Raw genomic sequence first — 54,389 nt, forward strand, 5'->3', positions numbered from 1 at the left:
CGGCCGAGAGGCAATGCGATGCGGCGCTCAAAACGCCCCTGCGGCAGCTCGAGCCGGTGGATGCGGGCCTTGCGGAGCTCCGGCGGAAGGGTGCGCTGACCGGAGATGACGAGAGCGCCGTCATGGATCACCGTCTCGACATTGTCCGGATTGACGCCGGGAAGCGCCACCAGGATCAAGAGCTCATGCTCGGTCTCGAGCACGTCGATCGGCGGCTCCCAGCAGGCTTCCTGGCGGCCGAACTGCTGGCGCAGCCGTTCGGCGCGGGTCAGCGAGTCCAGGGCTTCGGACAGCATCCAGTCGAGGGGATTTTTCGGTTGCATGATGGAGGCTCGGCGGTGGGAAAGGCTGCATATGGGGCTGGTTCCGGGGAATGCCAGCCCGGCGGCGCGCACGTGCCATGCAGATCGTGCGATCCGAAAAGCAAACGCCGCGGCATGGGCCCAAAAAAGCAAACGCCGCGGCATAGCCGCGGCGTTCTGTCATGGAGCGGGCACGGCATCAGGCCGCGGCGCGGTAGTCTTCCTCCGCTTCGAGGTTGATCACGGACGTCGCGAGCTCGGTCAGCGCATGATCGGTCGCCTCTTCCTCGTCCAGCGTCGCCTGCAGCAGACTTGCTGCGTCCTGCATGCCGAGCTCCTCGGCCCAGGTGCGCAAGGTGCCGTAGCGGGAGATCTCGTAGTGCTCGACCGACTGGGCGGCCGCGACCAGTCCCGCATCGAGCGCCGGCGCGCCCTTGAACTCCTTCATGATCTCGGCGCCCTCATCGGCAATGCCGTTGATAGCCTCGCAGGGCTTGCCGCGTGCAGGCTTGCCCAGCATCTTGAAGATCTGGTCCAGCCGCTTGACCTGGCCCTGGGTCTCGCGCAGGTGCTTGTTGAAGGCGGCGGCCAGCTCTTTCGACTGCGCTGCCTTCGCCATCTTCGGCAAGGTCTTGATGATCTTGTTCTCGGCGAAATAGATGTCCTTCAGCGTCGCCAGAAACAGGTCGCTGAGCATCTTCGGCGCCTGACGTGGCCGCCGCGCCGCGGTCTTCTTGGTCGCGCGCTTCTTGGTTCGTTTGGCCATAGGTCCTCCTCTTGAGGTGACACGGGAAGGCCTCGCCCTCCTCAATCCTCAGGCGATCAAAGCCGCCTGGAGAACGAAAGTTCCAAACCGCAACGCGCGCGCGGCGGTCGCTCAGGTCGGACGCTTGTAGGGATCTTCCTGGCGCTGTCGCGCCTCGGTGTTGCGATCGAGCTGCGCCCGCTCGCTGCGCCTGAGGTGGCCGGCCTTCATCACCCCGTAAACGAGGACGCCGCCGAGCACGAACGCGCCGATGAACCAGAGCCAGAGCAGGTTGGTCGAAAGCTGGCCAAGGAGCATTCCGATTCCACTGTCGCTCATTGTCGTCTCCACTGATTGCAAAGCGGTGGCGCTAGGCTAAGTCTGCCCGGAAGCCATCGTTCCAGCCTCCGAGGACCACGCCGGCACATGCTCGACTTCGCCCTGTGCGTCGCCTCGGCTCACCTGATCGTGCGCACCCTCGGCGCATCGGAAATGCGGTGCTCCCACGCGTCCTCCGCATGCTGTTCGCCGCCCATTCCGTGCAGTTCGTGATCAACGGGATTGCGGCCGTCCGGACCAGCCTGTCACAGGGGCTGCGATATCAGGTGAATCCATTGATTTTGGGCCGCTTTTGCTTGCGCTGGCATGTTGCTTTGACGTACTTCCGGTCTAACAAGACCATCGTCAGGAAATCGGGATGTCGATGACTGCAGACGAGCTCGCCAAGAGACAGGCCATCATCGACGCATGCCGGCGCATGAACGCGCTCGGCATCAACCAGGGCACCTCGGGCAATGTCTCCGTCCGGCATGCGGACGGGCTTTTGGTGACGCCGACCAGCGTGCCCTATGAGGCCATGACGCCGGACCAGATCGTCTTCATGACCATGGACGGCGCACACGCGCCCGATCAGAGGCCGTCGAGCGAATGGCGGTTTCATCGCGACATCCTGAAGTCGCGGCCCGACGTCAATGCCGTCGTGCACGCCCATCCGACCTATTGCACCATCCTGGCGATCATGGGCATGGAGATCCCGCCGGTGCATTACATGATCGCGGCGGCCGGCGGCGACAGCATCCGCTGCGCGCCCTATGCGACGTTCGGAACCGCAGAGCTGTCCGACCATGCAGTGCGGGCGCTGGAGGGGCGGCTTGCCTGCCTGCTCGACCATCACGGCATGATCGCGATCGGCAAGACGTTGGACAAGGCGATGTGGCTGGCGGTCGAGGTCGAGGCGCTGGCCCGGCAATATCACGGCTGCCTCCAGATCGGACAACCGCCGCTGCTCCCGAGCGACGAGATCGAGCGGGTCCGCCAGCGCATGGCCGGCTACGGCCTGTCGGAAGAGTAGGGCGGGGCAGAAGGTGTTCGTGCGGATCAGGCATCTCGTCGATCGGAAGGGAACGAACCGGACCATGGTTCGGCTTCGCGCCCTGTTGCGCAGTAACGAATTCTACCTGATCCCGCTGGCGCTGGTGATCGGCACGCTGGCCGGGGCGGTGGTGACGCTGATGGCCGAGATCGCGCAGATCGCGCATGTGGTGATCTATGGCATTCCTATCGACGTGCGCCTCTCGTCCAATGCCTATGTGAGTCCCTGGGCGGCGCTGATCGCGCCCGCGCTCGGCGGGCTGGCGCTCGGCATCATGGAATGGTCGCGGCGGCGCATGAAGATTTCGAACGCGGTCGACCCGATCGAGGCGAACGCGCTGCGCGGCGGCAATCTGTCGATGCGGGACAGCGTGGTGGTGTCGAGCCAGACGCTGATCTCCAACGGCTGCGGCGCCTCGGTCGGCCTCGAGGCTGGCTATACCCAGATCGGCTCGGGGATCGCCTCGCTGTTCGGCAAGTTCTTCAATCTGCGCCGCAACGATCTGCGCCTGATGGTCGGTTGCGGCGCTGCCGCGGCGATCGCGGCGGCGTTCGGCGCGCCGATCACCGGCGCCTTCTATGCCTGCGAGCTGATCGTCGGCGTCTATTCGGTCGGCAGCGCGGCTCCGATCCTGGCAGCCTCGCTCGCGGGCGCCTTGACGGCGCAATGGCTCGGTGGCGCGCCCTATTCGCTGGAGATACCGAAAGTCAGCGCTGTCGGCGTCGAGCAATATCTGGCACTGATCGGGCTCGCGCTCATCACCAGCGGCGTCGGCATCGCCGTGATGCGCTCCTCGCCGACGTTCGAGCGCCTGTTCGCCTGGCTGCCGGTCTGGCTGCGGCCGGTGTTTGGTGGCCTCATCGTCGGCGGTTTCGCCATCGTCACGCCGCAGGTGCTGGCGGCCGGCCACGGCGCCATGGTGCTCGATCTGTTTCACGAGATGGCGATCGGCACGATCGCGCTGATCATCGCCTTGAAGGTGACGGCCTGCCTGATCTCACTCGCCTCGGGCTTCCGCGGCGGCCTGTTCTTCGCCTCGCTGTTCGTCGGCAGCCTGATCGGCAAGTTCTTCGCCGAGCTGCTGGAGCTGATCAGCCCGAATTTCGTGATCGATCCGCTGGTCGCGATGCTGACGGGAATGGCGACGCTCGGCGTCGCCATCGTCGGCGGTCCTCTCACCATGTCGTTCCTGGTGCTGGAGATGACCCGCAATGTCGACGTCACCGCCGTGGTGCTCGCCGGCTGCATCGTCACCTCGATCTGCGTCCGCTTCATGTTCGGCCACTCCTTCTCGACCTGGCGCCTGCATCTGCGCGGCGAGACCATCCGCAGCGCCAACGACGTCGGCTGGCTGCGCAATCTCACCGTCGAGCGGCTGATGCGCTCCGACGTCGGCAAGGTGCCCTCGACCACGACGATCGCCGCCGCACGCCGTGAGTTCGCCCTGGGCTCGCGGCCGGGAATCGTCATCGTCAACAATGCCGACGAATATGTCGGCCTCGTCCTGCTGCCCGATTTGTTCTCCAGCGACCTCGACACCATCGCCGACGACATTCAGGTGATCGAGCTCGCCCGCCTGATCGACATCGTGCTGATCCCGGAAATGAACGTGAAGTCGGCGATGGCGGTGTTCGACGAGGCCGAGGCCGAAATGCTGGCGGTGGTCGACTCCACCGACAGCCGCAAGGTGGTCGGCTTCCTCACCGAAAATTTCGTCCGCCGCCGCTATGTCGAGGAAATCGACAAGGCGACGCGCGGGGTGTTGGGGGCGCTGTCGTAAAGTGAAGCGGGACGGCGGGTTCAATCCCCCGCCGTCCGCGCCGGTCATCGGCCTGATTGGGATGGGGACGCGACGAGCAGTGTCACGATGCGCCGAACCATCGGCAGCACCACGAGCAGCGTTGGAAAGGCGACCAGCCAGGACAGCGCCCAGGCGCCCGGCCACGTCGCGAGGAACGCCGGCGTTGCCCCTAAGCTCCGAAGCGTCGAAATGACCGACACCACGGCCGTCATGAGGATGGACAGCACGAATGGCATCACGATCGGCGCATAGCGCGCCGGCAGTTTGCGAACCGCAATCATCTGATTTCTCTCGGGGAAAAGGACGCGTCGGTCACGTTGAACCCTGCAAATGGCATCGATCCCGACGGCGTCGGTTGATGCGTTGGTTCACGTAAAACGCTTACGGCGACCGAAAAACGGCGCGGCTGTTCATTATCCGCTCAGGTTCGGTGGTTCAAGCTGCGATTTGGTCGTTCGGTTTACAATCGTTCAAAGCGTGGCAGTTTGCCGCGAACATGAAACCATCTCAATGGTTTGCGCATTAAAGACGGTTTGCATATCTCTTCGTTGGGCAAGAACTTAGGCAAGAACATAGGAAGGTCAAAATGACTGTTGGACCCATGATTTCTGCAGCCGGCCGCAACATGGTGCTGGCCGCGTTCACAAGCCTGGCATTGGTCGCAACCTCGATATCGCCCTCGGCTGCGGCGTCGGCGGGGCCGGCTGAGCCGATATCCGCAAAGCCTGTCACGGCCGGGCAGGGCTCCTCCGACGTCACCGATTTCAGCGCACACCGCCGCCGCTACTACCGGCGCGGGCCGAATGCCGCCGGCCTCGCTTTCATGGGCCTTGCGGCGGGTGTGATCGGTGGCGCGATCGCCGAGAGCCGGCGCCGCGACTATTACGAGAACCGCTATTATTACGGCTCGCGTCCTTACTACGGCGGTCCCGGCTATTACGGCGGTCAGGGCTACTACGGCGGCGGCAGTCCGTTCTATTACGATCCGGGCTACTAGCGCCGGCCATAGGTCGTTTTCGACGCTGCCTGGATTGGGTTGGACGAAAGAGGGGCGGTGCTTTGTGCCGCCCTTTTTGCTGCGTCGGTACTCCTGTAGCCCGGATGGAGCGATAGCGTAATCCGGGGCCGCTCGCCCGGCATCTCGCGCTGTCCCGGACTACCCTGCGCTCCATCCGGGCTACGGGATCGTGCCTGTGTCGCCTCGCTGTCAACTCGCCTGCGCAAAAATATTCCACTTTACCGAAATTCGGTTTTGTCGTATGTGTCGGCCATCCCGGCTCATCCAAGAGGGGCGATCTCGAGGTCGTCTTGATCGCGAGCCGGGCTTGCGGTGGACGCGGCAGCGTCGGCACGAGATGGTAGCGGGCAGGGCGGGTAGTCCCTGTGAGCCCGAGGCTTCGTGCAGACGAGCGGCGCTGTCAGGTTCGTCTCGCCTGTAAGTTTCCGGCTTCGTCGACAGGGCTGGAAAGACTGCGGGCGATAGGGCGGGCCGTGCGTACGGCAAAACCGTGTGGTCCTGGCCGTCGTTGCCACGGTCAAGCCGGATCGAAGATGCGCGCGAGCCCAACCGGGTGGACGGCATCGTCAATTCGAACGGCGAGGGAGGCCAAAGGAAAGTTCGGCTCCCGGGAGAGCACGGCATAAGCCGTCCGACCATCGCGCAGGGAAGGCCGAGTGATCGGCACCACCTGTATGCTGCTGTGCGGTTCTTCCTGCGTGTGCATTTCGCGCAGCGGACCGCGGGTGCGAGCTGGCACCCGGCCTTCCCTGCGCCCTCTTGGCTCAAGAGGGTGGAGTGACCAAGCAAAGCTCGGGTGAATCAAGCCGCGAGAGCGAGAAGGCATGTCTGCGTGTCACAAGCTCAAATATCGTAGGGTGGGCAAAGGCGCTCTTGCGCCGTGCCCACGATCTCTCTCGGCCGCAAAAGATACGTGGGCACGCTTCCGCCGTCGCTCTTCGAGCTATGGCGGACAAGTCGCTTTGCCCACCCTCCGGCACTGCACGTCGGAATGTGCATTTGAACTCCGTCATTGCGAGCGCAGCGACTTGTCCGCCGAAGCCTTGGCGAAGGCGGAAGCAATCCAGAATCCCTCCGCGGAAGGACTCTGGATTGCTTCGTCGCAAGGGCTCCTCGCAATGACGGCTGAGAGAGCGCAGCGCCATACTCCGCCCTCGTGCCCCGGACGCAGCGCAGCGCCCCGGCGATGCGAAGCATCGTCCGGTGCGTCGCGGCTTGTCCGGGACACGCGCGTCCCGGCCGGCGTCTCCCAAAATTGTGCGATGCGGATCGTTTACCAATCCCAGGAGGACGCAATTTCCATCTCGCGGTTTGCTTACGGGTGTAGTACTTTCGTCTCAAGCGGGCCCGGTTAACGGGCGGCAGGGGGAGGCTGATGAGGCGTGCGGGGCTGTTTGGCGTACCGCGGGTACGGCCATGGTCGTGGCAGGCGTTTCTGCTCGGATGCGTCGGTGTCGCAGTGTCGGCCATGCTTCAGGGCATCTGCGTCGTGCTCGGCGCAAAACTCTATTTTGCAGCGTTCCTGCCCAGCCTGTTCGTGCTCGGCCTGATAGCGGGCGCGCCGGCAGCGGGATTCGCCGCGCTGTTCACCATTCCGCTGGTGTGGTGGGCGTTCATTCCGCCCTTTTTCGAGTTCAGCCCCCTCTCCAGCGCGAATACCGATTCCATCAATTTGTTCTGCCTGCTCGCCGTGCTGCTGATCGGCCTCGCCGATCTCTGCCGCGAGACGATGCGGATCATCAGTCGCGGCGAGCTGAAGCCCCCAGGCGAGAGCGCGGCAACGAATCCGCAATAAATCGCTCTCGAAATCGCTCTTGCACGACGTCACGCGTTGCCTGCGCGCAACAGTCCGGCAACCATCCGCGCGCTTGCCGGGCGCCGCTAACTTTTCGAAAAAGATTTGGCCGCAGTTTCTCCCGCGGGAATGACGAGGGAGTTTTCGGACATGAACGGCCAAATCAATGGTCAGGCCATCCTGGAGAACGTGCGACGCTATCGCGGCATCGCATCGCTCTATCGCCAGACCGCTGCATTCCGCCCGGGCCAGAGCTGGTCGCTGCTGGAGCAGGCGCGGGATTGGGAAGCGCGGGCGCTGTCGGAGCTGGAAGCCTATTTCGCCTTGCGCGCGGACCACGCGGCTCCACTCGCGGCCTGATCGTTAACCATCGCTCACGATATGATCGTGAGATCGGGCGCGGGCACCACGAATTGTCCGCCCCAGGCGCGAATTTCCGACAGCTGGACGATGATTTCGTCTCTCAGATTCCAGGGCAGGATGAAGACGTAATCGGGTCTGCCCGCGATCAGGGCGGCGGGATCGCGGATCGGCAGATGCGTTCCCGGCAGCAGCAGGCCCTGCTTGTGCGGATTGCGGTCCACGGTGAACGCAATCAGCTCGCGCGTGACGCTGCAATAATTGAGCAGCGTGTTGCCTTTCGCGGGTGCGCCATAGGCCAGCACCGTCTTGCCCGCGCGCCGCGCCGCGACGAGGAAGTCGCGGATCGTCTCGCGCTTGGCCGCCACCTTCGCCTGAAAATCACGGTAGGTCGCGGGCTGGCCGAGCCCCGCGACAGCCTCGCGCTGACGCAATCTCTCGAGTGCAAGCGAGGCGCCGTGAGATGCCGCTTCGCTGCAGACATGCAGGCGCAGCGAGCCGCCATGGGTCGGCAATTCCTCGACGTCGAAGACGCGCAAGGCATGCGCGCGAAACACCGTCTCGAGGGTCGCGAGCGAGAAGTACGACAGATGCTCGTGATAGATCGTGTCGAACTGGATGCCTTCGATCAGATGCAACAGATGCGGAAGCTCCAGCGTCGCGCGTCCGGTCTCGGGCAGCAGAATGCGCAGGCCCGCGACGAAATCGTTGATGTCAGGGACGTGCGGCAGCACGTTGTTGGCGACAATCAGCGCGGGCCTGTGGCCTTCGGCGCGGAGCGCAGTCGCGACATCGCGGCCGAAATAGCAGGTCCGGGTCGGGATGCCCTTGGCGATGGCGGCTGCCGCCGGACCGCTGGCCGGCTCGATGCCGAGCGCGGGGATGCCGGCGCGCTGAAAATACTGCAGCAGATAGCCGTCATTGCTGGCGATCTCGATCACCTCGGACGCTGCACCGAGCTTGGCGCGGGCGATCATGTCTGCGGCATAGCTCTCCGCATGACGCAGCCAGCTCTCGGAATAGGACGAATAGTAGAGATACTGGCCGAAAATGTTCGCCGCAGGCTCGAATTGCGGCAACTGGACCAGCCCGCAGGTACCGCACGCGCGGGCATGCAGCGGATAGGTCGGCTCGGTCGCGTCAACCCGCTCCGGCGGCACAAAGGAATTCGCCAGAGGCGACGGGCCGAGATCGACGAAGGTCTCGTCGAGCTCCCGCGCGCAAAAGCGGCAGCGATGCCTGTCCATGAATGGGTCGTCCCGTTGTGCCGTCGTGCCGCGGCTGTTAGTGAATTCTCACAAGCCACGGAAATTCCGACAACGTTGCCCATGATGCAACGGAAAAGGCGTGTGAGTGAACGGATGTTCGCAACAGCGGCGTCGCGGCGCGGAGGCCCGGCATGAAGTTCACGGCATTGGCTCTGCCGGGCGTGGTCGAAATCGGCATCGAGCCGGAGCTTGATGCGCGCGGATTCTTCGCCCGGCTGTTCGACACTGAGGCGTTCGCGGCGCAGGGCCTGCCGACGCATTTCGCGCAAGCCAGCCTGTCCCGCAACGAACGCGCCGGCACCCTGCGCGGCCTGCATCATCAGGCCAGCCGGCCGGAGGCCAAGCTGGTGCGCTGCGTTGCCGGCCGCGCCTTCGACGTGATCGTCGATTTGCGCCGATCGCTGCCGAGCTATGGACAATGGTGCTCGGTCGAGCTCTCCGCCAACAGGCACAATGCCGTGTTCATCCCCGCCGGATGCGCGCACGGCTTCCAGACGCTCGCGGGTGGCACCGAGCTGATGTATTGCATCGACGTGCCCTATGACGCGCAAGGCGCTTCCGGCATTCGCTGGGACGATCCCTCGCTCGCGATCCCCTGGCCGCTGCCTGATCCGATCCTGTCCGCGCGCGACCGCGCGCTGCCGTATCTTCCATGAAACGGGTGCTGGTCACAGGCGCGTCCGGATTCCTCGGCCATGCGCTGTTGCCCGCGCTGGTCGCTCGCGGCTTCGAGGTCCATGGCATCGCGCGCTCGGCTCAATCGGCGACGTCAGGCGTGACGTGGCACGCGGCCGATCTCCTCACCGAAGCCGGCCGCAGGCAGGCGCTGTCCGCAGCGCGCCCGACGCACCTGATTCATCTCGCCTGGGAAGCCCGGCCGGGCCGCTATCGCGAGGATCCCGTCAATCGGCTCTGGGCGGAGGCCAGCATCGATCTACTCACGCGCGCGAGGGCTGGCGGCACCGGCCGGATCCTCGGCATCGGAAGCTGCCTCGAATACGGATCGCAGAGCGGCCCATGTGAGGAACGCACCAGCCCATGCCGTCCCACCACACTGTACGGACAAGCCAAGCTCGCTACGGCAGAGGCCTATATCGCGGCAGGCGCCAGCTGGGGCCGCGTGTTCGTTCCGTTCGGCCCGCACGAGCCCGAGGCGCGTCTCATCCCCTCTCTGATCCGCAGCCTGCGCGCGCGACAGAACTTCGACTGTTCACACGGTGGGCAGCTGCGCGATTTCGTCTATGTCGACGACCTCGCGCAGATGATCGCCGCCGTGCTCGACAGCGAGCTCTCCGGCGTCGTCAATCTCGCCAGCGGCGACGTGCGTAGCCTGCGCAGCGTGGTCGAGCATGTCGCGGGTCTGCTCAAAGCACGCCACCTGGTCAGGTTCGGCGCGATCGCCGCCACGGGCGTCGACGCCGAGACGATCCTCGCCGCTGACGTCCGCCGCCTCCGTGAGCTGACCGCAGGCATGCCAGTCATCGGATTCGAGGAGGGCGCCGCCCGCGGCCTTGCGTGGTGGATCGAGCGTCTGTCGGGGAGGGTGTGAGATGCAGTCCCCCCGTGGCAATTACGGAGTTGTCTCGCCGCCCGCCTGTGCTAGCAACGAGCCCGTCGGAATCTCCTTCACGCCGGCCGGGGCAAGCGATGACCACGTTCAACCGCATCTTCACGACCGAGCGTCTGCTCCAGATCATCCTGATCCTGGCGGCGACCATCGCCATGAAGCTGATGAGCTGAGCGCGGGCGGATCATCGTCCGCCGAGTTCGGGCACGTCGGGCAGATAGTTCGAGCCTTCCGACCCCAGAAAATCGAACATCGCCTGCGCCGGTGGCAGCAGCACCTTGTCGCTGCGGCGGATCACGTACCATTGCCGCACGATCGGCAGGCCCGCGACGTCGAGCACGATGAGCCGGCCTTCGGTGAGTTCATGCGCCACCGTGTGGGCCGAGATGAAGGCGATGCCGAGCCCGGCGATCACAGCCTGCTTGATGGTCTCGTTGCTGCTCATCTCCATGCCGATGATCGGCTCGAGATCGGACCTCTGGAACATGCCCTCCATCAGCGTCCTTGTGCCCGAGCCGGGCTCGCGGGTGAGGAAGGTCTCGTGCACGAGATCGGTCAGGTTGAGGCCGGAATCCTTCTCCAGCCAGTGCCCCTTGCGCGCGACGATGATGTGCGGATTGCGCCCGAGCTGACGGACGTCGACGGTGACGTCGGCCGGTGGCCGACCCATCACCGCGAAATCGAGGTCGTAGCCGTGCATGGCCTCGCGGATCTCCTCGCGATTGCCGATGGTCAGCTTGATCTCGATCTTGGGATAGCGCTTGGAGAACGCCGCGATCGCGTGCGGCACGAAATATTTGGCGGTCGAGACCGCGCCGAGATGCACGGTGCCGCCGGTCCGCCCCGCGAGCAGGTCGAGTGCGCCCTGGCAGTCCATGATGGCGGCTTCGACCCGTTCGGCCAGCGCCAGCACCTCCTTGCCGGCCTCCGTCAGCAACATCCCATCGCCGGTCCGCTGCACCAGCGGCAGGCCGGCGAGGTCCTGAAGCTGCCGGAGCTGCTGGGTCACCGCGGGCTGGGTCAGGCCGAGATGGCCGGACGCCGCCGTCACGCTGCCCTTGGCCGAGAGCGCCGCGAGCGAGCGCAGCTGCCGGATCGTCAGATGCCGGAGCTGGGCCGCCGCATGGCCGGGGCCATTATAAGAAAATTCTTTGAGGCTCATTATGAATAGAAATTTTCCTTATTAAGCCGCCCCTGTCAATCTCCTGATGCCGGGACTGACCGCACCGACCTCCAGCGGGGAGGGAAACAGGATGCGGCGCCGGCCAAGGGGATGGACGCAGATGACCGGGCAACTCAGGCTGGACGACCACCTTCAACGGTATTCAGAGACCGCGCCCCATGCGCTCGCCGTGGCGGACGCCGTCGATGCCATCGCGGCGGCGGCCATTGAGATCGCCGATCTCATCGCCAGCGGCGATCTCGCCGACGCCTCCGGCCTGACGACCGGGCGCAACAGCGACGGCGACCTGCAGCGCGATCTCGACGTGCAGGCGGATGCGATCCTGCGCCGTTGCCTCAGCAAGCTGCCGATCGCGGCGCTCGCCTCGGAAGAGATGCGCGAGCCCCAGATCGGCGACCGCGACGGCCGCATCTGCGTCGCGATCGATCCGCTCGACGGCTCCTCCAACATCGACATCAACATGACGGTCGGCACGATCTTCTCGATCCTGCCCGCCCCGGACGATCTCGGGCTCGCCTTTCATCAGCGCGGTTCGGCGCAGCTTGCGGCGGGCTTCGTCACCTACGGGCCGCAGACCTCGCTGGTGCTGACGCTCGGCGAAGGCGTCGACATCTTCACGCTCGACCGCAAGGCGGGCTGCTTCCGTCTCGCGCGCAGCGGCGCGCAGATCGCCGAGGCTTGCGAGGAGTTCGCGATCAACGCGTCGAACCGCCGGCACTGGGATTCGCCGGTGCGCGCCTTCATCGACGAATGCCTCGCCGGCGTCGAAGGGCCCGCCAACCACGATTTCAACATGCGCTGGATCGGCTCGCTGGTCGCCGAGGCCTATCGCATCCTCACCCGCGGCGGCGTCTTCCTCTACCCTTCCGACGCGCGTCCCGGCTACGGCGACGGCCGTCTGCGCCTGACCTACGAAGCGCACCCGATGGCCATGATCATCGAGCAGGCCGGCGGCTCCGCCACCACGGGGCGCGAACGCATCCTCGACCTCTCGGCGCTGAGCCTGCATCAGCGCGTGCCGCTGATCATGGGCTCGAGCAACGAGGTGCGGCGCGTCGAGGAGCTGCATTGCGATCCGCTGCTGGTTGCCAGCGTCTCGGCGCCGCTGTTCGCGCGGCGTGGATTCTTCCGGCTCTGAGCGAGGCGTCCCATGTCCAGGAAGCATCCGATCATCTCCATCACCGGCTCCTCCGGCGCCGGCACCACCTCGGTCAAGAAGACGTTCGAGCAGATCTTCTTCCGCGAGAAGGTCAACGCCGCCTATATCGAAGGTGACGCCTTCCATCGCTACGATCGCGCCGAGATGCGGGCGCAGATGGCGAAGGAGGCCGATCGCGGCAACAAGCATTTCAGCCATTTCAGCCCCGAGACCAACCTGTTCGAGGAGCTCGAGCGCGCGTTCCGCGACTATGGCGAGACCGGCACGGCGGTGACGCGGCACTATGTCCACGACGCCGAGGAATCGGCGCTGCACGGCGCTGCGCCCGGCACCTTCACCGATTGGGAGAAGCTGCCGGAGAACTCGGACCTATTGTTCTACGAGGGCCTGCACGGCGCAGTGGTCACCGACAAGGTCAACGTCGCGCGCTATGCCGACCTCAAGATCGGCGTCGTGCCGGTCATCAATCTCGAATGGATCCAGAAGCTGCACCGCGATCGCAGCGCGCGCGGCTATTCGACCGAGGCGGTCACCGACACCATCCTGCGGCGCATGCCGGATTACATCCACTACATCTGCCCGCAATTCACCGAGACCGACATCAACTTCCAGCGCGTGCCGACGGTCGATACCTCCAATCCGTTCATCGCCCGCTGGATCCCGACGCCGGACGAATCGATGGTGGTGATCCGCTTCAAGAATCCGCGGGGCATCGACTTCCCCTATCTGCTCTCGATGCTGCCGCAGAGCTGGATGTCCCGCGCCAACTCGATCGTCTGCCCCGGCGCCAAGCTCGATCTGGCGATGCAGCTGATCCTGACGCCGCTGATCATGCAGCTGATCGAGCGCAAGCGCAGCCTGAAGTGAACAGGGAGAGACAAAGATGAACATCTCCGTCCACGCCGAAGCCGACCTCAATGCGGTCACGCACAATGATCTTGCCAACGCCGTCCGCTTCCTCGCGGTCGATGCCATCGAGACCTCGCAGTCGGGCCATCCCGGCCTGCCCATGGGCGTGGCCGATGTCGCGACCGTGCTGTTCTCGCGCTTCCTGAAATTCGACTCGGCGCAGCCGAACTGGCCCGACCGCGACCGCTTCGTGCTGTCGGCAGGCCACGGCTCGATGCTGCTCTACGCGCTGCTGCATCTCACCGGCGGCGACGTCAGCCTCGACGACATCAAGGCCTTCAGGCAATGGGGCTCGAAGACGCCGGGGCATCCGGAGTACGGTCATACGCCGGGCGTGGAGACCACGACGGGGCCGCTGGGGCAGGGCATCGCGACCGCAGTCGGCATGGCGCTCGCCGAGCGCATGGCCAATGCGCGGCACGGCGACGGGCTGGTCGATCACTTCACCTATGTCATCGCAGGCGACGGCTGCCTGATGGAAGGTCTCAGCCAGGAAGCGATCTCGCTCGCGGGCCATCTCGGGCTCGGCCGCCTGATCGTGCTGTTCGACGACAATGGAATCTCCATTGACGGGCCGACCTCGCTGGCAACAACCGATGACCAGCTCGCGCGCTTCGCCGCCTCCGGCTGGTCGGTGCGCAGCATCGATGGACACGATCCCGAAGCGATCGCGCAGGCGATCGCAGAAGAGCGGGAAACCGCAAAACCGTCGCTGATCGCCTGCCGCACCATCATCGGATACGGCGCGCCCGATAGACAGGGCACCGAGAAGGCGCATGGTGCGCCGCTCGGGACCGAGCAGACCGCGGCGGCGCGTCGGACGCTGGGCTGGGATTATCAGCCCTTCGTGGTGCCTGTCACGATCCTGAAGGCATGGCGAATGATCGGGCAGCGCGGGCAGGTGGATCGGCTCGCCTGGCTCGATCGCTACGAAGGCGCAACGCCCGAGCAGCGCGACATGTTCGTGGAAGGCAAGGCGGTTGCCCTGCCGGGTGCCTATGCGCTGGCCGCCGCGAAATTGCGCGAACGCTTCGCATCCGAGCGTCCGAAACTCGCGACGCGGCAGGCGTCGCAACAGGTGCTCGACGGCATCGCCGGGACGATTGCGGGCCTCGTCGGCGGCTCCGCGGACCTGACGCATTCGAATCTCACGTACGCCAAGGCGCAAGTCCCCGTCAAGCGCGGGGCGTTCGCCGGCGACTACATCCATTACGGCATTCGCGAGCACGGCATGGCTGCCGCGATGAACGGCCTCGCGCTGCATGGCGGCTTCATCCCCTATGGCGGCACGTTCCTCGCCTTCTCCGACTACAGCCGGCCCGCGATCCGCCTTGCGGCCCTGATGCGGCTGCGCGTCATCCACGTGATGACTCACGACTCCATCGGCCTCGGCGAGGATGGCCCGACGCACCAGCCGGTCGAGCATCTCGCTTCGATGCGCGTCATTCCGAACCTTTTGGTGTTCCGTCCCGCCGACGCGGTGGAGACGCTCGAAGCCTGGGACTGCGCGCTCAATTCCGAAGACCGTCCGTCCGTGCTGTGCCTGTCGCGTCAGGCGCTGCCGACCTTCCGTAGCGATGCGCGCGGCAGAAACCGTGTCGCACGTGGCGCCTATCTCGTCGTCTCGCCGGACGGCGGCCGTGACGTGACATTGATGGCAACCGGCTCGGAAGTCTCGATTGCGCTGGAGGCCGCTCGCCTGCTCGGGGCCGAGCACATCCGCGCCGCCGTGGTGTCCGCGCCTTGCTTCGCGCTGTTCGAAGAGCAGCCGGACGATTACCGCGCCACCGTGCTCGGCACCGCGCCGCGCGTCGGTGTCGAGGCGGCTGTGCAGGGCGACTGGGCGCGCTGGATCGGCAATGAGGGTGAATTCGTCGGTATGCGCGGCTTCGGCGCCTCGGCGCCGGCGCCCGTGCTCTACCGCGAATTCGGCATCACGCCGCAGAGCATTGCGGACGCCGCCCGCCGGGCGATCGCGCGCAAGAGACAATAAGGAGGACTTCTCGTGGCCCGTATCACCCTTCGCCAACTGCTCGACCACGCTGCCAGCCACGGCTACGCGGTGCCGGCGTTCAACATCAACAACATGGAGCAGGGCATTGCGATCATGCAGGCGGCCGCCGAGGTCGATGCGCCCGTGATCATGCAGGCCTCGCGCGGCGCGCGCAGCTATGCCGGTGATATCATGCTCTCGCACATGATCGACGCGCTGGAGCGGACCTATCCGGACATCCCGCTCTGCATGCACCAGGACCATGGCAATGACGAAGCGACCTGCGCCTCCGCCATCGCCCACGGCTTCACGTCCGTCATGATGGACGGCTCGCTCAAGGCCGATGCCAAGACAGCGGCTGATTACGACTACAACGTCGCGATCACCCGACGCGTCGTCGATCTCGCGCACTGGGTCGGCGCCTCAGTCGAAGGCGAGCTCGGCGTGCTTGGCTCGCTCGAACACGGCGGCGGCGAGCAGGAGGATGGCCACGGCGTCCAGGGCAAGGTCAGCCACGACCAGCTTTTGACCGATCCCGACCAGGCGGTCGACTTCGTTCGCGCCACCAAGGTCGATGCGCTTGCCATCGCGATGGGCACCTCGCACGGCGCTTACAAGTTCAGCCGCAAGCCTGATGGCGACATCCTGGCGATGCGGGTGGTCGAGGAGATCCACCGCCGCCTGCCGAACACGCATCTGGTGATGCACGGTTCCTCCTCGGTGCCGCAGCCGCTGCAGGACATGTTCAACCAGTTCGGCGGCGAGATGCCGCAGACCTGGGGCGTACCGGTCGAGGAGATCGTTCGCGGCATCAAGAGCGGCGTGCGCAAGGTCAATATCGACACCGACTGTCGGCTGGCGATGACCGCGGTGTTCCGCAAGGTCGCGGCGCAAGCGCGCTCCGAGTTCGATCCGCGAAAGTTCCTCAAGCCCGCGATGGATGCAATGCGCGAGCTTTGCCGCGAGCGCTTCGAGCAGTTCGGCACCGCAGGCCACGCCAGCAAGATCAAGGTCATTCCCTTGAGCGAGATGGCGCGACGCTATCGCGCCGGCGAACTCGATCCACGCATCGACGCCCGCGAATCCGTGGCAGCCTAGTCAATCAGAAGAGCAGAGAAAACAGCAGGAGAGAGACATGAACGCACATGCAGGCACGGTCCGCGGCAAAGAGCGCTATCGCTCCGGCGTGATGGAATACAAGCGCATGGGCTATTGGGAGCCCGACTACACGCCAAAGGACACCGACGTCATCGCGCTGTTTCGCGTCACGCCGCAGGAAGGCGTCGACCCCATCGAGGCGTCGGCCGCCGTCGCCGGTGAATCCTCGACCGCGACCTGGACCGTGGTGTGGACCGACCGCCTTACCGCCGCGGAGAAATATCGCGCAAAATGCTACCGCGTCGATCCGGTGCCGGGCACGCCGGGCTCGTACTTCGCTTACATCGCCTATGACCTCGACCTGTTCGAGCCGGGCTCGATCGCAAACCTCTCGGCCTCGATCATCGGCAACGTGTTCGGCTTCAAGCCGCTGAAGGCGCTGCGGCTCGAAGACATGCGATTCCCCGTCGCCTATGTGAAGACCTTTCAGGGACCGGCGACCGGCATCGTGGTCGAGCGCGAGCGGCTGGACAAGTTCGGCCGGCCGCTGCTGGGCGCGACGGTAAAGCCGAAGCTCGGGCTTTCGGGGCGCAACTATGGCCGCGTCGTCTACGAGGCGCTGAAGGGCGGGCTCGACTTCACCAAGGATGACGAGAACATCAACTCGCAGCCCTTCATGCACTGGCGCGATCGTTTCCTGTACTGCATGGAAGCGGTGAACCGCGCGCAGGCCGCCTCGGGTGAAGTGAAGGGCACCTACCTGAACGTCACCGCGGGCACGATGGAGGACATGTACGAGCGCGCGGAGTTCGCCAAGGAGCTCGGGTCGTGCATCGTCATGATCGACCTCGTGATCGGTTACACCGCGATCCAGTCGATGGCCAAATGGGCGCGGCGCAACGACATGATCCTGCATCTGCACCGCGCCGGCCACTCGACCTATACGCGGCAGAAGAGCCATGGCGTGTCGTTCCGCGTCATCGCGAAGTGGATGCGGCTCGCCGGTGTCGATCACATCCATGCCGGCACGGTGGTCGGCAAGCTCGAAGGCGATCCCAACACCACCCGCGGCTACTACGACGTTTGCCGCGAGGACTTCAATCCGACCAAGCTCGAGCACGGCCTGTTCTTCGACCAGTCCTGGGCGAGCCTCAACAAGATGATGCCGGTCGCATCGGGCGGCATTCATGCCGGCCAGATGCACCAGTTGCTGGATCTGCTGGGTGAGGATGTCGTGCTGCAATTCGGCGGCGGCACCATCGGCCACCCCATGGGCATTGCGGCCGGCGCGATCGCCAACCGCGTGGCGCTGGAAGCGATGATCCTCGCTCGCAACGAGGGCCGCGATTACGTCCACGAGGGCCCGGAGATCCTGGCCAGGGCGGCCGAGACCTGCACGCCGCTGAAGGCGGCGCTCGAGGTCTGGAAGGACGTCACCTTCAACTATCAATCCACCGACACGCCGGACTTCGTGCCGACCGCGCTCGAAACCGTTTGAGGAGAATTGACATGAAGCTGACTCAAGGCTGCTTCTCGTTCCTGCCCGATCTCACCGACGATCAGATCACCAAGCAGGTGCAGTATTGCCTGACCAAAGGCTGGGCGGTGAACATCGAGTTCACCGACGATCCCCATCCCCGCAATACCTATTGGGAGATGTGGGGCCTGCCGATGTTCGATCTCCAGGATGCCGCCGGCGTGATGATGGAGCTCGCGGAGTGCCGCAGGGTATATGGCGACCGTTACATCCGCATCAGCGGCTTCGATTCCAGCCATGGCTGGGAATCGGTGCGGATCTCCTTCCTCGTCAACCGGCCGCCGCAAGAGGCGGAGTTCGAGCTGGTGCGGCAGGAAGTCGGCGGCCGCGCCATCCGTTACACCACCGTGCGCCGACAGGTCGCGCACGCGTCAACTTAAGTCATCCGCTTCCGCGCGGAGCTCTCCCTGCTCCGCATCCTTGGCGGACCACTGCTTCGCCGCTCCCCCGCGGCGAAGCTCTTTTCTTCGAGGGTAGCTATGCTGGATGTTCCCCACACAACCACGACTGAGCCCAGCGAGACCAGTTTCGATCTGCGCAAGGAAGCTGAAGCGGCTGGGATCACCGACACGCTGCAGCAGCTCGAGCAGGAGCTGGTCGGATTGAAGCCGGTGAAGAACCGCGTGCGCCAGATCGCCTCGCTGCTGCTGATCGAACGTATCAGGCAGCGCGCGGGCCTGGCCTCCGCACCGCCGACGCTGCACATGTCGTTCACCGGAAATCCCGGCACCGGCAAGACCACGGTGGCGCTGCGCATGGCGAAGATCCTGCATGGCCTCGGCTTCGTGCGGCGCGGGCAGGTCATCTCGGTGACGCGCGACGATCTCGTCGGCCAATATATCGGCCACACCGCGCCGAAGACCAAGGAGATCCTGAAGAAGGCGATGGGCGGCGTGCTGTTCATCGACGAGGCCTACTATCTCCACCGGCCCGACAACGAGCGCGACTACGGCCAGGAGGCGATCGAGATCCTGCTCCAGGTGATGGAGAACCAGCGCGAAGACCTGGTCGTGATCCTCGCCGGCTATGGCGAGCGGATGACGAAATTCTTCGCCTCCAATCCCGGCTTCCGTTCGCGCATCGCGCATCACATCGAATTTCCGGACTATGCCGAAGCCGAGCTGCTCGTCATCGCCGAGCTGATGCTGAAGGAGCGCGGCTATCGCTTCTCGGCGGCGGCGCGCCAGGCGTTCGAGAAATACATCGCGCTGCGCCGGACGCAGCCGTTCTTCTCCAACGCGCGCTCGATCCGCAACGCCGTCGACCGCATCCGGTTGCGGCAGGCCGATCGCCTGATGTCCGATCTCGACCGCATGCTCGATGTCGCCGACCTCGAAACCATCGATCCCATGGATGTCCTGGCGAGCCGCGTCTTCAGCGGCGGCGCTGATGCGGGGAGTGCAAAGCCATGACCAGAGAGATCATCATCGCTCCCTCTATCCTGGCGGCGGATTTCGCCCGCCTCGGCGAGGAGATCGCGGCCATCGACACGGCCGGCGCCGACTGGATCCATTGCGACATCATGGACGGACACTTCGTGCCGAATATCAGCTTTGGCGCCGATGTCATCAAGGCGATCCGACCGATGACGAAGAAGATCTTCGACGTGCATCTGATGATCGCGCCCGTCGATCCTTATCTCGAAGCGTTCGCGAAGGCCGGAGCTGATATCATCACGGTGCACGCCGAAGCCGGCCCGCATCTCGACCGCTCGCTGCAGGCGATCCGCGGCCTCGGCAAGAAGGCCGGTGTCAGCCTGTGCCCATCAACGCCCGAGAGCGCGATCGCCTATGTGCTCGATCGCGTCGATCTCGTGCTGGTGATGACGGTCAATCCGGGATTTGGCGGTCAGTCCTTCCTCGAATCCCAGCTCGAGAAGATCGAGCGGATCAAAACCATGATCGGCGACCGGCCGATCCGGCTCGAGGTCGACGGTGGTGTCACGCGCGACAATGCCGCCGCGGTGGCGGCAGCGGGCGCCGATACGCTGGTGGCTGGTTCAGCTGTGTTTCGCGGCAAGAGCGTTGCCGAATATGCCGCAAATATCCAGGCCATTCGCACCGCGGCCGACACGGGCTGGGTTCCGAAGCGGCAAGATAATGCTGTGCATCCGATGCGCCTCGGCGAAGGCGCGCGCACCCGGTAGATTACGGGGCGGCCTCACCAAGCGATTGCGCCGAGATGTCGATGGCTTCGGGGAGTCGCATTATCTCCCGGAGTAATACGGAGAAATTGGCACGAGTCGGCAATACCTTCATGCCGGGGTAACCAACGGTGTCGAAGTACGCACGCGATTAACGGCGACGCAATGCGCTGTCTCACAATCTGTGGTTCAAGGACTGCAGAGAGCCGTGGGATGCAGATTCAATATCGTCACTGGAATGCGGAGCGGACGCCCTGCGCTCTACGCCTAGGCCCTGGATCCGGAGGCGGAATTTCTAGCGTTAGTCGACAGCCGTTTGGAACTTTGGCCCAGACATATATTTCCTAACAACGAGCGGAGGCCAGGCACGAGGACGGGCGCAGCAAATCTTTTGCACAACCGCCATCGGCCTGACGCAAATCGGGGCAATAAGCTTTGCCAATGCGAGGGAGGTCTCATGGAGAACGTACGTCGCTACCGGGCGCTGGCGTCCCTGTGTCGTCAGCAGGCGGCCTACCGGCCGCTCCAGAACTGGGAACTCCTCGGCCAGGCCGAGCATTTCGAATATCTCGCCGAGGTCGAGCTCAAGGCGCATTTCGATGCGTGCAATGTGCAACATGACGAGGGCGCCGCAGCGCCCGCGACCTGGGAGACCCCGGTCGCGGCGTAACGGTGCCTGTTAGTCTCAATGCGACATCAGCGTCGGGACCGTCATGGCTTCCAGCATGGCGCGGGTGACGCCGCCGAGAACACGTTCCTGCAATCGCGAATGGCCGTAGCCGCCCATCACCAGGAGATCGAGCCCCTCGTCGGCCGCCAGCGACAGGATGGTCGGCTGGATGTCGGCGCGCGTCGCCGACAACCCGACCGTGCGGGTCGACAGTCCGTGCCGGCCCAGATGTCTTGCCAGATTGGTCGCTGAAGCTTCGTCCGAGACCGCATTGTCCTCGTTGATGGTGATGATCACGATCTCATCGGCGCGCGCCAGGAACGGTGCGGCGTCGCGCACGGCGCGGGCCGCGACGCGGCTACCGTCCCAGCAGATGCCGATCCGCCCGGCCTTGAACGCGCCATGGAAGGTGTAGGGCAGGAACAACACCGGGCCGCCGGCCTGGAACAGGATCTCGCCCGGCACGTCGTTGTCGAACGTGCCGTGCGCAGGCTCGGGCTGAAGCACGACGCTGAGGTCGTGCAGCCGCGCCATCTCGCCGAGCGAGCCGGCTGCATCCACCGGGATCGCGTCGAGCGCGCGGCAGGCGTAGGAGATGCCGGCGTTCGCCGCTTCGATTTCGAACACGGACAGCGCGGCCTCGGCTCGCTCCACGGCGCGCTCGCGCTCCAGTTCGAACACGGCGGCGACCGCAGCGCCGCCCTCCATCAGGTAAGCTGCGCTCGTCGCGACATAGCCGATCGCGACCGCGTCGAGATGAGCGTTGAACTGGGCCGCGAGCGAAATCGAGCCGTCGATCGCCGAACGCATGGGGCGTTCGGTCGGGATATGGACGAGAATGTCTTTGTACATGGGGCGCCTCCGATAAGGATCATTCGGTGGGCAGTTTTTCACTGCCCGAGAGACCCGCGTTGAGCTGCATCAAATGCGGCGGGACGATCTCCGCCCGCTCGCATGTTCTTTGCCAAGATTTAATGGGACGGACGGGACACCGTAAGGTGACGATGTCCATGTTGGCTGCAAGGCGACAGCTTCCAACATGGACATTTCGACATGAACGATCGCGTCAATTCCGATACCACGACATCCCGCAAGATCTTGAGGCCGCGCCGGCTCGCGCTGCTCGGCACCGTGGCCGCGCTCGGCGTGGCCGTGCTGGCGGCTTCTCCCGGCTCGTCGCCGTTCGGTCCGAACCCCTTCATTGCGCCGGCCCAGGCCGCGGAATCCACCGCGACCCCGCCGGGCTTCGGTGACCTCGTCAGCAAGGTCAAGCCTGCCGTCATCTCGGTGCGGGTCAGGATCGACCAGGACAACGGCAAGAGCGCCATGCTGCAACAGAACCGGATGGACTCTGACGAGGATTCCCCGTTCGATCAGTTCTCGCGGCAGTTCGGCTTCCGCTTCCCGGGCGGCCCGAACGGCATGCCGCGCCAGCGCCATCAGATGATCACGGGCGAAGGCTCCGGCTTCTTCATCTCCGCCGACGGCTATGCCGTGACCAACAACCACGTCGTCGACCACGCCACGTCGGTGCAGGTGACGATGGACGACGGCACCAGCTACACCGCGAAGGTCGTCGGCACCGATCCCAAGACCGATCTCGCGCTGATCAAGGTCGACGGCAAGAAGGACTTTCCGTTCGTCAAATTCTCCGACCAGAAGCCGCGCATCGGCGACTGGGTGGTCGCGGTCGGCAATCCCTTCGGGCTCGGCGGCACCGTGACCGCCGGCATCGTCTCGGCCAGCGGCCGCGACATCGGCAACGGTCCCTATGACGATTTCATCCAGATCGACGCGCCGATCAACAAGGGCAATTCCGGCGGCCCGGCGTTCGACATGAATGGCAACGTGATCGGCGTGAACACTGCGATCTTCTCGCCCTCCGGCGGCTCGGTCGGCATCGGCTTCGACATTCCGGCCTCGACCGCAAAACTCGTCGTCGCGCAGCTGAAGGACAAGGGCGCGGTCACCCGTGGCTGGCTCGGCGTACAGGTGCAACCGGTGACGTCAGAGATTGCCGACAGCCTCGGCCTGAAGGAGGCGCGCGGCGCCATCGTCGACAGTCCGCAGGACGGCAGCCCGGCGGCCAAGGCGGGCATCGCGGCGGGTGACGTCATCACCGCCGTCAACGGCACCGCGATCAAGGACTCCCGCGACCTCGCCCGCACCATCGCCACCCTGGCCCCGGGCAGCTCGGTGAAGCTCGACGTCTTCCACAACGGCGGCACCAAGACGCTGACGCTCGCCCTCGGCGAGCTGCCGAACGAGCGGCAGGCCAAAGCAAATGGCGATGCTGACGAGGGCAGGGGGCAGCCGAGCGCGGGCGCACCGCGTCTTGGGCTCGGCCTGGCTCCGGCCGGTGACGTCCAGGGCGCCGGCCAGAAGGGTGTTGTCGTCACAGAGGTCGATCCGCAAGGACCGGCAGCGCAGCGCGGCATCCAGACCGGCGACGTCATCCTCAATGTCGGCGGCAAGGCCGTCGCCAATGTCGGCGACGTCCGCGCGGAGCTGGCGCAGGCCAAATCGTCGGGCAAGCGCAGCGTGCTGCTGCAGGTCAGAAGTGCGGAGGCGACGAGGTTCGTGGCGGTGCCACTCGCCTGAGGCGAACATCGTCAGTCAAAATCTAAAAAGGCGGCCCTCGGGGCCGCCTTTTCCGTTTGCCTTCAGAATTTGGAGAGAGCCATCGATAACATTCTCGTTAACGGCAGGGACGATGACCCGGTTCGTCCGAAAAAGCCGTGTTCGCTCATCACAGTTCCGACTTGCTCGAGGTCTGCCGCGGCAATGTCGCCGCTGAAACCGGGTTGCAAGCGTGGAACTTCGAACCCGCGGTTCGTCTTGTGGAACTGGCCGGTGGTTCGGATTGATCGGTGCCGACATGGATCGATTGAAGCTCTCGCTGAGAGGTGCGCTGCTCGCGGCGCCGTTCGTGCTTTGGGGCGGAAACGCGCTTGGTCGCGATGATGGCCGCTACGCGGACTCACCGCTCAAGCCCTGGTTCGACAGCCTGCGCAGCCACCTCGGTCCGTGCTGCTCGGACGCCGATGGTTTTGCCGTCGCCGATCCCGACTGGGAGTCGCACAACGGGCATTATCGCGTGCGTCTCGAGGGGGAATGGATCGACGTGCCTGATGAAGCCGTCATCACCGAGCCGAACCGCGCCGGCCGCACCATGGTGTGGCCGGTGAAGACCGCGTTCGGGGTCTCGATCCGCTGCTTCATGCCGGGCAGCATGATCTGAGACAGGTCAGTCTCAACGCTTGCTGGATTTGCGCTTCGACGATGTCTTGGTTGTCTTCTTGGTCGTCCTCTTCTTGGACGCCTTCTTCGAGGCCTTCTTCGGGACCTTCTTGCCCTTCTTGCGCGCCTTCGACAATCCGATCGCGATCGCCTGCTTGCGACTCTTCACGCGTCCACCACGGCCTTTGCGACCGCTCTTTGCCGTGCCCTTCTTGTAGCGTCGCATCTCGCTTTCGACATCGCTGCCGGAGCTGCGCGAGTAGCGACGTTTCTTTGCCTTGCGTGCCATGCATGTTCTCCCTTGGCCGAGGAGAACCGTTCGATGCGGGCATGGTTCCGAAAGCGCGCACCCGACATTCCGGGCGCATGCCGCAGCCTAGAAGGAATTTGCCAGCTCGATCTCCGCTTCCAGCACCTGGATGCGCCGTGCGGCCTCGGTGAAGGACAGATCGCGCGCATATTGCGCGGGCTGATAGGCCTCTTCGCTCAAGCGTTTCAGCCTCAGCGACTGCGCCCGGGTCATCTGCTCGGTGAGGAAGACCCTGGCGTCGTATTTACCTTGAACCTGCATCTGGCTTCTCCGTTCTGAAATCGTGACTTGACTATATGTTCTTATTTTGTTCTAAAAAGCCATGGACAACAGAATTAATGAAATTCGACGTAAAATCAGCGCCTTGAGGCTGGAAATGGCCGACGTCGAGGCCGCCGTGCGCGATTGTATCAACGGCGATCGCGATTGCACCCCGCAGGCCCTGGTGCAGATGGATTTGCGCCGGAAAGTCAATCTGTTGGTCGGCGAATGGAAGGCTGCCGGCGGCAGTGATGTCCTGCCCGACGTCCGCGGTCGGATGCGCCTTCGTTCCGTGAAGATAGTCGGCAGTCCCGAGCGCGCGAACACACGGCGCTGAATGTCTTGAGGGGGCGCCATGGAGGAAGACCCGGACACTTACCGGATCCTGAGGTTGCGCGCCGAGATTCTCGAACTGGGCTCGGCCATCCGGCAGTTGCAGCGCGCGGGTCTCGATGATGCGGCGGCCCAACTTCTGATCGGACGCAAGCGGGCGCAGCTCGAGCATCTCGTGAAGACAAATTCCGTGAGCCCCGGGCTCAACTTCCGAGCACGCCGGCCGCAATGAGCTGATGCGCCCGCTCACCGATATAGTGCGCGACTGCCGATCGATCATCGAGACGAAAAAGCCCCGCGCTGCCGCGGGGCTTTTGTTTGCGATAGGCGCCTGAGCTTACTTGGTATTGGTCATGCCCTTGCTGCTCTGGTTCGTCATGGTGCCGCCCTGGTCCGAGCCGGGACCGGAGCCGCCCTGGGAAGGATCCGCGCCCTTCGGCGACTTGGTGTTGGCGCCGGTGGTCTGTGATGACGACATCGAGGACCCGTGCTTGGCCTTGTGCGACTTGGCCTGCGCGGCGAGCGGTGCGGCGGCGAGGCCGGCTGCCAACATTAAGGCGAGAGCGAGCTTGGTCGTTGTCATGCGAGGGGACTCCCTGAGTTAAAATGACGCAGGCAGCCAACCGCGATTCGCCACAGGAGTTCCCGGCAAAGCACCCAGCCCGCTTCACGCTCGCTTCAAGATTGCTTGTCCTCTGCGAGGATGAACACGACGCCGGTGAGGGTCGCGCCGATCGCGAACGTCGTCACCAATGTGAGGGCAAAAACGATCGCTGCCTGGCTTCCACCGTGATTGAGCAGGCTGGCCACGGCGGGATTGCACAGGATCAGCGCGAGACTGAAGGCGAGGCCGAGGGCTGCGCCCATCATTGTATGGGTCATCAGCTTGATGAGGCCGGCAGGAGAGATCAGGTCCGACGACTTTTTTGCGCGCATGGGAACTGCATCCCGATCTGGCATGCAAACGCGGGCGATAGCCGCTGGTTCCAAATAAATGAAGGAATTGTCATCACCGGCTTCATCCGACGTTCATGCCGGCCTTGCGAGGATGAGCGCCGTCAAAACGGGACATTCGATATGGGCAAGGTAGTCTTTCTGTACCGCTCGCTGGCTTATCGCAACGCGGCCGCGGACATTCTGCGCAAGGCGCGCAAGCTGCCGCGAGGTGCGGAGCGAAGCGCGGCTCGCCGCTATGCCAGGGCACTGCGCGATCTCGCTCGAACCGAAGCCTGGCTCGAAGGCCGGGTCGCGCGCGAACCGCGGATGGCACGACGCATGAAGAGTGCGGCGTCCGGCTAGAGCATGATCCGGAAAAGTGCGCAGCGGTTTTCCGAAAAGATCATGCTCAAACGACAACCTAAAGCGCGATGGTGATTCATCCTAATCGCATCGCGCTTTAGAGCATTCCACTTCGATTGAATCGAAACGGAAGCTATCGAGCCTCGTCTTGACGCGTTTTCCCGGCGTGAAACGGACTCCACTTCGCTGGAAAACGCTCTAGCCGGAAGCGCGCTGCAATTCGGCGGAGCCGGCCTCGTCGAATTTGCCGGATGTGGTCGTCGCCGTCGTCTTGCGTGTCAACGGCACCTCCAGGCGGCACAACAGACCCTCGGCTCGCCAATCGAACTGCGCCTGTCCACCAAGCTGGGACTCGACGCTCGCGAGCAGGCTCCGGGTGCCGAAGCCGCGAGATTTCGGAGTCATGACGAGTGGACCGCCGGATTCCTCCCAGCTCAGCGTCAGCACTTGATCCTTGACCTGCCAGCCGATCGTGAGCCGTCCCGACCTGGTCGAGAGGGCGCCATACTTGGCCGAGTTGGTGAAGAGCTCGTGCAACGCGAGCGCCAGCGTCTGGGCCGTCGCCGGCAGCAACTGGACCTCCGGACCCGCCAAGATGATCTGGCCACCGAGCGAATAGGGCGCAAGCTCCTCGTCGATCAGCCTGGAGAGCTCGGCACCCTGCCAGCTCGACAGTGACAGGATGGTGTGCACGCGCGCCAGCGCATTGATGCGTCCCTCGACGGCGTTGACATAGGCCTTGACCTCGTCGGCACGGGTGAGGCGCACGATCGACTGCGCCAGCGCCAGCGCATTCTTGGCGCGATGATCGACTTCCCGCGCCAGCAGATTCTGCCGCTCCTCGGCGCGCTTGCGTTCGGTGATGTCCACGGTGACGCCGCTCACGCGCACGACGCGACTGCTCTCGTCCACCGTTGCTGCCGCCGTGCCGACGCACCAGCGCACCTCTCCGTCGGGCCTGATGATGCGGAACTCGGTCTCGTAGGCGCGCGTGCCCTTGTTGAACTCGGCAATCGCCTTGCGCAACTGATCGACGTCGTCGGGATGCAACAGCGCCTGAACGTTGGCCGGGTTGACCTCGAAGCTCTCGGGGCTGACGCCGAAGATGCGATACTGCCCCTCGTCCCACATCCAGTCGCCGCTGATCCAGTCCCAATCCCAGGAGCCCATCTTGCCGGCGGCGATCGCCATGCTGCGCCGCTGCTCGCTCTCGCGCAGCTTCGCGGTGGAGTTTTCCAGCTCCGCCGTGCGTGCGCGGACGCGATCCTCCAGCTCCTGGTTCAGCCGTTCGAGCTCGCGGGTCTTGCGGTAGAGCTCGGCGAACACCTTGATCTTGGCACGCAGCACCTCCGGCACGACCGGTACCGGCACGTAGTCGACCGCGCCCATCTCGTAGCCGCGCAACCGGTCGATGTCGCTGACCTGGATGGCGGAGATGAAGATCATCGCGGTCTTCTGGAAGCGCGGATGCTCGCGGATCATTGCGGCGAGCTCGAAGCCGTCGAGCTCGGGCATGCAGACGTCGACCAGGATCACCGCGATCTCGGTCTTGAGCAGCAGCTCCAGCGCCTCGCGCCCGGACGAGGCGATCACGAGGTTCTCGCCGAGCTCCTTCAGGATCACCTCATAGGCGAGCAGCTTTGCCGGCTGGTCGTCGACGAGGAGGATGTTGACCTTTTCGTGGTCCATTCTCGGATCCAACTCAGCGGTGCAGCCACATGCGGATCGCAAGCAGCAATTGATCGGTGTTGACGGGTTTGGCGAGGTAATCGGACGCGCCGGCTTCGAGGCATTTCTCCCGGTCGCCTTTCATCGCCTTGGCGGTCAGCGCGATGATCGGAAGGCGGGCGAAGGCCGGATTTTCGCGAATGACGCCGATGGTCTGATAGCCATCCATCTGCGGCATCATGATGTCCATCAGCACGATGGCGATCTCCGGGTTGGATTCGACCAGCGTCACCGCTTCGCTGCCGGTCGTCGCCGTCAGCACTTTCATGCCGCGCCGTTCCAGCACGCTCGACAGCGCGAAGATGTTGCGGGCATCGTCGTCGACGAGCAGCGCGGTCTTGCCGATCAGATCCTCGTCGGAACTGTTCAGCTTCTCCAGCATGCGCTGCTTCTCGACCGGAAGTTCCGTGATGACTCGGTGCAGGAACAGCGCGGTCTCGTCGAGCAGGCGCTCGGGCGATTCCACACCCTTGACCACGATGCTGCGCGCCATGGTGTGGAGCTCCGCATCCTCTTCCGCCGAGAGCTCGCGGCCGGTGAATACGACGACCGGAATGTTCGACAGCGCCTCGTCGTTGCGGATCTGGTCCAGGACCTCGAAGCCGCTCATGTCGGGCAGCCTGAGGTCGAGCACCACGCAGTCGCATGGCGCCTCGCGCAGCGTCGAGAGCGCGCCTGCGCCGGTGTCGGTCGTTACGATCTCGATGTCGTCGTGGTGCAGCAGCTCGCGGATCGAGAGCTGCTCGGCTTCGTTGTCCTCGACGATCAGGAGCCGCTTGCGCCGCGGCCGCGCATATTCCTTGATCTGCGTCAGCGCGGCCGAGACGCCTTCGGTGGTCGTCGGCTTGTTGACGAAGGAGAACGCACCACGCGCCAGCGCGTGCTGGCGGTCCTCGTCGAGCGTGATGATCTGCACGGGGATGTGACGGGTCAGCGGATTGTGCTTGAGCTGGCTCAGCACGGTCCAGCCGAGCATGTCAGGCAGGAACACATCGAGCGAGACTGCTCTCGGCTGGTATTGCTTGGCGAGCTCCAGCGCCTCCGCGCCGCGGGCGGCGACCAGCACCTTGAATCCCTTGTCGCGAGCGAGATCGACCAGCACGCGCGCATAATGCGGGTCGTCCTCGACGATCAGCAGGATGCTGTCGCCGGGCTCCAGGTTGAGCCGGTCGTCGGGAAGCTGCTCGATGACGCGCTGCTGCTCCGGCGCGGCCGGCTGCAGCGCCGGCGGCTGGTTGTGTTGTTGTGGCGCAGGCGCAGTCCGGGGCGCGAGCGTCGGGCCGGAATATTTCAGCGGCAGATAAAGCGTGAAGGAGGAGCCCTTGCCGGGCGCGCTACGCAGATGGATTTCGCCGCCGAGCAGGCCTGCCAGCTCGCGGCTGATCGCAAGCCCAAGGCCGGTGCCGCCGTACTTCCGGCTGGTGCCGGCATCCGCCTGCTGGAACGCCTCGAAGATCAGCTTCTGCTTCTCCACGGGAATGCCGATGCCGGTGTCGGACACTTCGAACGCGATCACGGCCGGCGCCGAATTCAGCACCGGGTGGTCGCTCCCCCAACCGCCGACCGCGCCGGCGACTTTGAGGCGCACCTCGCCTTCGGCGGTGAACTTGAACGCGTTGGAAAGCAGGTTCTTCAGCACCTGTTGCAAGCGCTTGGAGTCGGTGACGATGCTGCGGGGCAGGCTCGGATCGATGTCGATCTTGAAGGACAGATTGCGGTTGTCCGCCTCGTGCCGGAACGGCCGCCCGACGGTCTCGAGCAGGTTCGCGGTCAGGATTTCCTCGGCGTCGACCGTCACCGTACCGGATTCGATCTTGGACAGATCCAGAATGTCGCTGATCAGATTGAGCAGGTCGGTGCCGGCGCCGTGGATGGTGCGGGCGAATTCGACCTGCTTGGCTGAGAGGTTGCCGTCCGGATTGTCGGTGAGCTGCTGTCCCAGGATCAGGATCGAGTTCAGTGGCGTGCGCAGCTCGTGGCTCATATTGGCGAGGAATTCGGACTTGTACTTCGAGGTCAGCGCGAGCTCGGTCGCCTTTTCCTCCAGGGCGCGGCGGGCCTGCTCGATCTCCTGGTTCTTGCGTTCGACCTCGACGTTGCGCTCGGCGAGCTGCTGCGCCTTCTGCTCGAGCTGGTCGTTGGTCTGCTGCAATTCGCGCTGCTGAGTCTGAAGCTCGCCGGCGAGCTGCTGCGACTGCTTGAGCAGGCCTTCGGTCTGCATCGTCGCTTCGATCGAATTGAGCACGATGCCGATGGAGTCGGTGAGCTGCTCCAGGAACGTCATCTGCGAGGTCGTGAAGGAGACGAGCGAGGCGAGCTCGATCACGGCCTTGACCTGGCCCTCGAACAGCACAGGCAGCACGACGAGGTTCTTCGGCGCGACGCGGAACAGCGCCGAATTGATCGGCACCACGTCGGACGGAATGTCGGCGACCACGCGCGGCCGCTTGTCGAGGGCGCACTGGCCGATCAGGCCGTCGCCGAACTGCAGCACGCGCTGATACGGATAAATGCCGTCGCTGGCGTAGGAGGCGAGCAGCAGAAGTTGCGGATTGTCCTCGTTCTCGACCTGGTAGATCACGCCGGTATGGGCGTTCACCAGCGGCGACAGTTCGGTGAGCAGCAGCCGGCCGACGGTGGTGAGGTCGCGCTGGCCCTGCAGCATGTTGGTGAATTTGGCGAGGTTGGTCTTCAGCCAGTCCTGCTCGGTGTTCACGTCCGTCGTGAGACGGAGGTTCGTGATCATCGTATTGATATTGTCTTTCAGCTCGGCGAGCTCGCCGCGGGCGTCGACCTGGATCGACCGCGTCAGATCGCCCTTGGTCACGGCGGTCGCCACTTCCGCGATCGCGCGCACCTGCGAGGTGAGGTTGGCCGCCAGCAGGTTGACGTTGCCGGTGAGGTCCTTCCAGGTGCCGGCCGCGCGGGGCACGTCGGCCTGACCGCCGAGACGGCCTTCGACGCCGACTTCGCGCGCCACCGACGTCACCTGCTCGGCGAAGGTCGCCAGCGTCGCGGTCATGTTGTTGATGGTGTCGGCGAGGGCGGCGACCTCGCCCTTCGACTTCACGGTCAGGTTCTGCTTCAAGTCACCGTTCGCGACCGCGGTCACCACCTTGACGATGCCGCGCACCTGCTCGGTCAGGTTCACCGCCATGACGTTCACGGTGTCGGTGAGGTCCTTCCAGGTGCCGGCGACGCCGGGCACCTGGGCCTGGCCGCCGAGCTCGCCCTCGGTGCCGACTTCGCGCGCGACGCGCGTGACTTCGCCGGCGAAGGCGTTGAGCTGGTCCACCATGGTGTTGATGGTGTTCTTCAGCTCAAGGATTTCGCCCTTCACGTCGACGGTGATCTTGCGCGACAGGTCGCCGCGCGCGACAGCCGTGGTGACTTCGGCGATGTTCCGGACCTGGGTGGTGAGGTTCGCGGCGAGCAGGTTGACGTTGTCGGTCAGATCCTTCCACGTGCCGCCGACGCCGGGCACGACGGCCTGACCGCCGAGCCGGCCTTCGGTGCCGACCTCGCGCGCCACGCGCGTCACTTCCGCGGCGAAGGAGCGCAGCTGCTCGACCATGGTGTTCAAGGTGTCCTTGAGCAGCAGGATCTCGCCGCGCACGTCCACCGTGATCTTCTTCGACAGGTCGCCGCCGGCGATCGCCGTCGCGACCTCCGCGATGTTGCGGACCTGGGCCGTCAGGTTCGAGGCCATGAAGTTGACGTTGTCGGTGAGGTCCTTCCAGGTGCCGGCGACGCCGGGCACTTCGGCCTGGCCGCCGAGCTTGCCTTCGGTGCCGACCTCGCGCGCCACGCGCGTCACTTCGCCGGCAAAACCGTTGAGCTGGTCCACCATGGTGTTGATGGTGTTCTTGAGCTCGAGGATCTCGCCCTTCACGTCGACGGTGATCTTGCGCGACAGGTCGCCGCGCGCGACGGCAGTGGTCACTTCGGCGATGTTGCGGACCTGGGCGGTGAGGTTGCCGGCCATCGAGTTCACGCTGTCGGTGAGGTCCTTCCAGGTGCCGGCGACGCCCGGCACGTTGGCCTGACCGCCGAGGCGGCCTTCGGTGCCGACCTCGCGCGCCACGCGCGTCACCTCGCCCGCGAAGCGGTTGAGCTGGTCGACCATCGTGTTCAGCGTGTCCTTGAGCTGAAGGATCTCGCCGCGCACGTCCACGGTGATCTTGCGCGACAGGTCGCCGCCGGCGATCGCGGTCGCCACTTCGGCGATGTTGCGGACCTGGGCGGTGAGGTTGCCCGCCATCGAGTTCACCGAGTCCGTCAAGTCCTTCCAGGTGCCGGCGACGCCGGGCACGCCGGCCTGACCGCCAAGCTTGCCGTCGGTGCCGACCTCACGGGCGACGCGCGTCACCTCGCCGGCGAAGGCGTTGAGCTGGTCGACCATGGTGTTGAGCGTCTCCTTCAGCTGAAGGATCTCGCCCGACACGTTCACCGTGATCTTCTTCGACAAATCGCCCTTGGCGACCGCCGTTGCGACCTCGGCGATGTTGCGGACCTGGCCGGTGAGGTTCGAGGCCATCGAGTTGACGCTGTCGGTGAGATCCTTCCAGGTGCCGCCGACGCCGCGCACGACGGCCTGGCCGCCGAGCTTGCCTTCGGTGCCGACCTCGCGCGCGACGCGCGTCACTTCGCCGGCGAAGGCGTTGAGCTGGTCCACCATGGTGTTGATGGTGTCCTTCAGCTCCAGGATCTCGCCGCGCACGTCCACCGTGATCTTCTTCGAGAGGTCGCCGCCGGCGACCGCTGTCGTCACCTCCGCGATGTTACGGACCTGTGCGGTCAGGTTCGAGGCCATCGAGTTGACGCTCTCGGTGAGGTCCTTCCAGGTGCCGGCGACGCCGAGCACGTTGGCCTGGCCGCCGAGCCGACCCTCGGTGCCGACCTCGCGGGCGACGCGCGTCACTTCGCCGGCAAAGGCGTTGAGCTGGTCGACCATGGTGTTGAGCGTCTCCTTCAGCTGAAGGATCTCGCCCGAGACGTTCACCGTGATCTTCTTCGAGAGGTCGCCGCTCGCGATGGCCGTGGCGACGTCGGCGATGTTGCGGACCTGCGCGGTCAGGTTCGAGGCCATGAAGTTGACGTTGTCGGTGAGGTCCTTCCAGGTGCCTGCCACGCCGGGCACCTGGGCCTGGCCGCCGAGCTTTCCTTCCGTGCCGACCTCGCGCGCCACGCGCGTCACCTCCGAGGCGAAGGAGTTGAGCTGGTCCACCATGGTGTTGATGGTGTCCTTCAGCTCCAGGATCTCGCCGCGCACGTCCACGGTGATCTTGCGCGACAGGTCGCCGCGCGCCACGGCGGTGGTGACGTTGGCGATGTTGCGCACCTGTGCGGTCAGGTTGCCGCACATCGCGTTGACGGAATCGGTGAGGTCCTTCCAGGTGCCGGCGACACCGGGCACGATCGCCTGGCCGCCGAGCTTGCCGTCGGTGCCGACCTCGCGCGCCACGCGTGTCACTTCGGAGGCGAAGGAGCGCAGCTGGTCCACCATCGTGTTGATGGCTTCCTTGAGCTGAAGGATTTCGCCGCGGACGTCGACCGTGATCTTCTTGGAGAGGTCGCCGTTGGCGACCGCGATCGTCACCTCGGCGATGTTGCGAACCTGGTTGGTCAGGTTGTTCGCCATCGAGTTGACGCTCTCGGTGAGGTCCTTCCAGACGCCGGTCACTTCCGGCACCTGGGCCTGGCCGCCGAGCTTGCCTTCGGTGCCGACCTCGCGCGCCACGCGCGTCACCTCGGAGGTGAACACGCCGAGCTGCTTGATCATCGTGTTGACGATGGTCGCCGACTGCAGGAACTCGCCGCGGAGCGGCCGGCCGTCGACGTCGAGCTTGACGGTCTGGAGCAGGTCGCCTTGGGCGACGGCGGCGACTGCGCGCGTCACCTCGCGGGTCGGCCACAACAAATCGTCGATCAGCGTGTTGACGGAGCCTTCCATGTCGGCCCAGGAGCCGGAGGCGAGGCCGAATTTCACGCGCTGGCGCGTCTTGCCCTCGCGGCCCACCACCTGGCCGACCAGCTCGAGCTGCTGCGCCATGCGCTGGTTGGCGGCGATGATTTCATTGAACGTGTCGGCGATCTTGCCGTCGATGCCGAGATAGTCGCCGCTCATCCGCACGGAAAAGTCGCCGCTGCGCATCGCCTGCAAGGCGAGCAGCAACTCCGCCCGGGAATCAGGATCAGACATACCGTTGGCTTTTGGCTTTGGGACGCGACGACCGGAGCGTGATGCAGTTCCGGGATCGAGGTCGCTCATACTGATTCCCCCGCAGGCGCCGGCCGAATCCAAGGCGTGACGCATTTGCTCGAAATAGAGCGTCAGCCAAATTCGAAATCAAGCGCCAAGGAGCGGCGCTTGAAAATGGAACCTGCTTTGCTCAGCCCGATGCTGACAACGGCGATCGGCCGAATTGGTTCCATGCGAATTCGGAAGGAAATGGCGTGGGCGGCCCGGCGCCTCATCCATCCGTCACCGGCACCCTTCGGAACGGAGCGCCGAGCCTTGTGGTTAGCCCGCAAAGAGGGAGAACGGACATGAAAGCAGGATTTGTCAAAGGAGGACTTGCCAAAGGAGGACTTGCCAAAGGAGGGCTTGCCAAAGGAGGGCTTGCCGCGATCGTCGTCATGCTGTTTGCCGGGGCGGCCTTGACACAGGCCTTGGCGCAGGGCGGTGAGCCCAGCGGTCGCGGGGCGGTGACCGGCGATCCCGCCGCGAGCTCCGCCAACCCGCAGGCGGATACCCCGACCACGGGGGCGGCGACCCGGTCGAACCCGAGCGGAAGCGGCACCTCATCTTCGGGCGGCAAGGATGACAATGGCGATGCAGGCCGGGACAAGATGCCGGAAAGCGACCGCACCGTGCGGCCGCAGAGCCAGCAACGTCATCCGAACGACAAATAATAAAGGCGGCTACTTGTCCGCCATGGTGCGCTCGGCGGCCTTGACCTGCGCGCGCAGCATCGGGAGCTGCTCGCGCGCGAACGCTGCGAGCGCGGCGTTGTCGGGCGCCTTCAGATAGCGTTCGAGCAGGTCGATGGCCGATTCATACTCGGGAATCTGTGAGGCGTAGAAGCTTCGGACGTAAGTCGGTCCGTCCGACGTTTCGGGCTCGACCAGGCTCGCGCTGACGGACGACGTCTTGTCGACGCGCGGCTCCGCGCCGATCGCCTGCTGGATCTGCTTCAGCGCCTTGTCGCGCTTGGCTGCTTCCTCGGCGCGCAAGGCGGCGAGGTTCTTGACCTCGGCATTGCCCTTCAGGTCGGTGCTCTCCAGAAGGCCCTGCTGGAAGCGGCTGAAGTTGTAGAGACCGCTGATGACGTCGGTTGCGCTCGGCGGACGGCCGTCAGGCTTTCGTTCGCCGGTGGCGTCGGCAAGCGCCGCGGTGCTGATGAACGCCAGGATGATCGCGACGAGGACCCGCATCGGGTGTCAATTGCCGATGGCGGGCAAAGTTCCCGACATTACGATCCGGCAAGCGGGTTGCGAGGGCAGAGTTCCGTCCCCACGTCTTCTTCATGAAACAGTCTGACATCTTCAGAGATAACGCCGACAATTGTCTCCAGCTCGCCGAGCGCGCCGAGGGACAACCCGCCCACAAGCGCTATTCGCGCATGGCGGACGCCTGGACGGCGCTCGCTCACGAGCAGGATTGGCTCGATGGCGAGATTGCGCCCGTTAACGTCCGCTCCTCACAGCAGCAGGACGCCTGAACGCTCGCCTTTTCGTGGATCCGCGTGTGAGACCGCTCACGGAATGCAAGCGACCGATCCAGCATGATCAGGGAACAGTCAATCGCGTTGGTTTTCGATTCCAGAAGGAGGTTTGCGAGGGCTCCACGTCTGGCTCTTCTTTCGCTCATTCTCGCCTTTGGCGTCTCAGTCGCGTTTGCGACGGTGACGACGGTGCGTCAGATGCATCTGGAGAACGCATCGGCCGCCGTCCACGCAACGCATAGCTAGCGCCCCGCCGGAACATTCGGCGCCCCAGTGCGTAACCGCTTCGAGACGTCAGAAGAGGCGAAGGCACATCATGGCCCATTCCGACCACGGCATCGTCAAGGACAAACGGGCGGAGGAGCAGCCCCGCGACAAGCAGCGCGCGCAGTCCGTGCACAAGACGGATCCGCAAAAGGCTGATCCAAGAGGCTCGCCGTCGCGAGAGGCGACGCGCGATCCCAGGCTGAACGACAAGAGCAAGACGCCAGGCTCCGGCATGACGCCGGATGATTCCGGCGACGCGCCGAGCGGCTAGACGACGCTAGATTTGGCGCGAGGAACGAATCCTCGCGCGTGGAGTCGACAGGTTGCTTCCGGTTGTCATGCCCCCGGTGCGCCGGAAGCAATCTCCAAGGACGGCCTCGGCACCCACCGTGCCGGGGCCGTTCGCTTGTGGAGGGCCTCTATGGCTCAGTCCTCGGTACCGGTCTCGGGATCTCGCTGCGTATGTCCGTCGGCCCCGCGGCCGAACACGCCGAAGCTGCTCGACTTCACGCCGGCGGCTGCGTCGACGTCGGCGGCGGCCAGTCCGAACTTGAGAAGCTCGCGGACCGCCGCCGCCCGCGTCGGCATGCGATGCTTGAACCGGAAATCATCGACGGCGGCCAACTCTTCCGGCGAGAGCATGACCTGAAGGCGCTCGGCGCGAAGGTCTTTCATGGTCGATCACGCAAATTGAGTAGGTTGAGTAGATTACTCAATGAACCAACTTGGCGGTAGTTCCACAAGAGACGAAAAAGTCTCCAAATGAGTAAAAATAGATAACAAAATCAATAAGTTATTATTGAACGACTTTCGCGGTCGCGCATTTTCTCCTGGGAAAGGGAGAGAGACCATGACGGACGAAGTCAGGTTACCCCGTAAACTTTCCGAAGAGGCGGAGGCCCCCAAGCCGGTGCGTCCAAGCCACCAGAAGGTCATCGAGCAGGTCGAGCGTTGGGCCAACAGTCCGGGCCTGCAGCCACCGAGGACGGAAGATGCGAAGACGATCTGAGCCACATACGTTCGAACAACGTCTCGAGGCGCAGAAGCTGCGGCTTGAGCACGAGCTGTCGGGCATGCCGCATGGACGGCAGCGCGACGTTGTTCTCGCGCGCATCGATCAGCTTCAGACCGCTGCCGAGATGTACGGGTTTCTGATGTTACGGGAAGATGCCGCGGCCCCTCGCTGATGGTCCGGTGCGCTCGGTCTGCACCGCGCGGGAGGTGATGCGCAGCTTTCGCCTCAGCCACCACGCCAATACCGAAACGACCGCCCATACCAGAATGGCGGCGACGAATGCGCCAATCGCGGTTGTCGGAACCACGACGTAAAAAACTAGGGCGAATGCCGCAAGACCGATGCTTCCGAGGCCCGCACCCGCAGCATCGAGCGCCGCGGCCTGCTGCCCGCGTCGGCGTCCGCTGAGGCCGGCTTTTTTCTTGGCGCGACGCTCATGACTTTCGATCAACGTTGCGCTGGCGCAGAAGATGGCGGGGAGCGCGAGGAAGAGCCCACCGACGGAGACGCCGAAACGTGAGCTCACGATCCCCGTAACGACCGTTGCCAGCCCGCCGAGCAGGAAGCGAACACCATACTCGTACCACCGCGTCTGTTTTAGCGCCGATGAAGACAGCTTGACCGGCATCAGGCAGCCCCTCCGAAGCCCGCGAGCAGACCGAAGGCGACGACGAGCCATACGGCAAAGGCGGCGATGGTGGCCGGCAGTGCGGCGAGATGAAATCTCATCAGGAGATGGCAGACGAGAACGCTGTAGCAGGCGAGCGCGATGGCGCCATAGATCATCGTCCAGCTTTCGGCGGCGACATATTGCGGGCCGTGCTGGACGACGGCGATGCTGAGCGTGGCCAGGGCGACCGACGGAGCCGCACCGAGCAGCCCGGCAAAGCTCTTCGGTTTGAGCATGTCTCCCAGGATGGCGAAGGCGGAGACGATGACCCCGCCCGCGATGAAGCGCAGGAGATATTCCGTCATGGCCGCACCCGTGAGGTAGGAAGCCGCTGCCGTAGCTTTCCGAGTGTGAACGGCCTGAACAGTCGCTCGACGACGACGCCGAGGGTGAAGCCCGCCACGACGTCGCTGGCCCAGTGTGCAAGCACGATCACGCGCGTCAACGACAGAGCGACGGCAAGCGAGCGCACCAGCCGGCGTGGGACTGGGTTCAGCAGCCCGGCCGCCGAGGCCAGCGCGCCCATGTGCAGAGCATGGCCGGACGGAAACGCATTGCGGGATCGCCCTGAGATCGGAATACCGTGGGCATGACCGAGGACTGTCAACCGGTCGGGCCTTGTCTGGTCAAACACGGACTTCAGCAAATGTGGCAGCACCGCGGCCGCCACGGAGACCGCCAACACGTGATTTGCAGCAGGACGCGCTTCGGGTCGCCGGAGCTGGGCGTAAAGCCACCCAGCCGCAGCGAGTGCCAGTATCACGTGCTCGTCGGCAGCCCAAGTCAAAGTCTGAGCGACTTGCTCCAGGCCTGGATTGGTGTCGTGCGCAATTTCGTCTGCGAGCGCCTGATCGATCCGGGTGGGTTTTACTTTTACGAGGGCCATCGGTCTGGCGCGTTATCTTTCATGACTGGCTTGTAAATTCTCTATGACAATGAACGTTCCTGTGATGCGCAGGACGAGGAGGACGCCGAGCGGCGGCCTCCTCAACGCCGCCGTTACTTGGACTGGCCGACGCTCGGCGCCTTGCCGAGCTCCTTGGCCATGTCGAGATGGTGCTTGAGCGCCGGCAGCGTCTTGCCGGCCCAGTCCTTCAGAGCGGCATTGTCACCGCCCTTGGCGTAACGTTCGAACAGTGACACCGCATCTTCGTGGGCGCTGACCTGGTAGGAGTTGTAGTCCGAGCTGAAATCCTTGCCGGCGGCGTTCTTGAGCTTGTCGAGCTTGCTCTGGTGCGAACTGTCGAGCGCCGTCGGCAGGGTCGCCTGCACCTTGCCGTCACTGACGAGACCCTTGAGCTCGGTGCTGGTCTTGGTGTGGTCGGTCACCATCTGCTGTGCGAAGCTCTTTTCCTGCGCGTTGCCCTTCTGCTGGGCGAGCTTGCTCGACTCGATCTCGAACATGTCGCTGATCGCGACCTCCTTGACGAAGTCGGCGGTCGCAGGTGCGACGCCGAGCGCCGAATTGACGCCGGTCTTCTCGCCCAGCGACTGGGCGAGCGCGGGGCCTGCGAAAAGCACGCAGGCAAGGGCGATGACGGTCTTCTTCATGTCTGGTCCCTCTTGATCGGGCGCGCAGCCTCTTGCCGCGCGATGTTGCGCCGATCAACACGCCGCGGGGACCGTGGTTCCTAACGGCTAATCCGTCGGATGCCGCCCGGTGCGCGGATTGATGGGATCGGTCGGTTTGCGTCGAAGCCGCTCGGGCAGAAACGCTTCAGTGGGAACGGCCGTGGCGTCGGCACGCACGTCGGCATGGCGCTGCGCGCGCTCGTGCGGCGTCTTGTTGTCGTTGAAGCGGTATTTCACGTCTACGCCATCGACGGGGTCGTTGACGCCATGCTGGATATCTCGGAAGTCGGTCATGGTTCACCTCTTTCCTTTCCGGGTAGGATCGTTTCGAGCACCTGTCGCGCTGCTCCCTTGATCATCCCGCTTTGGTTCGGATCGCCCTTCATCAGGGCGAGCGAGAAGTTCTTGGCCTGTTGCAGCGTGATATGCGGCGGCAGCGGCGGCACTTCGGGATCGGTCTTGACCTCCAGCACGACGGGCATCTCGCTTGCCAGCGCCTGTTCCCAGGCCGAGCCGAGCAGCTGTGGGCTATCGACGAAGATGCCGCGCAGGCCGATGAGCTCGGCGAAGCGGGAATAGGAGACGTCGGGAATGCGCTGCGAGGCCTCGAATTTGGGATCACCGTTGATGATGCGCTGCTCCCAGGTCACCTGGTTGAGATCCTCATTGTTGAAGACGCAGACGATCAAGCGCGGATCCTTCCAGCTGCGCCAGTACTTCGCGGCAGTGATCAATTCGGCCATGTTGTTCATCTGCATCGCGCCGTCGCCGACGAGGGCGATCACTGGCCGATCCGGATGGGCGTACTTCGCGGCGAGGGCATAGGGCACCGCTGCGCCCATCGAGGCGAGGCCGCCGGAGAGCGAGGCGGTCATGCCGCGCCGCATCTTCAGGTCGCGCGCGAACCAGTTGGCACAGGAGCCGGAATCACTGGTGATGATGGCGCGGTCGGGCAGGCGCGGGGACAATTCCCAGGCGACGAGCTGCGGGTTGACCGGCGCCGCGGGCTGGTGCGCGCGGTCATCAAGCGTCTTCCACCATGCCGCAACGTCCTCTTCGATACCCCGGCGCCAGGCGCCGTCGCTCTTGTGTTTCAGTCGCGGCAGCAATGCGCGCAAGGTCTCGGCGGCATCGCCGACGAGGCCGACCTCCATGGGAAAGCGGGTCGACATCATGCTGGGGTCGATGTCGATCTGCACGCCGCGTGCGCGGCCTTCCTCGGGAAGGAATTCGGCATAGGGGAAGGCGGAGCCGACCATCAGCAGCGTGTCGCATTCCATCATCATGTTGTAGCTGGGCTCGGTGCCGAGCAGGCCGATCGAGCCGGTCACCCACGGCAGATCGTCGGGCAGCGCGGCCTTTCCGAGCAGCGCCTTGGCGCAGCCGGCCGACAGCCGGTCAGCGACGGCGATCACCTCGTCGGTGGCGCCAAGCGCGCCGGCGCCGACCAGCATCGCAACCTTCTTGCCGGCATTGAGGACCTCCGCAGCGCGATCGAGATCGGCCTCACGCGGCGTGATGCTGGGTGCGCTGTAGCCGATGCCGGAATGCAGCGTACCGTGCGTACGGGGCGGGCTTTCGTAAGGCTCCTCCTGGAGGTCATTGGGCAGGATGATCACGGTCGGGGTCCGCCGCGCCAGCGCGATCCGTACCGCACGATCGATCAGGTGCCGCACCTGCGCGGGCGAGGATGCCTGCATGACGTAGGCGCCGGCGACGTCCTTGAACATCGAGAGAAGGTCGAGTTCCTGCTGATATTGCCCGCCGAGGGCGCTGCGGGCCTGCTGGCCAACGATCGCCAGCACCGGCTGGTGATCGAGCAGCGCGTCATAGAGCCCGGTGATGAGATGCGAGGCGCCCGGGCCCGAGGTTGCAATGCAGACGCCGAGCCGACCGGAGAATTTAGCGTAGGCGGCCGCCATGAATGCCGCCATCTCCTCGTGCCGCGCCTGCACGAAGCCGATCTTGCCTTCGGCCCGGTTCATGGCGCCGAACACGCCGTTGATGCCGTCGCCGGGATAGCCGAAGAGGTGGCGCACGCCCCATTGGTGCAGACGCTGAACGATGTAGTCGGAGACGGTCTGGGACACCATGCGCGGCCTCGATTCCGAGAGCTGTTTTGAAGTCCAGAGAACCGCTCGCTCGCTGCGATGTTCCTGCCCGAGTGCCGAACAGGGCGTGCGGAACATCAGCGGAACGATCGCCCGCCTGTCCGGTTGATTCCTGCACTGGCTGAGTGGAGCACTGAGATGTTGAATCAAGCAGAGCTGGACCGCGCCGAAATGGGTCGTTTGATCGGCAGCGACAAGGTCGAGGGAACATCGGTCTATGGTGCTGACCGCAACAGGATCGGCTCGATTGAGCGCGTGATGATCGACAAGATCAGCGGCAAGGTGTCTTACGCCGTGCTTGGGTTCGGCGGATTCCTCGGACTCGGGAACGATCATTACCCGTTACCGTGGCAATCGCTGAAATACGACACGGAGCTGGGCGGTTACGTCACCGCGATCACGGCCAAGGATCTGAAAAGCGCGCCGAAATACGGCGAGCGAAGCGATTGGAACTGGGGCGATGAAGCCGCAGTTCGCGGCATCAACACCTATTACGGCGTTCCCTTCGCATAGACGTTGCATGGAAAGGGAGCTCAATGAGCAAGGAACGGCCGACCGACGATCCCCGGGACCAGAATGACTGGGGAACGCACAGGCAGACGGACAAGCCCTGGAAGGGCAATCCGGAGAAGGAACAAGGATCGGACAAGGTGAAGCCCGATCTCGAGAAATGGCACGAGACGAAGACGCACTGACAAGAGTGCTTCCGTCGGAGATCGAATGAAGCGCGGCGTCATGGCGCCGCGCTTCTTTCTTGAGCATGGCGTTCACGAATGGCCACGGGCTTTCACAAGGCGGAACCATGCTTCGGCGCTGCGGTTAGGCTCGCGGCGGGCAAAGGTGGCCGGAAAGCCGCTCGCCGTCGGTTGAATCCCGAGAAAGGTGTTGGCCGTGGATGCTCAGACACGGGAACGTGGCTTGTCCGCGGAGCAGCCGCAGAGGGCGAAGGAAGCTCCAAAAGCGCCGCCTGATCAGACCCGCGACACCAGGGATCAGCAGGCCAAGCCGCCTTCGCTGCGCCAGCGGCTTCGCGAGCATTGGCTGCTCGCAACCGCCGGCGCCGTCGTGCTGATCGCCGCGCTCGTTGGCGGTCTGCTCTACTGGCTCGACGTGCGTCATTATGAGTCCACTGACGATGCATTCGTCGCTGCGCGCAGCATTTCGGTGGCCGCGAAGGTGGGCGGCTATGTGACCGACATTCCGGTGACGGACAATCAGCATGTCAATGCCGGCGATCTTCTCGCCAAGATCGACGAACGCGACTACCGGATTGCGATCGACCAGGCCATTGCGCAGGTCGCGGTAGCCAAGGCGAACATCACCAATGTCGAGGCGCAGATCGACTCCCAGCAGGAGCAGATCAAGCAAACCAAGGCGCAGCTCGAACAGGCCCAGGCCCAGCTTCAATTCGCGGAGGAGGAGTTCGCGCGCGCTCAGGATCTGGTCGAGAAGGGCGCCGGCACCGTGCAGCGCCAGCAGCAGACCCGCTCCGATCTCCAGGCGCAGCAGGCCAATACCGAGCGTGCCAAGACGGCCGTGACGTCGGCGCAACTCGGCATCAAGACGCTGCAGGCCCAGCTCGAAGGCGCCAAGGCGCAGCTCGGGCAGTCGCAGGCGCAGCTCGATCAGGCCAGGCTGAACCTGCAATACACCAGCGTCGTCGCGGCGCAGTCCGGCCGCGTCGTCAAGCTCTCTGGCGCCAAGGGCACATTCGCCACGGCGGGGCAGAGCCTGATGATGTTCGTCCCCGATGAGGTCTGGATCGTTGCCAATTACAAGGAGACGCAGCTGGGCGACATGCGTTCGGGCCAGCGGGTCGAGATCCGCATCGATGCCTATCCCGGCCACAAGCTCACCGGCCATGTCGATTCGGTGCAGCCGGGCTCCGGCACCGCGTTCAGTCTGCTGCCGGCGGAGAACGCCACCGGCAACTACGTCAAGGTGGTGCAGCGCGTGCCGGTCAAGATCGTGGTCGACAATTGGCCTGCCGATCTGCCTGTTGGTCCCGGCATGTCCGTCGTGCCCTGGACCCGGGTGCGATGACGGACGCTGCGCAAGGCGGCGCGTCTGCCGGCGGCTGGTCGCCGGAGCGGTCGGCGGCCGGCGGTCACAATCCCTATCTGATCGCCTTCGTGGTCTCGATCGCGACCTTCATGGAGGTGCTCGACACCACCATTGCCAATGTCGCGCTGCGTCACATCGCGGGCAGCCTGGCGGTGGGGATCGACGAGAGCACCTACGTCATCACCAGCTATCTCGTCGCTAATGCCATCGTGCTGTCGATCTCGGGCTGGCTGGCGACCGTGATCGGCCGCAAGCGCTTCTACATGATGTGCGTCGCGACGTTCTCGATCGCATCACTGCTGTGCGGCTTCGCCTGGAATTTGCAGTCGCTGGTGCTGTTCCGCATTCTCCAGGGCCTCGGCGGCGGCGGCATGGCGACGAGCGAGCAGGCGATCCTCGCCGACTCCTTTCCGCCGCACAAGCGCGGCCAGGCCTTCGCGATCTACGGCGTCGCCGTCGTGGTCGCGCCGGTGATCGGGCCGACGCTGGGCGGCTGGATCACCGATACCTACAGCTGGCACTGGGTCTTCCTGATCAACGTGCCGATGGGGCTGCTCTCGCTCCTCCTGGTCGGCACGCTGGTCAAGGAGCCGTCGGGCGCGGAGGAGGAGCGGGAGAGGTTGCTGAGCAGGGGCCTGCGTGTCGACTATATCGGTTTCCTGCTCGTCGCGATCGGGCTCGGCTCGCTCGAATTCGTGCTCGATGAAGGCCAGCGCAACGATTGGTTCGGATCGAACATGATCGTCGTCTTCGCGGTGCTGGCCGCGGTCTGCCTGCTCGCACTGATTCCGTGGGAGCTGTCGCGGGAGGATCCGATCATCGATCTTCGCCTGCTCGGCCGGCGCCAATTCGCCGCCTGCTTCCTGGTCATGCTCGGTACCGGCGCGGTGCTGATCTCGACGACCCAGCTCCTGCCACAATTGCTCCAGACCGAGCTGAACTACACGGCGATGCTGGCAGGCCTCGCGCTGTCGCCCGGCGGCATCGCGACCCTGGTGCTGATGCCGGTGGTCGGCCGCCTCGTCAGCACGGTGCAGCCGAAATATCTGATCATGTTCGGCGCTGCCATCGTCGCGTTCTCGATGTGGCATCTCACCGGGCTCACCGGCGGCATCACCTACGGCTACGCAGCGCTGTCGCGCATCTTCCTCGCGCTGGGCCTGCCCTTCCTGTTCCTGCCGGTGACAACCGCCTCGTATGACGGCGTACCGCCTGATAAGACCAACCAGGCCTCCGCCCTGATCAATGTCGCCCGCAACATCGGGGGATCCATGGGCGTCGCGCTGGCGCAGACGGTTTTGGCGCAGCGCCAGCAATTTCACCAGAGCCGCCTGATCGAGCACGCCGCGCCTTCCGATCTCGGCTATCAGCAGACCATCGACGCGATGACGCGCTACTTCCAGGCGCAAGGCTCCAATGCGAGCGATGCGGCGTCACAGGCGCTCGCCTGGGTCGGCCGCACCTTGCAGCAGCAGGTCGATCTGCTCGCCTATATCGACGTGTTCTGGACGTTGGCGATCATCGCGGTGCTGATGATCCCCACGGCGGCCGTGCTGCGTTCGATCGATCTGAGGGCGCCGGCGCGGGGGCATTGAGGCATGTCCGCCGCGAGCCGCCTGATCGGGTTCCTGGATGGGACGAGGGCGACGCGAAAGGCCGCCTGACACCATCAAACTTCTTAACCACGGCGGCACTTGGCCGCTGGAATTGGCCCCGGCGCCTCCTAAATAGGGATAAATTACTCCCTTTCAAAATCAATTTCAGGAGGCGTCCGTGGTCCTGAAGAGCGTTCATTTTGCAGTTGCGGTTGCCGTCGCGCTCGCTGGCGGCGGCGTCGCACGCGCTGACGACTACAAGCCAGACGAATATCTCGGTCTCGATCTCTCCAAGGCCGTGCTGTCGCCGAAGCGGCTCGGGCCCGAGACGCAGTTCGCGCCGGTGGCTTTGGAGGCGCGTGGCGTCAACGAGGCGCAGGCGCGCGCCGAGCCCGTCGACGTGCCGAAGAAGGTTGCCGCTGAACGCGTCCGTGTGGCCGAGCCCAAGGTCGCGCCCGCCAGGCACGCCCAGCCGCGCGGCGCGGCCCGCGCGAAGCTTGCGCATCGTCGCGGCAACCCGCTGAATGCGCAGGCGATGGATACCCGCATCCAGACCTGGCCGTGCCGCTCCGGCGGCATCTGCAACTGGAAGCACTAGACGAGGCTGGAGCCGTCATCCGCGCGTCGCAAAACCGTAGGCGCGGAGTCAAGAAACCGTAAGCCGCAGGTCAAACGGCGCAGGCACCTTCCGTCGCGATTCGACGAAGGTTTCCTGAATGGCAACACTCCGCGCTTCGCGCGCATGGACCCGGCGGCAATTCCTGGTCCGCTCCGCTTCCAGCCTCGCCATCGCCTCGCTCGCGAAGCCGCATCTCAGCCGCGCCGCTGATCGTCCGCAGATCGCGGGTGGCATCCAGTCCGGGGACGTCTCCGATGGCTCCGCCGTGATCTGGGCGCGCGCCGACCGGCCCGCGCGCATGCAAGTGGAATGCTCGACCGTCGAGAGTTTCAAGACGATCATTGCCGCGGCCTCGGGCGACGCGCTGCCGGACGCGGACTTCACCGCAAAGCTGCTGCTCGACGACCTGCCGCCCGGGCAGGACGTCTTCTATCGCGTCCGCTTCGACGACATCGCGACCAGCCTTCCCGGCGAAAGCCGTCTTGGCCATTTCCGCACCGCGCCGGCAGCCGGACGGTCGATCTCGTTCGTGTGGTCCGGCGACGTCGCGGGGCAGGGCTGGGGTATCGACATCTCGCGCGGCGGCTATCGCAGCTATCGCACCATGCTCGACAACCGTCCGGATTTCTTCATCCATTCCGGCGATCACATCTACGCCGACTGCGCGATTCCGTCCGAGCAGAAGCTGCCGAACGGCGAGATCTGGCGCAATCTGGTGACCGAGGACAAAGCCGAGGTCGCGCACACGCTGGGGCAGTTTCGCGGCAACTACAAATACAACCATCTCGACGAACACTTTCGCGCCTTCCATGCGGAGGTGCCGATGTTCGCGCAGTGGGACGACCACGAGGTCACCAACGACTGGTCGCCGACCGACAGCTACGACGAGGCAGGCTTTGAGGATGACGGCACGCCTCGACTTGTCGCGCGCGCCCGCCGCGCCTTCTTCGACTTCATGCCGATCCGCGATCTCGGCGTGCAGCAGGGCCGGGTCTACCGCCGCATCGGCTACGGTCCGCTGCTCGACCTCTTCATGATCGACATGCGCAGCTATCGCGACGATCACTGGAACAAGGGCGGCGACCATCGCGGCTGGATCCTCGGCGCCGAGCAGCTTGCCTGGCTGAAGCGGGAGCTCGCCGCCTCGCGCGCAACGTGGAAGGTCATCGCCGCTGATTTGCCGATCGGCCTCATCAGTCTCGATGCTGTCGCGCTCGGCAATGGGGCGCCCGACCGGCGCGAGCACGAGATTGCCGATCTCCTCCGCTCCATCAAGCGCGCCGGAATCCGCAACATCGTCTGGCTCACCGCGGACATGCACTATACGGCCGCGCACTATTACGATCCGGGCAAGGCACAATTTAGGGATTTCGAGCCGTTCTGGGAGTTCGTCTCCGGTCCGCTGCACGCCGGCAGCTGGGGCCCGGGCGAGCTCGACAACACTTTTGGTCCGGTCGCGATGTACCAGAACGGCTGTAGCGCGGCGCAGGGCGAGAATTTGGCGCCGTGCTTCGGCTTGCAATTCTTCGGCCGCGTCGACATCGATGGCCGCAGTGGCGTCATGACCGTGACCTTGAAGGACGTGGACAATCGCGACCTCTGGTCGGTCGACATCGCGCCGCAGCAGCAGGTGCGTCCCGCTGTGGTCGCGCAGCATTCGTAGGTCGCTAACCCGATCTTGATTGGCCGCCCCGCTGCTGCCGCGCTATGCTTCTCGCTCCCGCCATTTCGTTTCCATCACCGAAAGATCTGCTCACGCGGCAACGCCGCGCGTATCCGGTGGGATGAACGACGTCAGGAGCCTGTTCATGGACAATCTGAAGACACAGGGCATCAGCATGCCCAAGCTCGGCCTCGGCACCTTTCGCATGCAGGGCGATGCCTGCCGCGCCGCGGTAGAGAGCGCGCTGTCGGTCGGCTATCGCCACATCGACACTGCCGAGATGTACGCCAATGAGGAGCCGATCGGATCAGCCATCGCCGCGTCCCGTCTGCCGCGCGGCGAGCTGCACGTCACGACAAAGGTCTGGCACGAGAACCTCACCCCCGACGCGATACGGCGTGCCTTCGATGCCAGCCTGAACAAGCTTCGGCTCGACCATGTCGATCTCTATCTCGTGCACTGGCCCTCGAAGGCCGCGGACTGGGGTGCGGTGTTCGAGACCTTGATGAAGCTGAAGGAGGAAGGGCGCACGCGGGCCATTGGCGTCGCCAATTTCACCACGTCGCTGCTCAAGGTGGCGGTCGAGGACATCAGGGCGCCGATCGCCTGCAACCAGATCGAATATCACGCGATGCTCGATCAATCGGCGGTGCTCACTTATCTTGCTGCAAAGTCGATCCCGCTCGTCGCTTATTGCCCGCTGGCGCAGGGGCGTGTTGCCTCGGATCCGGTGCTGGCCGAGATCGGTGCCAAGCACAATGTGACCGCCGCGCAAGTGGCGCTGAAATGGCTGCTCGACCAGGACGGCATCGCCGCCATCCCGAAGGCCTCGCGCCGCGAGAGCCAGCAGGCCAATCTCGATGCGCTGAAGATCACGCTCGACGACGCCGACCGCAACAAGATCGCCGCGCTGCCGAAGGACAAGCGCTGCGTCAATCCCGGCTTCGCGCCGGCGTGGGACTAGCTCCGTCGATACATCCTGCGAACGCAAAAATAATTGTAGGGTGGGCAAAGGCGCACTTTGCGCCGTGCCCACCACCTCTCCTGAATCACCGTCGAAGCCGTGGGCACGCTTCGCTTTGCCCACCCTACAAGGATGCGCAAAAGAAATGGCCCCCGTGAGGGGCCATTTCCATTTTGCGTTGCGCGTTTAGTCCCAGTGATGATGGCGGTGGCTGCGCTTGATCACGACGACCCTGTCGCCACGATGATGCCAGCCGCGATGCCAGCCATGGTCGCGATGCTCGCGGGATTCGGCGCGGGCGCCGTACGGGCCGTGATGATGGTGATAGCCGCGCTTGATCACCACCGTCTCCGCACTTGCCAGCGTCGGCGCCGCGATCACGAGCGCACCCAAGGCCGCAACCACATAACCAAGCTTCTTCATGATGTCCTCCAATCGAATGCACATCTAAACCGCGCATTCACGCGAACGTTCCGGCGGAATCGCAGGAGAATTCTGAACGGTTATTCAGATAGAGCGTGATCGTGCTTAAGACGTAACGCTCAGTCGCAGCGTTGCTGCACTGGTGTCGGCGCGCCTGTCGCGACGTATTTGCCGTCCCTGATCGTGTACTCGCCGCGTTCGCTGCGATTGTAGATCGCGCGCAGGCTGCCGTCCTTCAAGAGCAGCAAGCCGAACTCACGCGCCTGGTAAAGCGAGGGGAAGTACACCATCACATTGAGCAGGCCCTCTGCGTTGATCGTGGCCGACACCACCTCGTTCTCGTCCTTGGCCTCGCCGAAATTGCGCCGGTACATCACCCGGCCGTCCTTCCGGATCTCGTAGGTCAGGAGCGCACCCTTGTCGCGGTCGGGCCGGGCCGCGCAATCGACCGCCCATGAGCCGAGCAGGCCCCATTGCTCGACCGTCGCGGCCAGCGTCTCGGCACCGGCCATGGAGGTGAACGCAACCCACAGCACCGCAGCCGCGATCCAGCGGCTCAAACAACGCATCATGTCCTGAAAGACCCCGCCTCGAAGAATTCCAAAGTGTAGCATCACGCTCGCGGCCGTTCCACGGCAGCCGCCGATCGCTCGCGAATTTGATCCGCGTCAATGAGGCAGGGCGTATCGAGGGTAGGATGGCATTTCCCGAAGGCGAACGTGGATAAACCAATGCTGAATCAAGTCATGGATTTTGCGGGCGAAGTGCTGCCGGGGAGCTGTGCCGTACCGCCTTATTCCGAGGCCGCGTTTCTGACCGAGCTGGGCGATCGCTTACGGTCCTCGCGCATGCGCTGCGACCTGTCGCGCCGGGAGCTCGCCCGCCGCTCCGGGATTTCCGAGCGCTATATCGCCCAGATCGAGGCCGGCAAGGGCAACGTCTCGATCGTGCTTTTGCTGCGGCTGGCCTCCGCGATCCACAGCAGTCAGCCCCGCGCGGCTTGAGACGAATCTCAGGCCCGCTTCTCCACATTGGCACTGCGGGCCGGCACGCCGAACTCCTTGCGGCAGACCTCGGCGAGCACGGCGACGCCCTCACGGATCTGCTGATGCGTGGGGCTGGCAAAGCACAGCCGCAGCCGCGAGCTGGAATGGCCCTTGTTGGTCGACCATTCCGGTCCCGGATTGATCGAGACGCCGGCGGCGAGCGCGGCTTGATAGAGTTTCAGCGTATCGACCTGGTCGGGCAGCTTCACCCAGAGGAAGATGCCGCCCTTGGGCTCCTCGAATTCTGCGGCCGTCCCGAACTGTTCGTTCAGAGCTTCCATCAGCGTGTCGAGCTTGGTACGCAACGCCTTTGACAGGGCCGGCACGTGGCTTGCGAAATGCGGCTTGCAATAGGTGGCGAGCACCATCTGCTCCAGCGCGCCGGAGCCCGCATCCGTCTTCAGGGCCAGCATCCGCGACATCACATCCCAGGGTGCCACGATGAAGCCGACGCGCAGCGCCGGTGCGATCGATTTGGAGAACGAGCCGATATGGATCACGCCGCCGCTCTCGCTCATCGCGTAGATCGCCGGCGGCCGCTGCCCTGACCAGACGAGGTCGGCATAACAATCGTCCTCGAAGATGGGCACGCCATATTCGGTCGCGAGCCGCACCAGCTCGACGCGGCGGCTCTCGGGCATGATGCTGCCGGTCGGGTTCTGCACCGTCGGAATGGTGTAGATGTATTTCGGACGGATGCCGCGACTCTTCAGATCGGCCAGCGTTGTCGCCAGCGCGTCCATGCGCATGCCGTCCTTGTCGAGGGGGACGCCGACCACGTTGACGCCGAGCCGTGCCAGGCGGGTCAGTGAACCCTGATAGCTGTCCTGCTCGAAAATCACGGTGTCGCCGCGCGCCAGCAGCGTCGCGTTGACGAGGTCGAGCGCCTGCAGCGAGCCGGAGACGATCAGGAGATCGTCGACGGTGCAGTTGATGCCGGCATCGCGCTTGAGTTTGGTCACCAGGAATTCGCGCAAGGGCAGGTAGCCTTGCGGGCCGTGGGCCAGCCCGTACGTCGCAAGCGACCGGCCCTCGCGCTGCAGCGCCAGGGTGGTCGCCTCGATCAGGCCATCGAGCGGCAGTTGCTCGGAATCGTTATTGCCGCCCACAAAGCTGTATTTGGCAAGGCCCGTCCAGCGCGCAGAGGGGGCCGGCAGCCCTGCCGGAAACAGGGGGGCGAAGTCGAAGCTGGACGTCATGGGAGCGTTCCTCGTTTCTGTTCTTGTTGAGCCAGCCGGCGTTGCGCCGGCCAGCCTTATTTTCTTGCCGGCCGTCCGGGTCGGACGGCCTTACTTCTTGGTCGCCGTCCGGGTTGGACGGCCCTGGCTGATGAAAGCGTAATGCGCATTGGCGACGCCGCCAACCATCAGGGCCTCGACCACGGGCTCTGCAATCTCGCCTGTCGCGGCCCAGTCGACCAGGAAATTGGCCCCGGTCCCGCCGCGCACGTCGTCGGTCGGAATGAAGATCGAGACGGTGGCGAGCGGCCTCAAGGCCACCGGCGCCTTCAGATAGCTCTCGACCTGCTTGCCTGCGGTGTCGAAATAGGCGATGCGTTTGATCACCAGCGGCTGGGTCTCGGAGGCATTGTGAATACTCAAGGTCACCGAGAAGTCGACGCGCAGCTTGCCCTGGCTCATCGCGACGCTGGAATAGGCGGGCACGTAGAACCCGCCGGAGACGGCAAGTTCTTCCTTCGGCATTGCGCTGAGGGAATCGGCAAAGTTCTGTTCGATATTGACCTTGGATTGTGCGGCGGCGGGCACGGCAAAGGCGAGGGGACATAGCAGCATTGCTGCGAACAGCCCTTTTCGCATGTGACGAATTGCTCGCTTGCCGCGCCGCAACCTGTCTCTAGGGTGCGGCAAAACGGACCAATTTGGCATGCATGAGCTCATTCGCGACATCACTCTTTGTATTCTGTTTGCCTGGATGCTGGGCTTGCTCGCCCATTTCTCCCGGCAGCCGCTGATCCTGGCCTATCTTATCGCTGGCTTTTGCATAGGTCCATTCGGCGCCGGCTGGGTCCATTCGCAGGAATCGATCGGCGTCATCTCCGAGCTGGGCCTGATCTTCATGCTGTTCATGATCGGGCTGGAAATCGACCTGAAGAAGATCGTGCGGGCAGGGCGGGTGATCCTGTTCGCGGCGGGGGGCCAGTTGCTCGGCGGCTGCCTGCTCGGGGTCCTGTTCTTCGTCGGCGTCGGCCTGTCGCTCGGTGGCGGGCAATTCGATACGGTCTATCTCTGCGTCGCCTGCGCGCTGTCGAGCACCGTGATCATCGTCAAGGTGCTCTACGAGAAACGCGAGCTCGACACGCTGCCGGGACGCATCACGCTCGGCGTGCTGGTGCTTCAGGACATCTTCGCCATCCTGTTCCTGGCGGTGCAGCCGAGCCTTGCCAACCTGCAAGCCAGCGTCATCCTGCTCTCGATCGGCCGTGTCGCGGTGCTGGTCGCCGCCGCGCTGCTGGTCAGCCGCTACGTGCTGCCGCGGCTGTTCCATCAGATCGCCCGGCGGCCCGAGCTGATCCTGCTCGGCGCGCTGGCCTGGTGTTTCCTCGTCGCCGAGACCGCCCAGCGGCTGTCGCTGTCGCGCGAGATGGGCGCCCTGATCGCCGGCGTCTCGCTCTCGACCTTTCCCTATGCGCTCGACGTCACCGCCAAGGTCACCACGCTCCGCGACTTCTTCATCACCCTGTTCTTCGTTGCGCTCGGCATGACCATTCCCATCCCCGGCCTCTCCGTGATCGGGCTGGCGCTGATGATCGCGGCCTTCACGGTCGTGAGCCGCCTCGTCACCACCTTCACGCCGCTCTATCTGATGAAGCAGGGCCTGCGCGCCAGCCTGTTGCCGGCGCTGAACCTCGCGCAGATTTCCGAGTTCTCGCTGGTGGTGATCCAGACCGGCGTCACCGATCACCATATCGCGGCGCAGACGGCGAACGCAGCCTCCTTCGCCTTCGTGGTGCTCGCCGTGCTCTCGACCTTCGCGATGAGCCGCAGCGACGAGATCACCCGCTGGGCGATCGGCCCCTTGAAGCGGATCGGCCTGCGTGACCTCGATCATGGCAGCGGCCATGCCGAAGAGGGGCACGAGGGCGGCCATGGAGAGGCCCGCCGTATCGTCATCCTCGGCTTTTTTCGTGCGGCGAGCGCGCTGCTGGCCGAGATCGAGCGGCAGACGCCGGTGCTGCTTGAGCAGATCACCGTGGTCGACTTCAACCCCAATGTGTACCAGACCCTGCTTTCGCGCGGCTTGCACGTGATCTATGGCGACATCAGCAATGTCGATACGTTGCTCCATGCCGGCATCGGCAAGTCCGAGATGATCATCCTCAGCGTGCCGGATTCGCTCTTGAAGGGCGCCACCAACGAGAAGCTGGTCCGCCACGTCCGCGCGCTCAATCCGACCGCCTTGATCGTGGCGACGGCGGACCTCCTGGCCGACGTCGGCGCGCTCTACGAGGCCGGCGCCAGCTACGTCACCGTGACCCGGGTCAGCGATGCGCATGAGCTGTTCACGGTGATCGAAGCCGCTCAGGCCGGCCTTTTGGCCGACAAGCGCGCCGAGCTCGATCAGCGGCTCGGCGAACGGCGCGAAGTGTTGCCTTGAGGGCGGCCGGCCTTCCCGATCGGCTGTCTGCACCTATATCCCTGGTATCCTCGGTGCAAGCTTGGCCTCCGATGGCCCGCGGCCCGGAATATGCGCCTGCGTCCGGGACACTAGCGCCCCGGCCCAAGTCCGGCTAAGCCTCCCGGCATAACCGATAGAGATTGGGACATGCCCGATAGCGTTCAGGAAGTCTTGCAGGCCTTTGCCCGGGGTGAGCTCGTCGTCGTCACCGACGATGAGGACCGTGAGGGCGAGGGCGACCTGATTGTCGCCGCCTCGCTCTGCACCGCCGAGAAGATGGCGTTCATTATCCGCCACACCTCCGGCATCGTGTGCGCGCCCGTGACCACCGAGGATGCGCGCCGCCTGCGGCTCGATCCGATGGTGGCCCACAACGATTCCGCGCACACCACCGCGTTCACGGTCTCGATCGACTACAAGCCTGATGGCGGCACCGGCATTTCCGCCGAGGAGCGCGCCTCGTGCTGCCGCGCGTTGGCCAATCCCAATGTCGGCGCCAACGATTTTGCCCGGCCCGGCCACATCTTCCCGCTGATTGCCAAGGATGGCGGCGTGCTGCTGCGCTCCGGCCATACCGAGGCCGCCGTCGATCTGTGCAAGCTCTCCGGCCTGCCGCCGGTCGGCGTCATCAGCGAATTGATGAACGACGACGGCAGCGTGATGAAGGGCGAGCAGGTCGCCCGCTTCGCCGCCCAGCACAAGCTCAAGCACGTCACCATCGCGGACATGATCGCCTATCGCCAGGCGCGCGAGAAGCTGATCGAGCGGGTCTCCACCTTCGTCACCGATAGTCCGATCGGACCGTTGCAAGGCTATGCTTACCGCTCACCGTTCGATTCCATCGCCCACGTCGCTTTCGTCTATAACGGCGTCGGCGACGGCAAGAACGTGCTGACCCGCTTCCACAAGCCGAACATCGTCAAGGA

60 protein-coding genes and 1 pseudogene (2 of these 61 only partly in view) are annotated in these 54,389 nt (G+C 64.6%); 36 read left to right on the forward strand and 25 right to left on the reverse strand.

The window, feature by feature from the left end; genetic code table 11:
• From IVA79_RS29270 to IVA79_RS29280, 3 genes are all read right to left on the reverse strand, one after another.
• Positions 1-323, reverse strand: partial view of an Hsp20/alpha crystallin family protein gene (locus IVA79_RS29270; RefSeq protein WP_247559575.1) — the 5' portion only. The gene continues 61 nt to the left of window position 1, outside the view; the window shows 323 of its 384 coding nt (coding positions 1-323); its start codon is at positions 321-323; its stop codon lies beyond the left edge, outside the window.
• A gap of 178 nt (positions 324-501) precedes the next feature.
• Positions 502-1,068, reverse strand: a complete 567-nt coding sequence (locus IVA79_RS29275; protein WP_247559578.1) for a ferritin-like domain-containing protein — start codon at positions 1,066-1,068, stop codon at positions 502-504.
• 111 nt (positions 1,069-1,179) lie between these two features.
• Positions 1,180-1,386, reverse strand: a complete 207-nt coding sequence (locus IVA79_RS29280; RefSeq protein ID WP_247559580.1) for a hypothetical protein — start codon at positions 1,384-1,386, stop codon at positions 1,180-1,182.
• A 102-nt stretch (positions 1,387-1,488) separates the two neighbouring features.
• Between IVA79_RS29280 and IVA79_RS29285 the strand changes: the two are divergent.
• The 3 genes and pseudogenes from IVA79_RS29285 to IVA79_RS29295 all read left to right on the forward strand — a co-directional run.
• Positions 1,489-1,634, forward strand: a pseudogene (locus IVA79_RS29285) (MarC family protein); the annotation flags it as partial.
• A gap of 110 nt (positions 1,635-1,744) precedes the next feature.
• A complete protein-coding gene (locus IVA79_RS29290) occupies positions 1,745-2,398 on the forward strand; it encodes an L-fuculose-phosphate aldolase (RefSeq protein WP_247559581.1) in 654 nt (217 codons plus the stop codon).
• 13 nt (positions 2,399-2,411) lie between these two features.
• The gene (locus tag IVA79_RS29295; protein WP_247559583.1) at positions 2,412-4,199 is read left to right on the forward strand and encodes a chloride channel protein; all 1,788 of its coding nucleotides are present in this window, start codon (positions 2,412-2,414) and stop codon (positions 4,197-4,199) included.
• Positions 4,200-4,243: 44 nt separating this feature from the next.
• On the opposite strand, the gene IVA79_RS29300 is transcribed toward IVA79_RS29295, so the two are convergent.
• The gene (locus tag IVA79_RS29300) at positions 4,244-4,501 is read right to left on the reverse strand and encodes a DUF2798 domain-containing protein (RefSeq protein ID WP_247559586.1); all 258 of its coding nucleotides are present in this window, start codon (positions 4,499-4,501) and stop codon (positions 4,244-4,246) included.
• Between the two features lie 305 nt (positions 4,502-4,806).
• Between IVA79_RS29300 and IVA79_RS29305 the strand changes: the two genes are divergently transcribed.
• The 3 genes from IVA79_RS29305 to IVA79_RS29315 all read left to right on the forward strand — a co-directional run bounded on the left by IVA79_RS29305 (position 4,807) and on the right by IVA79_RS29315 (position 7,393).
• On the forward strand, positions 4,807-5,217 hold the full coding sequence (locus IVA79_RS29305; RefSeq protein ID WP_247559588.1) for a hypothetical protein: 411 nt from the start codon (positions 4,807-4,809) through the stop codon (positions 5,215-5,217).
• 1,396 nt (positions 5,218-6,613) lie between these two features.
• The gene (locus tag IVA79_RS29310; protein WP_247559590.1) at positions 6,614-7,033 is read left to right on the forward strand and encodes a DUF4118 domain-containing protein; all 420 of its coding nucleotides are present in this window, start codon (positions 6,614-6,616) and stop codon (positions 7,031-7,033) included.
• A 150-nt stretch (positions 7,034-7,183) separates the two neighbouring features.
• Positions 7,184-7,393, forward strand: coding sequence for a hypothetical protein (locus tag IVA79_RS29315; RefSeq protein WP_247559592.1), 210 nt, complete (start codon positions 7,184-7,186; stop codon positions 7,391-7,393).
• A gap of 14 nt (positions 7,394-7,407) precedes the next feature.
• Here the strand turns inward: IVA79_RS29315 and IVA79_RS29320 are convergent, their stop codons facing one another.
• The gene (locus tag IVA79_RS29320; protein WP_247559594.1) at positions 7,408-8,640 is read right to left on the reverse strand and encodes a class I SAM-dependent methyltransferase; all 1,233 of its coding nucleotides are present in this window, start codon (positions 8,638-8,640) and stop codon (positions 7,408-7,410) included.
• A gap of 152 nt (positions 8,641-8,792) precedes the next feature.
• On the opposite strand from IVA79_RS29320, the gene rfbC reads away from it, so the two are divergent.
• Together rfbC and IVA79_RS29330 are read left to right on the forward strand one after the other, a co-directional pair.
• Positions 8,793-9,317: a dTDP-4-dehydrorhamnose 3,5-epimerase gene (gene rfbC, locus IVA79_RS29325; protein WP_247559596.1), complete on the forward strand. Its 525-nt coding sequence runs from the start codon at positions 8,793-8,795 to the stop codon at positions 9,315-9,317.
• The gene (locus IVA79_RS29330; RefSeq protein ID WP_247559599.1) at positions 9,314-10,210 is read left to right on the forward strand and encodes an NAD-dependent epimerase/dehydratase; all 897 of its coding nucleotides are present in this window, start codon (positions 9,314-9,316) and stop codon (positions 10,208-10,210) included. The genes rfbC and IVA79_RS29330 overlap by 4 nt, the downstream gene beginning before the upstream one ends.
• A 202-nt stretch (positions 10,211-10,412) precedes the next feature.
• Here the strand turns inward: IVA79_RS29330 and IVA79_RS29335 are convergent, their stop codons facing one another.
• Positions 10,413-11,390 carry a LysR family transcriptional regulator gene (locus IVA79_RS29335; protein WP_247559601.1) on the reverse strand — a complete coding sequence of 326 codons (978 nt, stop codon included), beginning with the start codon at positions 11,388-11,390 and terminating at the stop codon, positions 10,413-10,415.
• 121 nt (positions 11,391-11,511) lie between these two features.
• Between IVA79_RS29335 and IVA79_RS29340 the strand changes: the two genes are divergently transcribed.
• The 9 genes from IVA79_RS29340 (at position 11,512) to IVA79_RS29380 (ending at position 20,920) form a co-directional block, all read left to right on the forward strand.
• Complete coding sequence (locus tag IVA79_RS29340; RefSeq protein ID WP_247559603.1) at positions 11,512-12,549, forward strand: class 1 fructose-bisphosphatase; 1,038 nt, start codon at positions 11,512-11,514, stop codon at positions 12,547-12,549.
• Between the two features lie 12 nt (positions 12,550-12,561).
• Complete coding sequence (locus IVA79_RS29345; RefSeq protein ID WP_247559605.1) at positions 12,562-13,437, forward strand: phosphoribulokinase; 876 nt, start codon at positions 12,562-12,564, stop codon at positions 13,435-13,437.
• A gap of 16 nt (positions 13,438-13,453) precedes the next feature.
• Entirely contained in the window at positions 13,454-15,472 is a 2,019-nt protein-coding gene (gene tkt / locus IVA79_RS29350; RefSeq protein ID WP_247559607.1) for a transketolase, read from the forward strand.
• 12 nt (positions 15,473-15,484) lie between these two features.
• Complete coding sequence (gene fba, locus IVA79_RS29355; protein ID WP_247559609.1) at positions 15,485-16,570, forward strand: class II fructose-bisphosphate aldolase; 1,086 nt, start codon at positions 15,485-15,487, stop codon at positions 16,568-16,570.
• Between the two features lie 37 nt (positions 16,571-16,607).
• Positions 16,608-18,068, forward strand: coding sequence for a form I ribulose bisphosphate carboxylase large subunit (locus tag IVA79_RS29360; protein ID WP_183260015.1), 1,461 nt, complete (start codon positions 16,608-16,610; stop codon positions 18,066-18,068).
• A gap of 11 nt (positions 18,069-18,079) precedes the next feature.
• The gene (locus IVA79_RS29365) at positions 18,080-18,487 is read left to right on the forward strand and encodes a ribulose bisphosphate carboxylase small subunit (RefSeq protein WP_247559611.1); all 408 of its coding nucleotides are present in this window, start codon (positions 18,080-18,082) and stop codon (positions 18,485-18,487) included.
• Positions 18,488-18,586: 99 nt separating this feature from the next.
• A complete protein-coding gene (gene cbbX / locus IVA79_RS29370; RefSeq protein ID WP_247559613.1) occupies positions 18,587-19,519 on the forward strand; it encodes a CbbX protein in 933 nt (310 codons plus the stop codon).
• Complete coding sequence (gene rpe / locus IVA79_RS29375; protein WP_247559615.1) at positions 19,516-20,253, forward strand: ribulose-phosphate 3-epimerase; 738 nt, start codon at positions 19,516-19,518, stop codon at positions 20,251-20,253. Before cbbX ends, rpe begins: the two co-directional genes overlap by 4 nt.
• A 454-nt stretch (positions 20,254-20,707) precedes the next feature.
• Positions 20,708-20,920, forward strand: a complete 213-nt coding sequence (locus IVA79_RS29380) for a hypothetical protein (protein WP_063203548.1) — start codon at positions 20,708-20,710, stop codon at positions 20,918-20,920.
• 15 nt (positions 20,921-20,935) lie between these two features.
• Here IVA79_RS29380 and IVA79_RS29385 read toward each other — a convergent pair whose 3' ends face one another.
• A complete protein-coding gene (locus IVA79_RS29385) occupies positions 20,936-21,772 on the reverse strand; it encodes a universal stress protein (RefSeq protein WP_247559617.1) in 837 nt (278 codons plus the stop codon).
• 201 nt (positions 21,773-21,973) lie between these two features.
• Between IVA79_RS29385 and IVA79_RS29390 the strand changes: the two genes are divergently transcribed.
• Both IVA79_RS29390 and IVA79_RS29395 read left to right on the forward strand, forming a co-directional pair.
• Entirely contained in the window at positions 21,974-23,521 is a 1,548-nt protein-coding gene (locus IVA79_RS29390) for a Do family serine endopeptidase (RefSeq protein WP_247559619.1), read from the forward strand.
• Between the two features lie 277 nt (positions 23,522-23,798).
• Positions 23,799-24,161, forward strand: a complete 363-nt coding sequence (locus IVA79_RS29395; protein ID WP_247559621.1) for a hypothetical protein — start codon at positions 23,799-23,801, stop codon at positions 24,159-24,161.
• A 12-nt stretch (positions 24,162-24,173) separates the two neighbouring features.
• On the opposite strand, the gene IVA79_RS29400 is transcribed toward IVA79_RS29395, so the two are convergent.
• Both IVA79_RS29400 and IVA79_RS29405 read right to left on the reverse strand, forming a co-directional pair.
• Complete coding sequence (locus tag IVA79_RS29400; RefSeq protein ID WP_247559622.1) at positions 24,174-24,449, reverse strand: DUF6496 domain-containing protein; 276 nt, start codon at positions 24,447-24,449, stop codon at positions 24,174-24,176.
• A gap of 87 nt (positions 24,450-24,536) precedes the next feature.
• Positions 24,537-24,731, reverse strand: a complete 195-nt coding sequence (locus IVA79_RS29405; protein ID WP_212080841.1) for a DUF3072 domain-containing protein — start codon at positions 24,729-24,731, stop codon at positions 24,537-24,539.
• A gap of 61 nt (positions 24,732-24,792) precedes the next feature.
• Here IVA79_RS29405 and IVA79_RS29410 point away from each other — a divergent pair, with 61 nt between their 5' ends.
• Complete coding sequence (locus IVA79_RS29410) at positions 24,793-25,068, forward strand: hypothetical protein (protein WP_346658210.1); 276 nt, start codon at positions 24,793-24,795, stop codon at positions 25,066-25,068.
• Positions 25,069-25,086: 18 nt separating this feature from the next.
• Positions 25,087-25,296 carry a hypothetical protein gene (locus IVA79_RS29415; protein WP_247559625.1) on the forward strand — a complete coding sequence of 70 codons (210 nt, stop codon included), beginning with the start codon at positions 25,087-25,089 and terminating at the stop codon, positions 25,294-25,296.
• Positions 25,297-25,401: 105 nt separating this feature from the next.
• On the opposite strand, the gene IVA79_RS29420 is transcribed toward IVA79_RS29415, so the two are convergent.
• Positions 25,402-25,647 carry a hypothetical protein gene (locus IVA79_RS29420; protein WP_247559627.1) on the reverse strand — a complete coding sequence of 82 codons (246 nt, stop codon included), beginning with the start codon at positions 25,645-25,647 and terminating at the stop codon, positions 25,402-25,404.
• Between the two features lie 95 nt (positions 25,648-25,742).
• Positions 25,743-26,000: a hypothetical protein gene (locus IVA79_RS29425; RefSeq protein ID WP_247559629.1), complete on the reverse strand. Its 258-nt coding sequence runs from the start codon at positions 25,998-26,000 to the stop codon at positions 25,743-25,745.
• 141 nt (positions 26,001-26,141) lie between these two features.
• On the opposite strand from IVA79_RS29425, the gene IVA79_RS29430 reads away from it, so the two are divergent.
• A complete protein-coding gene (locus IVA79_RS29430) occupies positions 26,142-26,363 on the forward strand; it encodes a hypothetical protein (protein WP_247559631.1) in 222 nt (73 codons plus the stop codon).
• Positions 26,364-26,561: 198 nt separating this feature from the next.
• On the opposite strand, the gene IVA79_RS29435 is transcribed toward IVA79_RS29430, so the two are convergent.
• The gene (locus IVA79_RS29435) at positions 26,562-28,052 is read right to left on the reverse strand and encodes an HWE histidine kinase domain-containing protein (protein ID WP_247559633.1); all 1,491 of its coding nucleotides are present in this window, start codon (positions 28,050-28,052) and stop codon (positions 26,562-26,564) included.
• Between the two features lie 13 nt (positions 28,053-28,065).
• Positions 28,066-34,362 (reverse strand): HAMP domain-containing protein, encoded by a 6,297-nt coding sequence (locus IVA79_RS29440; RefSeq protein ID WP_247559635.1) that lies wholly within the window; start codon positions 34,360-34,362, stop codon positions 28,066-28,068.
• A 368-nt stretch (positions 34,363-34,730) separates the two neighbouring features.
• On the opposite strand from IVA79_RS29440, the gene IVA79_RS29445 reads away from it, so the two are divergent.
• Positions 34,731-35,006 (forward strand): hypothetical protein, encoded by a 276-nt coding sequence (locus IVA79_RS29445; protein ID WP_247559744.1) that lies wholly within the window; start codon positions 34,731-34,733, stop codon positions 35,004-35,006.
• 9 nt (positions 35,007-35,015) lie between these two features.
• Here the strand turns inward: IVA79_RS29445 and IVA79_RS29450 are convergent, their stop codons facing one another.
• Positions 35,016-35,528: a DUF4142 domain-containing protein gene (locus tag IVA79_RS29450; RefSeq protein ID WP_247559637.1), complete on the reverse strand. Its 513-nt coding sequence runs from the start codon at positions 35,526-35,528 to the stop codon at positions 35,016-35,018.
• Between the two features lie 92 nt (positions 35,529-35,620).
• On the opposite strand from IVA79_RS29450, the gene IVA79_RS29455 reads away from it, so the two are divergent.
• Together IVA79_RS29455 and IVA79_RS29460 are read left to right on the forward strand one after the other, a co-directional pair.
• Entirely contained in the window at positions 35,621-35,815 is a 195-nt protein-coding gene (locus IVA79_RS29455) for a hypothetical protein (RefSeq protein ID WP_247559639.1), read from the forward strand.
• A gap of 319 nt (positions 35,816-36,134) precedes the next feature.
• Positions 36,135-36,356, forward strand: coding sequence for a hypothetical protein (locus IVA79_RS29460; RefSeq protein ID WP_247559641.1), 222 nt, complete (start codon positions 36,135-36,137; stop codon positions 36,354-36,356).
• Between the two features lie 155 nt (positions 36,357-36,511).
• Here IVA79_RS29460 and IVA79_RS29465 read toward each other — a convergent pair whose 3' ends face one another.
• Positions 36,512-36,760 (reverse strand): hypothetical protein, encoded by a 249-nt coding sequence (locus IVA79_RS29465; RefSeq protein ID WP_247559644.1) that lies wholly within the window; start codon positions 36,758-36,760, stop codon positions 36,512-36,514.
• Positions 36,761-36,935: 175 nt separating this feature from the next.
• Between IVA79_RS29465 and IVA79_RS29470 the strand changes: the two genes are divergently transcribed.
• Positions 36,936-37,094: a hypothetical protein gene (locus tag IVA79_RS29470; protein ID WP_247559647.1), complete on the forward strand. Its 159-nt coding sequence runs from the start codon at positions 36,936-36,938 to the stop codon at positions 37,092-37,094.
• A 148-nt stretch (positions 37,095-37,242) separates the two neighbouring features.
• Here the strand turns inward: IVA79_RS29470 and IVA79_RS29475 are convergent, their stop codons facing one another.
• The 6 genes from IVA79_RS29475 to IVA79_RS29500 form a co-directional block, all read right to left on the reverse strand.
• Positions 37,243-37,728, reverse strand: coding sequence for a DUF3147 family protein (locus IVA79_RS29475; RefSeq protein ID WP_247559649.1), 486 nt, complete (start codon positions 37,726-37,728; stop codon positions 37,243-37,245).
• Entirely contained in the window at positions 37,728-38,075 is a 348-nt protein-coding gene (locus tag IVA79_RS29480; protein ID WP_247559652.1) for a DUF3147 family protein, read from the reverse strand. Before IVA79_RS29480 ends, IVA79_RS29475 begins: the two co-directional genes overlap by 1 nt.
• Positions 38,072-38,656, reverse strand: coding sequence for a phosphatase PAP2 family protein (locus IVA79_RS29485; RefSeq protein ID WP_247559654.1), 585 nt, complete (start codon positions 38,654-38,656; stop codon positions 38,072-38,074). Before IVA79_RS29485 ends, IVA79_RS29480 begins: the two co-directional genes overlap by 4 nt.
• A gap of 113 nt (positions 38,657-38,769) precedes the next feature.
• Entirely contained in the window at positions 38,770-39,321 is a 552-nt protein-coding gene (locus IVA79_RS29490; RefSeq protein WP_247559658.1) for a DUF4142 domain-containing protein, read from the reverse strand.
• Between the two features lie 87 nt (positions 39,322-39,408).
• Positions 39,409-39,636: a hypothetical protein gene (locus IVA79_RS29495; protein WP_247559660.1), complete on the reverse strand. Its 228-nt coding sequence runs from the start codon at positions 39,634-39,636 to the stop codon at positions 39,409-39,411.
• Positions 39,633-41,432 carry a thiamine pyrophosphate-requiring protein gene (locus tag IVA79_RS29500; RefSeq protein ID WP_247559747.1) on the reverse strand — a complete coding sequence of 600 codons (1,800 nt, stop codon included), beginning with the start codon at positions 41,430-41,432 and terminating at the stop codon, positions 39,633-39,635. The genes IVA79_RS29495 and IVA79_RS29500 overlap by 4 nt, the downstream gene beginning before the upstream one ends.
• 159 nt (positions 41,433-41,591) lie before the next feature.
• On the opposite strand from IVA79_RS29500, the gene IVA79_RS29505 reads away from it, so the two are divergent.
• From IVA79_RS29505 to IVA79_RS29535, 7 genes are all read left to right on the forward strand, one after another.
• Complete coding sequence (locus IVA79_RS29505; RefSeq protein ID WP_247559750.1) at positions 41,592-41,966, forward strand: PRC-barrel domain-containing protein; 375 nt, start codon at positions 41,592-41,594, stop codon at positions 41,964-41,966.
• A 23-nt stretch (positions 41,967-41,989) separates the two neighbouring features.
• On the forward strand, positions 41,990-42,148 hold the full coding sequence (locus IVA79_RS29510; RefSeq protein ID WP_247559662.1) for a hypothetical protein: 159 nt from the start codon (positions 41,990-41,992) through the stop codon (positions 42,146-42,148).
• 196 nt (positions 42,149-42,344) lie between these two features.
• Positions 42,345-43,496, forward strand: a complete 1,152-nt coding sequence (locus IVA79_RS29515) for an HlyD family secretion protein (protein ID WP_247559664.1) — start codon at positions 42,345-42,347, stop codon at positions 43,494-43,496.
• A complete protein-coding gene (locus IVA79_RS29520) occupies positions 43,493-45,112 on the forward strand; it encodes a DHA2 family efflux MFS transporter permease subunit (protein ID WP_247559666.1) in 1,620 nt (539 codons plus the stop codon). The genes IVA79_RS29515 and IVA79_RS29520 overlap by 4 nt, the downstream gene beginning before the upstream one ends.
• 178 nt (positions 45,113-45,290) lie before the next feature.
• Positions 45,291-45,710 carry a hypothetical protein gene (locus IVA79_RS29525; protein ID WP_247559668.1) on the forward strand — a complete coding sequence of 140 codons (420 nt, stop codon included), beginning with the start codon at positions 45,291-45,293 and terminating at the stop codon, positions 45,708-45,710.
• Between the two features lie 118 nt (positions 45,711-45,828).
• Complete coding sequence (locus IVA79_RS29530) at positions 45,829-47,394, forward strand: alkaline phosphatase D family protein (protein ID WP_247559670.1); 1,566 nt, start codon at positions 45,829-45,831, stop codon at positions 47,392-47,394.
• Between the two features lie 145 nt (positions 47,395-47,539).
• Complete coding sequence (locus IVA79_RS29535) at positions 47,540-48,358, forward strand: aldo/keto reductase (RefSeq protein ID WP_247559672.1); 819 nt, start codon at positions 47,540-47,542, stop codon at positions 48,356-48,358.
• 186 nt (positions 48,359-48,544) lie between these two features.
• On the opposite strand, the gene IVA79_RS29540 is transcribed toward IVA79_RS29535, so the two are convergent.
• Together IVA79_RS29540 and IVA79_RS29545 are read right to left on the reverse strand one after the other, a co-directional pair.
• On the reverse strand, positions 48,545-48,781 hold the full coding sequence (locus tag IVA79_RS29540; protein WP_247559674.1) for a hypothetical protein: 237 nt from the start codon (positions 48,779-48,781) through the stop codon (positions 48,545-48,547).
• A 119-nt stretch (positions 48,782-48,900) separates the two neighbouring features.
• A complete protein-coding gene (locus IVA79_RS29545; protein WP_247559676.1) occupies positions 48,901-49,353 on the reverse strand; it encodes a hypothetical protein in 453 nt (150 codons plus the stop codon).
• Between the two features lie 159 nt (positions 49,354-49,512).
• On the opposite strand from IVA79_RS29545, the gene IVA79_RS29550 reads away from it, so the two are divergent.
• A complete protein-coding gene (locus IVA79_RS29550; RefSeq protein ID WP_247559678.1) occupies positions 49,513-49,785 on the forward strand; it encodes a helix-turn-helix domain-containing protein in 273 nt (90 codons plus the stop codon).
• An 8-nt stretch (positions 49,786-49,793) separates the two neighbouring features.
• On the opposite strand, the gene IVA79_RS29555 is transcribed toward IVA79_RS29550, so the two are convergent.
• Entirely contained in the window at positions 49,794-51,026 is a 1,233-nt protein-coding gene (locus tag IVA79_RS29555; RefSeq protein WP_247559680.1) for a PLP-dependent aminotransferase family protein, read from the reverse strand.
• Between the two features lie 90 nt (positions 51,027-51,116).
• On the reverse strand, positions 51,117-51,644 hold the full coding sequence (locus IVA79_RS29560; protein WP_247559682.1) for a DUF3124 domain-containing protein: 528 nt from the start codon (positions 51,642-51,644) through the stop codon (positions 51,117-51,119).
• A gap of 67 nt (positions 51,645-51,711) precedes the next feature.
• Between IVA79_RS29560 and IVA79_RS29565 the strand changes: the two genes are divergently transcribed.
• Together IVA79_RS29565 and ribB are read left to right on the forward strand one after the other, a co-directional pair.
• Positions 51,712-53,442: a cation:proton antiporter gene (locus IVA79_RS29565; protein ID WP_247559684.1), complete on the forward strand. Its 1,731-nt coding sequence runs from the start codon at positions 51,712-51,714 to the stop codon at positions 53,440-53,442.
• Between the two features lie 168 nt (positions 53,443-53,610).
• Positions 53,611-54,389: the 5' portion of a 3,4-dihydroxy-2-butanone-4-phosphate synthase gene (ribB, locus tag IVA79_RS29570; RefSeq protein WP_247559686.1), read on the forward strand. Its footprint extends 298 nt past the window's final position; 779 of the gene's 1,077 nt are visible here — the first part of the coding sequence; its start codon is at positions 53,611-53,613; the stop codon falls past the right edge of the window.

This window comes from Bradyrhizobium sp. 138 (genome assembly GCF_023074075.1).
Lineage (GTDB): Bacteria > Pseudomonadota > Alphaproteobacteria > Rhizobiales > Xanthobacteraceae > Bradyrhizobium.

Bases quoted from the DNA above. Each gene is read 5' to 3' on its own strand.
- IVA79_RS29420 (WP_247559627.1), bottom strand. From the start codon at position 25,647: ATGACAACGACCAAGCTCGCTCTCGCCTTAATGTTGGCAGCCGGCCTC.
- IVA79_RS29560 (WP_247559682.1), bottom strand. From the start codon at position 51,644: ATGCGAAAAGGGCTGTTCGCAGCAATGCTGCTATGTCCCCTCGCCTTT.
- IVA79_RS29545 (WP_247559676.1), bottom strand. From the start codon at position 49,353: ATGATGCGTTGTTTGAGCCGCTGGATCGCGGCTGCGGTGCTGTGGGTT.
- IVA79_RS29405 (WP_212080841.1), bottom strand. From the start codon at position 24,731: ATGCAGGTTCAAGGTAAATACGACGCCAGGGTCTTCCTCACCGAGCAG.
- IVA79_RS29310 (WP_247559590.1), top strand. From the start codon at position 6,614: ATGAGGCGTGCGGGGCTGTTTGGCGTACCGCGGGTACGGCCATGGTCG.
- IVA79_RS29320 (WP_247559594.1), bottom strand. From the start codon at position 8,640: ATGGACAGGCATCGCTGCCGCTTTTGCGCGCGGGAGCTCGACGAGACC.
- IVA79_RS29495 (WP_247559660.1), bottom strand. From the start codon at position 39,636: ATGACCGACTTCCGAGATATCCAGCATGGCGTCAACGACCCCGTCGAT.
- IVA79_RS29490 (WP_247559658.1), bottom strand. From the start codon at position 39,321: ATGAAGAAGACCGTCATCGCCCTTGCCTGCGTGCTTTTCGCAGGCCCC.
- IVA79_RS29555 (WP_247559680.1), bottom strand. From the start codon at position 51,026: ATGACGTCCAGCTTCGACTTCGCCCCCCTGTTTCCGGCAGGGCTGCCG.
- IVA79_RS29480 (WP_247559652.1), bottom strand. From the start codon at position 38,075: ATGACGGAATATCTCCTGCGCTTCATCGCGGGCGGGGTCATCGTCTCC.
- IVA79_RS29535 (WP_247559672.1), top strand. From the start codon at position 47,540: ATGGACAATCTGAAGACACAGGGCATCAGCATGCCCAAGCTCGGCCTC.
- IVA79_RS29435 (WP_247559633.1), bottom strand. From the start codon at position 28,052: ATGGACCACGAAAAGGTCAACATCCTCCTCGTCGACGACCAGCCGGCA.
- IVA79_RS29485 (WP_247559654.1), bottom strand. From the start codon at position 38,656: ATGGCCCTCGTAAAAGTAAAACCCACCCGGATCGATCAGGCGCTCGCA.
- IVA79_RS29510 (WP_247559662.1), top strand. From the start codon at position 41,990: ATGAGCAAGGAACGGCCGACCGACGATCCCCGGGACCAGAATGACTGG.
- rpe (WP_247559615.1), top strand. From the start codon at position 19,516: ATGACCAGAGAGATCATCATCGCTCCCTCTATCCTGGCGGCGGATTTC.
- IVA79_RS29395 (WP_247559621.1), top strand. From the start codon at position 23,799: ATGGATCGATTGAAGCTCTCGCTGAGAGGTGCGCTGCTCGCGGCGCCG.
- IVA79_RS29520 (WP_247559666.1), top strand. From the start codon at position 43,493: ATGACGGACGCTGCGCAAGGCGGCGCGTCTGCCGGCGGCTGGTCGCCG.
- IVA79_RS29340 (WP_247559603.1), top strand. From the start codon at position 11,512: ATGACCGGGCAACTCAGGCTGGACGACCACCTTCAACGGTATTCAGAG.
- IVA79_RS29530 (WP_247559670.1), top strand. From the start codon at position 45,829: ATGGCAACACTCCGCGCTTCGCGCGCATGGACCCGGCGGCAATTCCTG.
- IVA79_RS29415 (WP_247559625.1), top strand. From the start codon at position 25,087: ATGGAGGAAGACCCGGACACTTACCGGATCCTGAGGTTGCGCGCCGAG.
- IVA79_RS29455 (WP_247559639.1), top strand. From the start codon at position 35,621: ATGAAACAGTCTGACATCTTCAGAGATAACGCCGACAATTGTCTCCAG.
- IVA79_RS29425 (WP_247559629.1), bottom strand. From the start codon at position 26,000: ATGCGCGCAAAAAAGTCGTCGGACCTGATCTCTCCTGCCGGCCTCATC.
- IVA79_RS29360 (WP_183260015.1), top strand. From the start codon at position 16,608: ATGAACGCACATGCAGGCACGGTCCGCGGCAAAGAGCGCTATCGCTCC.
- IVA79_RS29470 (WP_247559647.1), top strand. From the start codon at position 36,936: ATGACGGACGAAGTCAGGTTACCCCGTAAACTTTCCGAAGAGGCGGAG.
- IVA79_RS29450 (WP_247559637.1), bottom strand. From the start codon at position 35,528: ATGCGGGTCCTCGTCGCGATCATCCTGGCGTTCATCAGCACCGCGGCG.
- IVA79_RS29430 (WP_247559631.1), top strand. From the start codon at position 26,142: ATGGGCAAGGTAGTCTTTCTGTACCGCTCGCTGGCTTATCGCAACGCG.
- IVA79_RS29330 (WP_247559599.1), top strand. From the start codon at position 9,314: ATGAAACGGGTGCTGGTCACAGGCGCGTCCGGATTCCTCGGCCATGCG.
- IVA79_RS29410 (WP_346658210.1), top strand. From the start codon at position 24,793: ATGGACAACAGAATTAATGAAATTCGACGTAAAATCAGCGCCTTGAGG.
- IVA79_RS29380 (WP_063203548.1), top strand. From the start codon at position 20,708: ATGGAGAACGTACGTCGCTACCGGGCGCTGGCGTCCCTGTGTCGTCAG.
- IVA79_RS29385 (WP_247559617.1), bottom strand. From the start codon at position 21,772: ATGTACAAAGACATTCTCGTCCATATCCCGACCGAACGCCCCATGCGT.
- IVA79_RS29440 (WP_247559635.1), bottom strand. From the start codon at position 34,362: ATGAGCGACCTCGATCCCGGAACTGCATCACGCTCCGGTCGTCGCGTC.
- IVA79_RS29550 (WP_247559678.1), top strand. From the start codon at position 49,513: ATGCTGAATCAAGTCATGGATTTTGCGGGCGAAGTGCTGCCGGGGAGC.
- IVA79_RS29280 (WP_247559580.1), bottom strand. From the start codon at position 1,386: ATGAGCGACAGTGGAATCGGAATGCTCCTTGGCCAGCTTTCGACCAAC.
- IVA79_RS29505 (WP_247559750.1), top strand. From the start codon at position 41,592: ATGTTGAATCAAGCAGAGCTGGACCGCGCCGAAATGGGTCGTTTGATC.
- IVA79_RS29315 (WP_247559592.1), top strand. From the start codon at position 7,184: ATGAACGGCCAAATCAATGGTCAGGCCATCCTGGAGAACGTGCGACGC.
- IVA79_RS29345 (WP_247559605.1), top strand. From the start codon at position 12,562: ATGTCCAGGAAGCATCCGATCATCTCCATCACCGGCTCCTCCGGCGCC.
- IVA79_RS29465 (WP_247559644.1), bottom strand. From the start codon at position 36,760: ATGAAAGACCTTCGCGCCGAGCGCCTTCAGGTCATGCTCTCGCCGGAA.
- IVA79_RS29365 (WP_247559611.1), top strand. From the start codon at position 18,080: ATGAAGCTGACTCAAGGCTGCTTCTCGTTCCTGCCCGATCTCACCGAC.
- IVA79_RS29565 (WP_247559684.1), top strand. From the start codon at position 51,712: ATGCATGAGCTCATTCGCGACATCACTCTTTGTATTCTGTTTGCCTGG.
- IVA79_RS29300 (WP_247559586.1), bottom strand. From the start codon at position 4,501: ATGATTGCGGTTCGCAAACTGCCGGCGCGCTATGCGCCGATCGTGATG.
- IVA79_RS29290 (WP_247559581.1), top strand. From the start codon at position 1,745: ATGTCGATGACTGCAGACGAGCTCGCCAAGAGACAGGCCATCATCGAC.
- IVA79_RS29335 (WP_247559601.1), bottom strand. From the start codon at position 11,390: ATGAGCCTCAAAGAATTTTCTTATAATGGCCCCGGCCATGCGGCGGCC.
- tkt (WP_247559607.1), top strand. From the start codon at position 13,454: ATGAACATCTCCGTCCACGCCGAAGCCGACCTCAATGCGGTCACGCAC.
- IVA79_RS29305 (WP_247559588.1), top strand. From the start codon at position 4,807: ATGACTGTTGGACCCATGATTTCTGCAGCCGGCCGCAACATGGTGCTG.
- cbbX (WP_247559613.1), top strand. From the start codon at position 18,587: ATGCTGGATGTTCCCCACACAACCACGACTGAGCCCAGCGAGACCAGT.
- IVA79_RS29475 (WP_247559649.1), bottom strand. From the start codon at position 37,728: ATGCCGGTCAAGCTGTCTTCATCGGCGCTAAAACAGACGCGGTGGTAC.
- IVA79_RS29390 (WP_247559619.1), top strand. From the start codon at position 21,974: ATGAACGATCGCGTCAATTCCGATACCACGACATCCCGCAAGATCTTG.
- IVA79_RS29445 (WP_247559744.1), top strand. From the start codon at position 34,731: ATGCTGTTTGCCGGGGCGGCCTTGACACAGGCCTTGGCGCAGGGCGGT.
- IVA79_RS29400 (WP_247559622.1), bottom strand. From the start codon at position 24,449: ATGGCACGCAAGGCAAAGAAACGTCGCTACTCGCGCAGCTCCGGCAGC.
- IVA79_RS29460 (WP_247559641.1), top strand. From the start codon at position 36,135: ATGGCCCATTCCGACCACGGCATCGTCAAGGACAAACGGGCGGAGGAG.
- rfbC (WP_247559596.1), top strand. From the start codon at position 8,793: ATGAAGTTCACGGCATTGGCTCTGCCGGGCGTGGTCGAAATCGGCATC.
- IVA79_RS29540 (WP_247559674.1), bottom strand. From the start codon at position 48,781: ATGAAGAAGCTTGGTTATGTGGTTGCGGCCTTGGGTGCGCTCGTGATC.
- IVA79_RS29275 (WP_247559578.1), bottom strand. From the start codon at position 1,068: ATGGCCAAACGAACCAAGAAGCGCGCGACCAAGAAGACCGCGGCGCGG.